At 68.2% G+C, this 57,671-nt stretch carries 46 protein-coding genes (1 of these 46 cut by a window edge); 20 read left to right on the top strand and 26 right to left on the bottom strand.

Going from position 1 to position 57,671, the window contains the following annotated elements; all coding sequences use genetic code 11:
* From G6O54_RS01650 to aspS, 15 genes are all read right to left on the bottom strand, one after another.
* Positions 1 to 1,622, bottom strand: the 5' portion of a protein-coding gene (locus G6O54_RS01650) for a hypothetical protein (protein ID WP_165219502.1). 328 nt of this gene lie to the left of the window's left edge; only the first 1,622 of its 1,950 coding nucleotides appear in the window; the start codon lies at positions 1,620 to 1,622; its stop codon lies off the left edge, out of view.
* Positions 1,619 to 2,335 (bottom strand): class I SAM-dependent methyltransferase, encoded by a 717-nt coding sequence (locus G6O54_RS01655; protein WP_165219504.1) that lies wholly within the window; start codon positions 2,333 to 2,335, stop codon positions 1,619 to 1,621. Before G6O54_RS01655 ends, G6O54_RS01650 begins: the two co-directional genes overlap by 4 nt.
* A 75-nt stretch (positions 2,336 to 2,410) precedes the next feature.
* Positions 2,411 to 3,433: an NAD-dependent epimerase/dehydratase family protein gene (locus G6O54_RS01660; protein ID WP_165219506.1), complete on the bottom strand. Its 1,023-nt coding sequence runs from the start codon at positions 3,431 to 3,433 to the stop codon at positions 2,411 to 2,413.
* Between the two features lie 72 nt (positions 3,434 to 3,505).
* Positions 3,506 to 4,711, bottom strand: coding sequence for a nucleotide sugar dehydrogenase (locus G6O54_RS01665; protein WP_165219508.1), 1,206 nt, complete (start codon positions 4,709 to 4,711; stop codon positions 3,506 to 3,508).
* A 299-nt stretch (positions 4,712 to 5,010) separates the two neighbouring features.
* Entirely contained in the window at positions 5,011 to 5,229 is a 219-nt protein-coding gene (locus tag G6O54_RS01670) for a DNA gyrase inhibitor YacG (RefSeq protein ID WP_165219510.1), read from the bottom strand.
* 1 nt (position 5,230) lies between these two features.
* The gene (locus G6O54_RS01675) at positions 5,231 to 5,572 is read right to left on the bottom strand and encodes an FmdB family zinc ribbon protein (RefSeq protein WP_165219512.1); all 342 of its coding nucleotides are present in this window, start codon (positions 5,570 to 5,572) and stop codon (positions 5,231 to 5,233) included.
* A 47-nt stretch (positions 5,573 to 5,619) separates the two neighbouring features.
* Positions 5,620 to 6,156, bottom strand: coding sequence for a nucleotide exchange factor GrpE (gene grpE, locus G6O54_RS01680; protein WP_165219514.1), 537 nt, complete (start codon positions 6,154 to 6,156; stop codon positions 5,620 to 5,622).
* A gap of 39 nt (positions 6,157 to 6,195) precedes the next feature.
* On the bottom strand, positions 6,196 to 7,344 hold the full coding sequence (gene dnaJ / locus G6O54_RS01685) for a molecular chaperone DnaJ (protein WP_250846666.1): 1,149 nt from the start codon (positions 7,342 to 7,344) through the stop codon (positions 6,196 to 6,198).
* 234 nt (positions 7,345 to 7,578) lie between these two features.
* The gene (groL, locus tag G6O54_RS01690) at positions 7,579 to 9,204 is read right to left on the bottom strand and encodes a chaperonin GroEL (RefSeq protein WP_165219518.1); all 1,626 of its coding nucleotides are present in this window, start codon (positions 9,202 to 9,204) and stop codon (positions 7,579 to 7,581) included.
* A gap of 51 nt (positions 9,205 to 9,255) precedes the next feature.
* Complete coding sequence (gene groES, locus G6O54_RS01695) at positions 9,256 to 9,555, bottom strand: co-chaperone GroES (RefSeq protein ID WP_165219520.1); 300 nt, start codon at positions 9,553 to 9,555, stop codon at positions 9,256 to 9,258.
* A 75-nt stretch (positions 9,556 to 9,630) separates the two neighbouring features.
* Complete coding sequence (gene groL, locus G6O54_RS01700) at positions 9,631 to 11,310, bottom strand: chaperonin GroEL (protein ID WP_165219522.1); 1,680 nt, start codon at positions 11,308 to 11,310, stop codon at positions 9,631 to 9,633.
* Between the two features lie 409 nt (positions 11,311 to 11,719).
* The gene (locus G6O54_RS01705; protein ID WP_165219524.1) at positions 11,720 to 12,706 is read right to left on the bottom strand and encodes a hypothetical protein; all 987 of its coding nucleotides are present in this window, start codon (positions 12,704 to 12,706) and stop codon (positions 11,720 to 11,722) included.
* Positions 12,703 to 16,119: a hypothetical protein gene (locus G6O54_RS01710; RefSeq protein WP_165219526.1), complete on the bottom strand. Its 3,417-nt coding sequence runs from the start codon at positions 16,117 to 16,119 to the stop codon at positions 12,703 to 12,705. The genes G6O54_RS01705 and G6O54_RS01710 overlap by 4 nt, the downstream gene beginning before the upstream one ends.
* 155 nt (positions 16,120 to 16,274) lie before the next feature.
* Entirely contained in the window at positions 16,275 to 17,579 is a 1,305-nt protein-coding gene (locus G6O54_RS01715; protein ID WP_165219528.1) for a Gfo/Idh/MocA family protein, read from the bottom strand.
* Positions 17,580 to 17,718: 139 nt separating this feature from the next.
* Positions 17,719 to 19,479: an aspartate--tRNA ligase gene (gene aspS, locus G6O54_RS01720; RefSeq protein ID WP_250846667.1), complete on the bottom strand. Its 1,761-nt coding sequence runs from the start codon at positions 19,477 to 19,479 to the stop codon at positions 17,719 to 17,721.
* A gap of 728 nt (positions 19,480 to 20,207) precedes the next feature.
* Here aspS and G6O54_RS01725 point away from each other — a divergent pair.
* From G6O54_RS01725 to G6O54_RS01735, 3 genes are all read left to right on the top strand, one after another.
* Positions 20,208 to 20,915 (top strand): hypothetical protein, encoded by a 708-nt coding sequence (locus tag G6O54_RS01725; protein ID WP_165219530.1) that lies wholly within the window; start codon positions 20,208 to 20,210, stop codon positions 20,913 to 20,915.
* Positions 20,916 to 21,333: 418 nt separating this feature from the next.
* Positions 21,334 to 21,936, top strand: a complete 603-nt coding sequence (locus G6O54_RS01730) for a hypothetical protein (RefSeq protein WP_165219532.1) — start codon at positions 21,334 to 21,336, stop codon at positions 21,934 to 21,936.
* Between the two features lie 223 nt (positions 21,937 to 22,159).
* Positions 22,160 to 22,873, top strand: coding sequence for an RraA family protein (locus tag G6O54_RS01735; protein ID WP_165219534.1), 714 nt, complete (start codon positions 22,160 to 22,162; stop codon positions 22,871 to 22,873).
* 35 nt (positions 22,874 to 22,908) lie between these two features.
* Here G6O54_RS01735 and G6O54_RS01740 read toward each other — a convergent pair whose 3' ends face one another.
* Entirely contained in the window at positions 22,909 to 23,379 is a 471-nt protein-coding gene (locus G6O54_RS01740) for a hypothetical protein (protein ID WP_165219536.1), read from the bottom strand.
* 136 nt (positions 23,380 to 23,515) lie between these two features.
* On the opposite strand from G6O54_RS01740, the gene G6O54_RS01745 reads away from it, so the two are divergent.
* Both G6O54_RS01745 and ppk1 read left to right on the top strand, forming a co-directional pair.
* Positions 23,516 to 24,415, top strand: a complete 900-nt coding sequence (locus G6O54_RS01745; protein ID WP_250846668.1) for a deoxyribonuclease IV — start codon at positions 23,516 to 23,518, stop codon at positions 24,413 to 24,415.
* 114 nt (positions 24,416 to 24,529) lie between these two features.
* Entirely contained in the window at positions 24,530 to 26,698 is a 2,169-nt protein-coding gene (gene ppk1, locus G6O54_RS01750) for a polyphosphate kinase 1 (RefSeq protein ID WP_165219763.1), read from the top strand.
* A gap of 21 nt (positions 26,699 to 26,719) precedes the next feature.
* Here the strand turns inward: ppk1 and G6O54_RS01755 are convergent, their stop codons facing one another.
* Entirely contained in the window at positions 26,720 to 27,256 is a 537-nt protein-coding gene (locus G6O54_RS01755) for a hypothetical protein (RefSeq protein WP_165219538.1), read from the bottom strand.
* Between the two features lie 246 nt (positions 27,257 to 27,502).
* Between G6O54_RS01755 and G6O54_RS01760 the strand changes: the two genes are divergently transcribed.
* From G6O54_RS01760 to G6O54_RS01770, 3 genes are read left to right on the top strand one after another with little or no spacing between them, the layout of a single operon-like run.
* A complete protein-coding gene (locus G6O54_RS01760) occupies positions 27,503 to 28,756 on the top strand; it encodes a Gfo/Idh/MocA family protein (protein WP_165219540.1) in 1,254 nt (417 codons plus the stop codon).
* Positions 28,757 to 28,803: 47 nt separating this feature from the next.
* Complete coding sequence (locus G6O54_RS01765) at positions 28,804 to 29,550, top strand: ThuA domain-containing protein (protein WP_165219542.1); 747 nt, start codon at positions 28,804 to 28,806, stop codon at positions 29,548 to 29,550.
* A gap of 58 nt (positions 29,551 to 29,608) precedes the next feature.
* Entirely contained in the window at positions 29,609 to 32,320 is a 2,712-nt protein-coding gene (locus tag G6O54_RS01770) for a DUF8487 domain-containing protein (RefSeq protein WP_165219544.1), read from the top strand.
* On the opposite strand, the gene sixA is transcribed toward G6O54_RS01770, so the two are convergent.
* The gene (gene sixA / locus G6O54_RS01775; RefSeq protein ID WP_165219546.1) at positions 32,317 to 32,817 is read right to left on the bottom strand and encodes a phosphohistidine phosphatase SixA; all 501 of its coding nucleotides are present in this window, start codon (positions 32,815 to 32,817) and stop codon (positions 32,317 to 32,319) included. The two genes, G6O54_RS01770 and sixA, sit on opposite strands and share 4 nt — an antisense overlap.
* Positions 32,818 to 33,056: 239 nt before the next feature.
* On the opposite strand from sixA, the gene G6O54_RS01780 reads away from it, so the two are divergent.
* The 4 genes from G6O54_RS01780 to G6O54_RS01795 all read left to right on the top strand — a co-directional run bounded on the left by G6O54_RS01780 (position 33,057) and on the right by G6O54_RS01795 (position 38,368).
* Positions 33,057 to 33,329 (top strand): WXG100 family type VII secretion target, encoded by a 273-nt coding sequence (locus tag G6O54_RS01780; protein WP_148596694.1) that lies wholly within the window; start codon positions 33,057 to 33,059, stop codon positions 33,327 to 33,329.
* 66 nt (positions 33,330 to 33,395) lie between these two features.
* Positions 33,396 to 34,049, top strand: a complete 654-nt coding sequence (locus G6O54_RS01785; protein WP_165219548.1) for a hypothetical protein — start codon at positions 33,396 to 33,398, stop codon at positions 34,047 to 34,049.
* On the top strand, positions 34,046 to 34,261 hold the full coding sequence (locus tag G6O54_RS01790) for a hypothetical protein (protein WP_165219550.1): 216 nt from the start codon (positions 34,046 to 34,048) through the stop codon (positions 34,259 to 34,261). Before G6O54_RS01785 ends, G6O54_RS01790 begins: the two co-directional genes overlap by 4 nt.
* Before the next feature lie 48 nt (positions 34,262 to 34,309).
* A complete protein-coding gene (locus tag G6O54_RS01795) occupies positions 34,310 to 38,368 on the top strand; it encodes an FtsK/SpoIIIE domain-containing protein (protein WP_165219552.1) in 4,059 nt (1,352 codons plus the stop codon).
* A gap of 12 nt (positions 38,369 to 38,380) precedes the next feature.
* On the opposite strand, the gene G6O54_RS01800 is transcribed toward G6O54_RS01795, so the two are convergent.
* Positions 38,381 to 39,361: a ketopantoate reductase family protein gene (locus tag G6O54_RS01800; RefSeq protein WP_165219554.1), complete on the bottom strand. Its 981-nt coding sequence runs from the start codon at positions 39,359 to 39,361 to the stop codon at positions 38,381 to 38,383.
* 56 nt (positions 39,362 to 39,417) lie between these two features.
* Positions 39,418 to 40,650 carry a THUMP-like domain-containing protein gene (locus G6O54_RS01805; protein ID WP_165219556.1) on the bottom strand — a complete coding sequence of 411 codons (1,233 nt, stop codon included), beginning with the start codon at positions 40,648 to 40,650 and terminating at the stop codon, positions 39,418 to 39,420.
* Positions 40,651 to 40,682: 32 nt separating this feature from the next.
* Here G6O54_RS01805 and G6O54_RS01810 point away from each other — a divergent pair, with 32 nt between their 5' ends.
* The 5 genes from G6O54_RS01810 (at position 40,683) to G6O54_RS01830 (ending at position 44,805) form a co-directional block, all read left to right on the top strand.
* Positions 40,683 to 41,783: a tRNA dihydrouridine synthase gene (locus G6O54_RS01810; protein ID WP_250846669.1), complete on the top strand. Its 1,101-nt coding sequence runs from the start codon at positions 40,683 to 40,685 to the stop codon at positions 41,781 to 41,783.
* A gap of 45 nt (positions 41,784 to 41,828) precedes the next feature.
* Positions 41,829 to 42,158 (top strand): hypothetical protein, encoded by a 330-nt coding sequence (locus G6O54_RS01815; RefSeq protein WP_165219560.1) that lies wholly within the window; start codon positions 41,829 to 41,831, stop codon positions 42,156 to 42,158.
* 18 nt (positions 42,159 to 42,176) lie between these two features.
* Positions 42,177 to 42,377, top strand: a complete 201-nt coding sequence (locus G6O54_RS01820; RefSeq protein ID WP_256368967.1) for a type II toxin-antitoxin system VapC family toxin — start codon at positions 42,177 to 42,179, stop codon at positions 42,375 to 42,377.
* A 139-nt stretch (positions 42,378 to 42,516) separates the two neighbouring features.
* Positions 42,517 to 43,992 carry an aldehyde dehydrogenase family protein gene (locus tag G6O54_RS01825; protein ID WP_165219564.1) on the top strand — a complete coding sequence of 492 codons (1,476 nt, stop codon included), beginning with the start codon at positions 42,517 to 42,519 and terminating at the stop codon, positions 43,990 to 43,992.
* A gap of 108 nt (positions 43,993 to 44,100) precedes the next feature.
* A complete protein-coding gene (locus G6O54_RS01830; RefSeq protein ID WP_165219566.1) occupies positions 44,101 to 44,805 on the top strand; it encodes an MgtC/SapB family protein in 705 nt (234 codons plus the stop codon).
* Between the two features lie 21 nt (positions 44,806 to 44,826).
* Here the strand turns inward: G6O54_RS01830 and mscL are convergent, their stop codons facing one another.
* From mscL to hisI, 4 genes are all read right to left on the bottom strand, one after another.
* Positions 44,827 to 45,270, bottom strand: coding sequence for a large conductance mechanosensitive channel protein MscL (gene mscL, locus G6O54_RS01835; protein WP_165219568.1), 444 nt, complete (start codon positions 45,268 to 45,270; stop codon positions 44,827 to 44,829).
* A gap of 34 nt (positions 45,271 to 45,304) precedes the next feature.
* The gene (gene serA, locus G6O54_RS01840; protein WP_165219570.1) at positions 45,305 to 46,936 is read right to left on the bottom strand and encodes a phosphoglycerate dehydrogenase; all 1,632 of its coding nucleotides are present in this window, start codon (positions 46,934 to 46,936) and stop codon (positions 45,305 to 45,307) included.
* Positions 46,937 to 47,016: 80 nt separating this feature from the next.
* Positions 47,017 to 48,174 carry a pyridoxal-phosphate-dependent aminotransferase family protein gene (locus tag G6O54_RS01845; protein ID WP_165219572.1) on the bottom strand — a complete coding sequence of 386 codons (1,158 nt, stop codon included), beginning with the start codon at positions 48,172 to 48,174 and terminating at the stop codon, positions 47,017 to 47,019.
* A gap of 118 nt (positions 48,175 to 48,292) precedes the next feature.
* Entirely contained in the window at positions 48,293 to 48,754 is a 462-nt protein-coding gene (gene hisI / locus G6O54_RS01850; protein WP_250846670.1) for a phosphoribosyl-AMP cyclohydrolase, read from the bottom strand.
* A gap of 216 nt (positions 48,755 to 48,970) precedes the next feature.
* Between hisI and G6O54_RS01855 the strand changes: the two genes are divergently transcribed.
* A complete protein-coding gene (locus tag G6O54_RS01855) occupies positions 48,971 to 50,161 on the top strand; it encodes a metallophosphoesterase (RefSeq protein WP_165219574.1) in 1,191 nt (396 codons plus the stop codon).
* A gap of 30 nt (positions 50,162 to 50,191) precedes the next feature.
* On the opposite strand, the gene dacB is transcribed toward G6O54_RS01855, so the two are convergent.
* Together dacB and G6O54_RS01865 are read right to left on the bottom strand one after the other, a co-directional pair.
* On the bottom strand, positions 50,192 to 51,973 hold the full coding sequence (dacB, locus tag G6O54_RS01860; RefSeq protein ID WP_250846671.1) for a D-alanyl-D-alanine carboxypeptidase/D-alanyl-D-alanine endopeptidase: 1,782 nt from the start codon (positions 51,971 to 51,973) through the stop codon (positions 50,192 to 50,194).
* Positions 51,974 to 52,258: 285 nt separating this feature from the next.
* A complete protein-coding gene (locus G6O54_RS01865) occupies positions 52,259 to 52,534 on the bottom strand; it encodes a hypothetical protein (protein ID WP_165219576.1) in 276 nt (91 codons plus the stop codon).
* Positions 52,535 to 53,317: 783 nt separating this feature from the next.
* On the opposite strand from G6O54_RS01865, the gene G6O54_RS01870 reads away from it, so the two are divergent.
* A complete protein-coding gene (locus tag G6O54_RS01870) occupies positions 53,318 to 53,881 on the top strand; it encodes a hypothetical protein (RefSeq protein WP_205678645.1) in 564 nt (187 codons plus the stop codon).
* Positions 53,882 to 54,102: 221 nt separating this feature from the next.
* Positions 54,103 to 57,645, top strand: coding sequence for a serine/threonine-protein kinase (locus G6O54_RS01875; RefSeq protein ID WP_165219578.1), 3,543 nt, complete (start codon positions 54,103 to 54,105; stop codon positions 57,643 to 57,645).
* Positions 57,646 to 57,671 lie beyond the last annotated feature (26 nt).

The following is a 57,671-nucleotide window of genomic DNA, read 5'->3' on the forward strand; positions in this document are numbered from 1 at the left end:
ACGGTGAGCTCGATGTCCGCCTTCAGGAAGCTGAGCCCGTTCGGGACCGCGGGAATCTCGAGCCGCTTCTTCATCGAATGAGTCGCCGAGGCGAGCCGGCTTCCTCCGGTCCACCGCGGTGTGGAGCGGCGCTGGAGGAGCAGATACTCTCCGGCCTCATCGACGAAGTCATACCATCGGTAGATCTCGATCCAGGTCCGCGAGTCCACCAGGCTGGGGACCTCCTGATCGATGGCGTAGTGGGAATAGAGGATGAAGCGGGGTGCTCGACCCGGGTCTCGATAGAGCTCCGCGTTCCGCTCATCCAGGAGCGGCGTGTAGGCCGCGTAGGACTGGAAGACGGGCCTGGGACGCCAGTTCAGGTGATTGGCCCAGACGACCGAGATGTCACAGGGAAAGACGTCGACCGGCTCCCGCCCGATCCGGGCACGGACCCGCTCCGGGAGGGACATCGATATCCTGAGGGCCTCATCCCGCTCCCGGACCGCCGTGGACACGGCCCGGAAATGGAAGAGGTTGTACCAGTTGTTACGAACAGCGGCCGCCAGGTCTCGCGTCGTGAAAGAGGGGAACACGAGCGTCCACGCGAGGAGCGCGGCGACGGCCACAGTCGTGCGACGCCCCAGCCGTTCGTACCGGCCGGCGATCGGGATCAGCAGCCCGAAGAGGCTGAACATGGTCGGCCAGTGCAGTTGGAGATGCCCCGCGTCCAGGCGGACGATCGAGCCCTTGTAGAGGACGAACATCGGGAAGAGGATGATCGCGAGGACCGGCGTCAGCGCCCAACGGCGCCTCGCCGAGAGGGCCAGCGCGAGAACGGTTAGCCCGACCAGGCACGCGGGCACGAACGGGCTGATGGCGGGGTCCGAGGAGACCATCTGGGCCGAATACCCCGAGGCCAGCTCGCGTGAGAGTTTCAGGTAGGCCGGCAGGGCGGACAGCGGCCCGCCGTAGGCGACGAAGAGCGAGGCCATGGTGCCGAAATACGCCAGCGACAGGAGGAGGAGCCTCTTCACGGTCCGCAGCGACGGCTCACGTCGAAGCTGAATCAGGGCCCAGACCCCGAGTGCACCCGAGCACGAGACTCCGGCGCTGAACTTGGTGAGCATGGCGGCGCCAGCCAGCATGGCCGCGGGGATGGCCCAGGCGGGACGCCTGTCGACCTCGGCCACGATCAGGAGGTTCAGCACGGCGAGGGTCAGCATTCCGACCAGGGACCATGCGGGCCCGAGAGGAATCGGCAACCCATTCAAGGAGGCCGCGAGGAGGAACACGAGCGGGGCCACACGCCCTCGCACCCGGAAGAGGAGGAGGCCCGTCGATCCGCACCAGATGGCAAAGATCGCCAGCCGGATAGGGAGAGCATGGTGGGCGGAGCCCGCGTAGCTGGTGGGCGTGAGCGCGAAGCCGAGCGGGCCGAACGTGAAGGCGATGTCCCGCCCGTGCACCAGGCCGCGGACCTCGGCCATGCTCAATCCCAGGATCCAGGACCCATCGACGCCGCGGCTCGCCGACGTGATCCACTCCGGCGCCGTGACGAGGACGAAGACGGCAAGCAGGAGTGACCTGGCGATCCAGCCGGCCCGGGGCGCCGACTCGCCCTTCTCCGTCGCCGGTGTCATCCCTGGTCCTCCGGTCGCTCCTCCCGCCGAGCGACGAGGAAGAACTGGGCGCCGAAGAACCGCCAGGCGATCGGGAATTTCAAATAGAGGCGCACCAGCCAGGGGGCGCTCGGAAGCTTGCTGCGGAACGAAAACGGGAGCGTCCTGGGCCGCTGGACCTCGACGTGGAAGCCCGACAGCTCCAGGGCCTCGGCCACGGCCCGGTCGGTCAGCGCGAGGTGATGGTCGAAATAGTCGAAGTACTCGGCGGCACAGGCGGCGATGTTCGGGCCGAGGATCAGGATCCGTCCCCCGGGCCTGAGGGACCGACGGACGGCCGAGAAGACGGCCAGGACCTGCTCCCGGGTCCGGCAGTGCTCCAGGAAGTTACTCATGAACGCCGCGTCGAAGTGCGAGGCCGGGACGACCTCGTTGAGGGACTCCGCGGCGATCCGATGGACGGCCACGCCGGGCGCGGCATGGTGGCGGGTCTCCGGGTTCAGGTCGACGGCGACCTTTTCCGCGGCCCGGACGTTGTTGATGAACTCGCAGTAGCCCGCGGCGACCTCGAGCACGCGGCCGTCCCGGGGGATGTACGCCTCGAACCAGTCCTCGCAGAGGACCTTCCAGACGGCCGACCTGCGGGCCAGGTCCTGCTTGCCGAACCGGTTGCGATAGATCGCGTCGACGAGGTTCTCCAGGGGGGCATCCGCGGTCACGTCCAGGGTCGTCATGACTCTCCTCTCCTCGCTTCGCCCGGCTGGGCGACAGGCTGGGCCATACCGCCAGAGCGACCTCGAGCCCTCGGGTCAGAGGACTCCCACCTCGAGCTGCTTCTCGACCCAGGGGATGACCTCGTCGAGGATCTCGTCGAGCGGGGTGTCGGCCGAGAACCCGAGCAGGTCGCGGGCCTTGTCCACGGTCGGGATCCGGCACTGGACGTCGTACTGGAACGGCTCATCGGAGATGACGCGGAAAGGCTTCCACCCCCCGTGGATCTTCTTCCAGATGACCTCCGCCAGCTCCATCACCGTGGTGGAGACGGGCGTGGAGAGGTTGAAGTCCTCGTTGGTCGCGGCCGGATGCTCGACGCAGAGCCGGATGCCGCGGGCGAGGTCGCCGCCGTAGGTGTAGTGCCGGACCTGCTCGCCGCTCCCCAGGATGTGGAGCGGATCCTGGCCCTTCAGCACCTTCTGCACCAGGTCCGGGACGACGTGGCTCATCGCGAGCTTGACGTTGCCCGAGAGGATCTCCACGTCGCACTTCGCCCGCCGCTCGCCGATCCCGACGCAGTTGAACGGCCGGGCGATCGTGTACGGCAGGCCGTACTGCTCGCGGGCCCCCTGCGCGAAGTACTCGACGGCCAGCTTCTGGAATCCGTAGGTCGAGGCCGGCGGCGGGCAGGCCCGATGCTCCCCCTCCCGGCTCGGGAACCGCACCGCGTTCTCGAAGACCATCGAGGAGGAGATCACCGTGATCTTCCGGAGCTTCCGCTGCGCATGGGCCCAGATCGCGGCGTCGAACGTGGACGCCGTGATCCGCTCGTTTTCCGCAAGGAGGTCGTAAGCAAACGTGTGGAAATAGCTGATCCCGCCGATCATCGCGGCGCCGGCCACGAGATGGTCGCAGTCGGCCAGAAGCTCCTTCATCAGGCCGACGTCCTTGGCGTCGCCGCGGACGAGCGTGTAATTCGGATTGTCCAGGCTGGCCTGCTCGATGTCGCCGTACTTCGAGAAGTTGTCCACGCCGACGACCTCGTGGCCGTTGGCGAGCAGCTCCTCCACCAGGTAGCCGCCGATAAACCCGGCGGAGCCGGTGACCAGGATCTTCATGGGGAATCCCTCTGGAGCCGGGACCGGAATGGGCCGGTCGCGGGCGTCATGGATTGGAGGCGATTTTACCGGTCAGGCGGCGGCCAGGCCGTCGACGTCGTCCTGGACCGGCTTGAGGAACCGGAAGACGTCCACCGTCGGCTTGCGGATCACGAGGTTTCGATACTCCTCGTGGCAGGCGCCCAGGAAGATGACGTCGGCCTCCGCGAGGGCCGTCTCGAGCGGCACGAATGACGGGTCGTCGATGTAGGGATCGGTGCAGAGGACCTCACGGCACTCGAACGTGAGGACCTTGCGGAGCTTGTAGGCGAGCGAGTCGCGAGGGTCGTCGTTGTTCCCCTTGAAGGCCATGCCGAGGATCGCGGCCGTCATCGTCGAGAGGTCGAAATCCCTCTTGAGAGGATCGACGAGGAAGCGGGGGAGCCCCTCGTTGATCATCATCGCGGCCTGGCCCAGCACGAATTCGTTGTGATTGAACGCGGCGAGCTGCATCGTGTCCTTGAGCAGGCAAGGGCCCCCGGCGAACCCCGCGCCGGGGAAGCCGGACATCCGCGGGTAGTCGGCGATCATCGCCTGCCTGACCCGCTCGAAATCGGCCCCGAACCGCTCCGCGATCACGTAGAACTGGTTCGAGATGGCGAAGTTGATGTAGCGATAGCTGTTGCAGAAGAGCTTGCAGAGCTCCGCCTCGACCGGCGGCAGCTCGATCCTCCGGACGCCGAGCAGGGAGAAGAGCGCGGAGGCCCTCCCGGCCGCGGTCGGGGTGACGCCGCCGATGATCTGCGGCAGGCCCCCCATCTCCTCGAGGGCGAATCCCTGCGCAATCCGCTCGGGGCAGTGGGCGACGTCCAGCCGGAGCCCCCGCTCGCGGGCTCGCCGCTCCAGCCGCTCCGTGACGCCCGGGAATACCGTGCTCCGGAGGATCAGGAGCTGGCCGTCGTGCATCCGGTCCAGGATCGGCTCCATCGCGCGGTCGAACGCGCGGACGGCCGGGCTGAGGAACTCGTCCACCGGCGTCCCGATCGTTACGATGACCGCGCCGGCGCGGCCGACGGCGTCGGGATCGGTCGTCGCGTCGAGCCGCCCGCTCGCCAGGACGCGGCCGAGCTCCCGGTCGGCCCCGCGCTCGAAGAAGGGCATGTTCCCGGCGGCGACGCACGCCACCCGGGAGGGAGAATTGTCCAGCAAAGTTACCCGGGCGCCGGCCCTGGCCAGGACGATCCCGAGGGGCAGGCCGATGTGGCCGCAGCCTCCCACGATGCAGACGGACTTCTCCATGCCGGGCTCCCTCCCCACGGAGATCCTCGATTCTCGGCGACGATCTGCGTCGGGGGGGATGGATCTGGCGGAGGTTGAGGACTCGGTCGGAGGACGAGCCGCGCCGATCACGAGCAGGGGACGCGACGTGCTCGACCTCCCGTCGAGATCACGCTCGCGGCCTGGACCGGGAATCTCCACCTCACCCCGTGACGCGTATCACGTTCCTGATATCGGGATCCGGGGGGAAGTTCTTGAAAGCGAGGCGCGGGATCGTCGAGGGCGGATCGGGTGAGATCCCGCGGCCGGTGCCGCTCCGCTCAATCGTCCGCCTCTTCCTCGTCCTGGGCCCAGGAGGGAGAGGACGCCGGGGGTGCCGTGGCACGGGCCGGCATCCCCGGGATGGCGAACGAGCCGTCGATCCAGCGGCCGAGGTCGATGAGCCTGCAGCGGCTCGAGCAGAAGGGGAAGCTCGGCAGGGCGTCGAGGCTCGCCACCTCGTAGCACTTGGAACAGGTCGGGCAGCGTCCCTTGATCATCTCAGGACTTCCCGTTGGAGGATCCCGTCGAGGTCGAGGCGGGCGTTGAAGCCGGCGCCGCGCTCGACGTCCCGGACGCACCCCCCTCGCCTTTGGACGAGGAGGCGGACGAGGAATCGGAGGCCGGCTTGTCCGACTTCGCGGCCTTCTTGTAGGACTCGCTGCGATAGTCGGTCTGGTAGAAGCCCGAGCCCTTGAAGAGGATCGCGGCGCCGGGGCCGATCTTGCGACGGAGCTTGTGCTCGTGGCAGGTCGGGCAGACGGACTGGGGATCCGACTTGATCGACTCGAAGGCCTCGAACTCGTGGCCGCAGGCATCGCAGACGTAATCATAGGTGGGCATGATTCGTTCTCTTTCTCTGTCGGTCTCGATGCGACCCCGGAAGATCGTCAGGGCTTCACGGAGACGGCCACCTTGCTGGGCCGGAGGACCCGGTCGTGGATCTTGTAGCCCTTGCTCAGGTCCATGACGACGGTCCCCTCGGGGACGCCGGGGGACGGCTGCTGCATGATGGCTTCGTGGAAGTTGGGGTCGAAATGCTGGCCGAGGGCCTCGATCGGCTCCACCTTGTACTTCGCCAGGGTGGCGAGGATCTGCTTCTGGACCATCTCGAGCCCGGAGGAGACGCCGCCCTGGCCGGAGGCGCGGAGGGCCTCGGCGGCTCGCTCCAGGTTATCGAGCGCGTCGAGCAGGTCGCGGGCGAGGTTGCCGACGGCGTACTCGCGGTCGGCCTCGGCCTGCTGCCTGGCCCGCTTCTGATAGTTGGCGAACTCGGCCCGGCTTCGGAGGAGCTGGTCCTTGAGCTCGTCACGTTCCTTGGCCAGGGAGGACTGGTCCTGGGGGCCTGCGCCGGCGGGGGCGTCGTCTCCGCCGGAGGCTCCGTTGGGGACATAGGGGTCGTCGCGATCGCTCTCGGGGGTCGTCATGGTGCACCTGCTAGGGTGGGCCGGGCTGCTGGTGCCGGCTCAGGAATCCCTGGACTCGGGGGCCTCGGCCTCCTCGGTGAAATAATCGCGGATCTTCTCCAGGAAGCTCTTGCGCCGGGGGCTGACCTGCTCGTGCTCGATCTCGGCGAACTCGCGGAGCAGCTCCTCCTGGCGTGGGGTCAGGTGGCGCGGGGTCTCCACCACGACCTCCACCAGCTCGTCGCCGCGATTCCGGCCGTTGATGTCCGGCATGCCGCGCCCCCGGAGGCGTAGGGTCTCGCCGCTCTGCGTGCCGCGGGGGACCTGGATCCGGTCGGGACCGTCGAGGGTGGGGACCTCCACCTCGGCCCCGAGCGCAGCCTGGGCATAACTGATGGGGACCTGACAGAGAAGGTCGTTGCGGCGCCGCTCGAAGAACGGATGCTTCCTCACGATCACCTGGATCTGCAGGTTGCCGCGGGGGGCGCCGACGTCGCCAAGCTCGCCCTGGCCCCGATACTGGAGCCGCATGCCGCTCTCCACGCCCGGCGGCACGTCGACCTGCATCTTGACCGCGGCCGGGACCCGTCCGCCTCCCCGGCAGGTCGGGCACGGGTCGGTGATCCGGACGCCGTCGCCTCCGCAGGCCGGGCAAGTGGTGGCGACCTGGAAGAAGCCGCGGGTCTGCACGACCTGGCCGCGGCCCGCGCAATAGTTGCAGGTGGAGGCCACCGTCCCGGGCTTGGCGCCGGAGCCCTTGCACTCGCCGCAGAAGTCCTGGCGAGCGACCTCGACGGTCCGCGAGACGCCCCGCGCCGCGTCCACCAGCTCGATCTCCAGCTTCATCAGAAGATCCGGCCCGGGGCGCGGGCCCCGGCGGCGCTCGCCGAAGATGTCTCCGAACAGGCCGCCGCCGAAGATGTCGCCGAAGGCCGACATGATGTCGTCCGCCGACCGGAAGTCGTGCACGGCCGCGCCTTCGAGCCCGGCGTGGCCGTAGCGGTCGTAGCGCTGCCGCTTGCCGGCGTCGGAGAGGACCTCGTAGGCCTCCGCCGACTCGCGAAATCGCTTCTCGGCCTCCTGGTCGCCCGGATTGCGGTCGGGATGGAACTTGAGTGCCATCTGCCGATACGCCTTCTTGATGTCGTCGGGCGAGGCATCTCGGGCGACACCGAGCACTTCATACAGGTCGCGCTTGGTCGTGGCCATCGGCATGGCGTCTCAGCAGTCCCGCAGGACAGTCCTTCTTCCCGGGAGGCCGTCCGCCGGCCTACCACAAGGGCTTTGATATTCCCAGGATAACATACGACGCACGGCCCGGACAGACGACCCGAGGGGCGTCGGGTCCGGAGGGGACGACCACGAGAGAGGAACTGGCGGGGGCGGGCCCCGTCGAGAAGGCCCGCCCCCGGGGGTAAACTGCCTACTGGGCGACGGATCGGATCAGCGGACGGAGCCCTCGGCCCGCGCCTCGCCGTTCTTCTCGTCGTCCTTGATGTTGGTGATCATCGCCTCGGTCGTCAGCATGAGCGCCGCGATCGAGGCCGCGTTCTGGAGCGCGGTGCGCGTGACCTTGGTCGGGTCGATGATGCCGGCCTCGAACATGTCCACGTACTCGTCGGTGACGGCGTTGAAGCCGACCGCGCCTTCACGGGACTTGATCTCGTCGGCGATCACCGCGCCGTCGTGGCCGGAGTTCTCCGCGATGTGACGGGCCGGCTCCTCGAGGGCCCGCAGGACGATCGCCGCGCCGAGCTTCTCGTCGCCGGTCAGCCCGTTGTAGAGCGTCTCGACGGCCGGGATGACCCGGATCAGCGCCGTGCCGCCGCCGGGGACGATGCCTTCCTCGGCCGCCGCGCGGGTGGCGTGGAGGGCGTCCTCGATCCGGGCCTTGGTCTGCTTCATGTCGGCCTCGGTGGGCGCGCCGACTTTGATCAGGGCCACGCCGCCGGAGAGCTTGGCGAGCCGCTCCTGGAACTTCTCCTTGTCGTACTCGCTGTCGGTCTCCTCGATCTGGCGGCGGAGCTGGTCGATCCTCCGGGTGATGTCGGCCTTCTTGCCGGCGCCCTGGATGATCGTGGTGCTGTCCTTGTCCACCTTGACCTGCTTGGCCTCGCCGAGCTGGCTGAGCTGGAGGTTCTCCAGCTTGAGGCCGAGGTCCTCGCTGATCACGGTGCCGCCGGTCAGCACGGCCATGTCGCCGAGCATCGCCTTGCGGCGGTCGCCGAAGCCCGGCGCCTTCACGGCCGCGATGTTGAGCACGCCGCGGAGCTTGTTGACGACCAGGGTGGCCAGGGCCTCCCCGTCCACGTCCTCGGCGACGATCAGCAGCGGCTTGCCCGACTGCGCGACCTTCTCCAGGAGCGGGATCATCTCGCGGAGGCTGCTGATCTTCTTCTCATGGAGGAGGATCAGGGCGTCCTCGAAGAGGACTTCCATCGTGGTCGGCGACGTCACGAAGTAGGGGCTCAGGTAGCCCTTGTCGAACTGCATGCCCTCGACGAAGTCGAGCGCCGTGCTGGCGGTCTTGCCTTCCTCGACGGTGATCACGCCGTCCTTGCCGACCTTCTCGACCGCGTCGGCCAGCATCTTGCCGATCTCGGGGTCGTTGTTGGCGGAGATGGCGCCGACCTGGGCGATCTCCTCCTTCTTGGACACCGGCCGGGAGAGCTTCTCGTGCAGCTCATCGACGGCGGCCTCCACGGCCTTCTCGATCCCGCGGCGGACGGCCGTGGGATTGGCGCCGGAGGTGACGACCTTGAGCCCTTCGCGATAGATCGCGCGGGCCAGGATCGTCGCGGTGGTGGTGCCGTCGCCGGCCACGTCGGACGTCTTGGACGCGACGACGTTGACCAGCTTGGCCCCCATGTTCTCGAACGGGTCGGGCAGCTCGATCTCCTTGGAGACGGTGACCCCGTCCTTGGTCACCAGCGGGCCGCCGAACGACTTGCTCAGGATGACGTTGCGGCCGGTGGGGCCGAGCGTCGAGCCCACGGCCTGGGCCAGGATATCGACGCCGCCGAGCATCTTGCGGCGAGCGGCGTCGGAGAAGAGCAGTTGCTTAGCCACGGACGATTGCTCCTCGAACGGTGAATGTTCCGGACCGACGGCGGCGCCGCCTCACTTGACGATCTTGGCCAGGATGTCGGACTCGCGGAGGATCTTGATCTCCTCGCCGTCGACCTTGATCTCGCTGCCCGAGTACTTGCCGAAGAGGACCTCGTCCCCTTCCACCACGCCGATCGGAGCCCGCTCGCCGTTGTCCAGCAACTTGCCTGGGCCAACCGCCAGCACACGCCCACGCTGGGGCTTCTCCTTGGCCGTGTCCGGCAGCACGATGCCGCCGGCCGTCTTCTCCTCCGCCTCGATCTGCTGAATCACGACCCGATCGTCCAGGGGCTTGATCGCAAGCTTCGCCATCTCTCGAAATCCTCGTGTATCAGTGCCTTGTGGAGAGTTTACTCGTTGGGTTCGGTCGCTTCGGGGGGGACTGGATTACATCATCCCCATGCCACCCATGCCGCCCATGCCACCCATGCCGCCCATGCCGCCCATGCCACCGCCATGATCATGTCCGGCGTGGCCGCCGGCTTCCTTCTTCTTGGGGGGCTCGGCGATGCAGGCCTCGGTCGTGAGCAGGAGGCCGGAGACGGACGCGGCGTTCTGGAGGGCGGTGCGGGTGACCTTGGTCGGGTCGACGATGCCGGCCTCGAGCATGTTGCCCCATTCGCCGGCCTCGGCGTTGTAGCCGAAGTGGTTGTCCTTGCTCTTCTTGATCCGGGCGACGACCACGGCGCCGTCGATGCCGGCGTTCTCCGCGATGTAGCGGGCGGGCTGCTCGATGGCCCGGCCGACGATCTCGGCGCCGAGCTTCTCGTCACCGGTCAGCTTCAGGCCCTCGATGACGGAGCTGGCGCGGATCAGGGCGGTGCCGCCGCCGGGGACGACGCCTTCCTCGATCGCGGCGCGGGTGGCGTGGAGGGCATCCTCGACGAGGGCCTTCCGCTCCTTCATCTCGGTCTCGGTCGCGGCGCCGACGTTGATCTGGGCGATGCCGCCGGCGAGCTTGGCGAGGCGCTCCTGGAGCTTCTCCTTGTCATACTCGCTGTCGGTCGTCGTGATCTCCTTGCGGATGAGGTCGGCGCGGCCCTTGATGGCCTCGGACGAGCCGTTGCCCTCGACGACGGTCGTCTCCTCGCCGCTGATCGTCACCTTGCGGGCCCGGCCGAGGTCGGAGAGCTGGATGTGCTCGAGGTCGATCCCCAGGTCCTTGAAGATGGCCTTGCCGCCGGTGAGGACGGCGATGTCCTCGAGCATGGCCTTGCGACGGTCGCCGTAGCCGGGGGCCTTGACGGCCGCGACCTTGAGGATGCCGCGGAGCTTGTTGACGACCAGGGTGGCCAGGGCCTCCCCCTCGACGTCCTCGGCGATGATCAGGAGCGGCTGATTGGCCTTGGCGATCTTCTCGAGCAGCGGGATCAGCTTGGTGGGGCTGCTGACCTTCTCCTCGTGGATCAGGATGTAGGGGTTCTCGAGGACGACTTCCATCCGGTCCTGATCGGTGACGAAGTGCGGGCTGAGGTAGCCGCGGTCGAACTGCATGCCCTCGACCACGTCCACGGTGGTCTCGAAGCCCTTGGCTTCCTCGACCGTGATCACGCCGTCGGTGCCGACCTTCTCGAAGGCGTCGGCGAGCTTCTCGCCGATCGACTTGTCGTTGTTGGCGGCGATCGAGGCGACCTCGGTGATCTCCTTCTTGCCGTTGACCGTCTTGGCCTGCCCCTTGACGTGCTCAACGATGGCGGCGACGGCCTTGTCGATGCCCCGCTTCACGGCCATGGCGTCGGCGCCGGCGGCCAGGGCCTTGAGGCCCTCCTTGTAGATCGCCTCGGCCAGCACGGTGGCGGTCGTCGTGCCGTCGCCCGCGGCCGTGGAGGTCTTGGAGGCCGCCTCCTTCACGAGCTGGGCGCCCATGTTCTCGTAAGGGTCGGTCAGCTCGATCTCCTCGGCGACGGTGACGCCGTCCTTCGTGACCGTCGGCGCCCCCCAACCCTTGTCAATGACCGCGTTCCGCCCCCGGGGCCCGAGGGTGCTGCGGACGGCCCGGGCCAGCTTGCTCACGCCGCTGGCCAGCTTCTGGCGGGCTTCGTCTTCGTACGCCAGGATCTTCGCCACGTTGTGTCTCCTTCGTCGTTGTCGAACGTGTCGGCCGAGGACGCTTCGCCCGGCACGATATGGGAGCGGCCTGGCTGGCCCCCTCCCCAACGATTCGTTCGCGGCGAGGAAATGCAACTGGCGTACCGCGGCGATGAAATGCCGTAAGCCACGAAATGGAAGTCATTTAAGGATTCAGCTTCGGCGGGCAACATCCGGCTTACTGCCGTTTTGGCAGCGCGAGTGGAGACTCTGTCACAGTGGAGGGAGGTGGATCAAGCCACAGATTGATGAGCGTGGAGGAAGAAATGGGCCACAGATGAGCCCAGATGGGGAGGGTCCCGGGAGGGTGCAGGTCGTCGATCATGTCGACGTTCGCGTTACCACAGAGCGTAGCCTCGTAAAGATTCTCTCTCCAATTTATCCGTGCTTATCGGTATTCATCTGTAGCTAGGCTTCGCTCTTCATCTGTGGCCGAAGTCAGGCCCGCCTCGAACTCGGCTGCGGTCCGCTCGTCGGCCTCGCCACGGCGTATGAGATCGAGGATCGCCCTTGGGAGCTCAATATCCTGGCCCGGCGGTAGGCCGCGGATGGCGAACGACCAGGCGACCGGGATGTTGCCCGGCAGCTTCGTGGCGTGGACGTCCATCGGGCAGGAGAAGGCGGGCGTCGTCATCAGTCGTGCGGGAATGGCGCCGGGCGTGTCTCTCGCGGCGGCGGGACGATCTTGCCAGACGATCGCGCGGACGTCGCCCGTCCGCCGATCGGCGAGGATGGCGTGGTAGCAGTCGAGCGTCCGGTGCTTGCCCTCCACCAGGGAGTTCACGGGCGTCCTGATCAGGGCGAAGGTGGGCGTCGCGGCCACGAGGGTCGCCTTCGAGGTCTCGTAGGCCATCGCGGTCAGGATGATACGCTCCTTGGTCGTCCACTCGCCGCGCGTCCCCTCGACCTTCGAGGACGTGACGACGACGTCTTCCCCCTCGGCCACGGCCGGGGCGCAAAGGCCCATGCCGACACGGACCAGGTGATAGGCCGACGAGTTCCCGTCGATCTCCCCGGCGACCTCGGCCGCGATCACGGGACGGATCCGAGCGGCGACGACGTAAGCCTGGTCGGAGACCGTGTCCAGGTCGCCCGTCTCCAGCTTCGGGATCGACTTGCTGACGAGCTGCGACCAGCCCGGCGGCGGCGCATCGGCCGGGATTCGCTGGCCCGCCGCCAGGGCCTCCAGCCGGGCGGGGACCGTTGACGATGATCCCAGCTCATTCGAAATGGAGGGGCCGGAAAACCGGCACGATTCTCGGCGAGTGTCTCGCATGCCGTAAGCGACGGTCACGATCAGCATGGCCGCGAACGCGACCAGGCCCTTGCGGGCGATCAGGACGCGCACGATGCGCCGGGGCGATGAGAGGCTCAAGAACCGACTCCGGAGAGGTTGGCCGCAGATGGGGCGGTCTTGCGGCTCGTTTCCATGCTACCGACTTGTCGCCCCTTCTTCCATTCGAGCTTCGAGCGGCCCGGTGGGACGCTCGCGATAAGCCCGGCCGATCGGCGTTCTGCGACTGCCGCGAGGATCGCCCTTCGTCGCGTCAGCATCGCATGCCGTCGGCTCGACTGGCTCGACGCGTTGAAATGGAGCCGCTTCCGCGTCCGGGCGGTGGCCGTCTTCCTCCGCTTCCGAGCCGGTTGATGCTGGGACGCGGAATTGGCGGAGGCGCCGGTCGATGAAATCGACGTGCCGCCAACCGCCGCCGACGTGCCGTGGGAGATCGTCGTTGACCCGTCGCCGCTCGTCGGAGATCCCGTGGTCGTCGTCGAGATGTTGCCGCCGACGGATCCTGGCGATCCGCCCCCATCATCGCCGCCATTGCCGCTATCCGGACCGGTCGAACCGCCCGGAGTCGCTCCCCCGCTGGTCGGCGTGGCGGCGATGTCCAGGTTGGCGGCGTTGAATGGGGCGTAGAAGTACTCGCCGTTGCACCAGGTGGAATTGCCGAATTGAAAGTACGAGGGCTTATTGTAAGGGTAGGCGTTCGAGGGAGCCGCCACGCCGTTGACGATCGCCGCGAAGACCTGGCCCGAGGCGGCCGCGAGGGGGTCGACCTCGGCGTTCGACTTGACGATGGTCGCGGAGTTGCCGCGAACAACGACCTGCAACTCATGCGGGTCGATGAACCCGAGCGGCCCGTTGGGCTCGCCCGAGGGGCCGTCCACGGTCCCCGGGATCCGGTAGTTCGCGGAGAAGCCGCTGCCGATCGTGATGGAAGGCGGAATCCACGAGTCGTCGGGGGAGTTCGAGAGGTTGTTGTTGTCGTTGGTGATGGACTGGAAGACTCCCTTCCACCGGTCGAGCCAGGCCTGCGACCAGCGGATTGTGTTGTCCTCGACGGTCGCGGTGAGGTAGACCCGCCCGCTCGAGGTGTTCGTCAAGTTCCCGTGCTGGATCGCGACGATCAGGGTGGCGGGAAGGTTGACGATCGTGTTCGATTCCACCGTGATGTCGAGCATCGGCAGGGGCGTCCAGCCGTAAGGGAGCGGGAAGGGATTCGAGGGATCACCCTGGCCCTGTCCCTCGGAGTTGTACGCCGCGATCTCGATCCCACGCCCGAGTCCTCGAGAGGGATCTTCGCCGTCGCCGAGGAACGTGTTGTGGACGACCTGCGTGCCGAACTGGTTGCCCACCAGGTCGATCCCGTGGGACGGATACCCCGAGAGGTCGATCGTGTTCCCGGAGTAGACGTCTCCCACCGAACCCGCCGTGACGGCGATCTCATACGACCCGGCGGGAAGCGGAGTCTCCATGAGGTAGGTTGGCGGCGACGTCGAGATGACCTGGGCGATCCGATACCACGTCCCGGCGTACGGATTCGCGGCTTCGCCCGCGTCGGTCGTGCTCAGGATCGAGACCACGGCCCCCGGCCCCGGCGCGTCTCCGCGAAAGGGGACCGACGTCGATGGGGTCCGCAGCGTCAGCACGTACCCTTCAGACGCGATGCCGGCCGGAGTGCCTTCGTAATAGACGCCGTAGTTCTCCACGAGGATGACTTCCGGGGCGTTGATGTCCGTGAAGACGTTCCGCGTCGTCGAGAACGTGTAAGGCGTCGCGGGGAGGCCGCCGATGAAGGTATTTCCTGTAATCAGGTCGTTGTAGGAGCTGCCGTGGACGTTGATGAACCGTGCCAGGTAGCCACCCGCCGCATCCTGCGAGACGCGGTTGTTCGCGAGCGTCACGTCATGCGGCGACTGGAACGAGAACGCAGCCAGGCTGAACGTCCCGGCCGGTGCGCCCAGGACTGTGTTGCCCGTGATCTGCCAGGGGCCGCCGCCCAGGGCGATGGTCCCGCCTCGGAATGTGGAGTCCACGATCGAGCCGCTTTCCTGAGTCCACCCGTAAGCCTGCTGGGCGAAGATCAGGTGCGGAGTGGGCTCTCCGACATAGGTCGCGCCGACCGGCAGCGTGCCGGCGGTCGGGGGGGCCGGATCGCGGGCGGCCGGCCCCTCGATCGACATGCCGTCCAGGCTCAGCCTCACCGTGGTCTGGCCGCTGTTCATGAGGTTGATGACCGCGTGCGATCCCTGGTCATCAGCCTCCGGGTCGTACCAGGTGCCGGCGGCGGAATCATCGAACGCGATGCGGAAGTCCTCGAGATCGATGCGGAAGACGTCGGCCCATCGAGCGTTCGGGTCGAGGGAGATCGCGCCGGGGACATCGGCCGACCAGGACGGCCTGAACAGGAGCGTGGCCCCCTGGCCGACAATCCGGACCGAGTGGCCGATCACCAGCGGCCTGGTCACGATGATCGTGCTGTTCGGTGCCAGCGTGATGGTGTCGTCTCCCGTCTCGTGGAGGAGCCGCGACGCGAGCGTCGCCTCGTCCGAGACGGGGACGGCCGTGGCCTCGGCCCCGCCGCCCGACAGCCCCGCCGCCACGAGGTCCGTTCGCCACGGCCCCCCGGCGAAGCGGGTGACGTACTGCGTCGTCGGATCGTCCGCGAACGTGATTCGGAGCGTCATGTCCGTCGCGGCGGAGACGCTCGCCGGGCCGACGGTCTCATCCCGGGTCGGGACGAAGTAGAGGTCCGCCGTCCGATCGTCGGCGGCCTGGGCGACGGACAGGTACATGTGGTCCTGGTTCGTGCTCATCCAGGCGGAGCCGGCGATGTCGCTGAGGGTCGCGGTGGCGATCTTCCGCCCTTGCAGATTCCCCGCCAGGAGATGGACCGCGCCCGGCTGCCACGACGAACCGTCCTGACCGTTGTTGGCGAAGTTCGACCACGAGACCGTCACCGCGGTCGGGTCCGGGGTCGTCACGATCGTCGCGACCGGCGACGAGGAACCCACGACGGCCAGGGGACTTGCCAGGCCCGACACGGCGCAGGCCTGCGCCGACCCGATCGTCCCGTCCGCATACTCCACGGTCAGCGCGAGAAGATCGCCATTTGCGATCGTCCGCGGCGGCCCGGTCGCTCCGCCCCCCTGATACGCATTGACGACCGGGCTGATGTACAGGTCGCCTCGCGTGGGGTCATCCGTCGCGGCGAAGAACTCGGCATGCGCCCCCCCCTGGGGCGTGCCGGATGAGTCATACTCCCAGCGCAGGCCGGCGCCGTCCTGGACCCGGATGGAGGCGATGGGGGATGATCCGGAAAGCCCCGAAAGGCGGAGGTCGATGTCCTGGATCCCGTCGAAACCGACGGAGACCGAGGGGCCAACAAGGTCGGCGCCGACCGTCCCCAGGCAGGAGACGGATAGCGACAGGAGGCATCGCGGCTCGAGCTCGATCGAGGGCACGAACGGGGTACGACGCCGATGTCCGCGAGGTTTGCGCATGGATCGTTCCGGGTTGCGGGGCGATCCATGCGAGGTGGCAGGGCTCTAGTTCCTTGTGGCCCGTCGGCGAGTCTCGGTGCGCCGTCCGGGCATGCCCGTCGCGAGCACACCGTCCCAAGGATAGCAGACGAAATCGCGCCGGGCGGGACGGGGCGTCAGATTGTGGGCAGTTGCCACGGATCGCGGCGTTCCCGGTCGAGCCAGCGGTTGGCCTCGGGGTCGCCGACGAACTCCCATTTCTTGGGATCCCAGCGGAGGGTCCGGCCGTTCCAGTAGGCGAGGTTGCCCAGGATGGTGATCGCCACCGACCGGGCGCCGATCTCGACGTCGGCGAGGGGACGCTTCCGCGAGCGGATGCAGTCCAGCCAGTTGCGATGATGGCCGGGCGACTTCTCGAGGTGGACCTCGTCGGCCTTGAGCGGCGCCTTGACGATCTTCTCGGGGTCGCTGCTGAGATGCCCGCGGTCGATCCGGAGCGTGCCGTTGGTGCCGGTGAACGTGCACCCGCTGGGGCCGCCGTGGATGATGGTCACGCCGTTGGCGTAGCGGTAGGTCACGCCGTGACCCGCGTGAGGATCGAGCGGCGGGATGATCTCCACCGGGTCGGACTGGTCCATGCCCAGGCACCACTGGGCGATGTCGTAGTGGTGGGCGCCCATGTCGGCGTGGGCTCCGCCCGCGTACTCGCAATACTGCCGCCAGTCGGGGAAATGCTTGTGGACGCCCCGCGGGCTGAGGATCGCATTGTAGGGACGCTTGGGAGCGGGGCCGAGCCAGAGGTCCCAGTCCAGCCCCGGCTCCATCGGCTCCTCCGGCAGGTTGCAGGGGCGGCTCGGCCCCCCCACGCCCACCGTGACGGCCACGATCTGGCCGAGCCGGCCGCTCCGGATGATCTCCGCGGCCTGGCGGAAGTCGCCGAAGACGTTGGAGCGCTGCTGGCTCCCGGTCTGGAAGACGCGATCGTACTTCCGCGCCGCGTCGATGCACCGCTTCCCCTCGGCGAGCGTCAGGGTCAACGGCTTCTCGCAGTAGACGTCCTTGCCGGCCTTCATCGCCTCGATGGCCGGGATCGCGTGCCAGTGCTCGGGCGTGGCGATGCAGACGGCGTCGATGTCCTTGCGGCCGATGATCTCGCGGAAGTCGCCGTACGAAGCACAGCCCTTGAACTCGGTCTTCCCGCCGTAGGCCGCCTCGACCCGATTCTTCGCGTGCTCGCGACGCTTCGAATCGACCTCGCAAACGGCCACGGCCTGGACGTCCGGCATCTTCAGCAGCTCGGGCAGATGGTAGTCGTTGGCCATCTTCCCGCAGCCGATGAAGGCCACGGTGATCCGATCGCCGGGCGCCGACTTGCCCTCCCTCCCCAGGACGCTGGCGGGGATGATGGTCGGCACCGCGATCGCCGAGGCGGCGAGCCCTCCGACGAAATGCCTGCGACTGGTCGATGCGCCCGGCTGCATGTCCGTATCTCCCTTCCGCGATCCGATGGGTTCTCTCCCGGTGCGTCGTCGGGCGGATACCGACGCCGACGACGCCCGGGGCTCACCTCATTAAAGATCCGCGGCAGGGGAGAAACAACCGGCTGGCGAGGGGAGGGGCTCAGGACGTCCGGATGTGCAGCTCCTTGAGCTGCTTCGGCTCGACGGTCCCCGGGGCGCCGGTCATGAGGTCGGTCCCGCGGGCGGTCTTGGGGAAGGCGATGCAGTCGCGGATGTTGGAGATCCCCGCGTAGAGCATCACCAGCCGATCCACGCCCAGGGCGATGCCGCCGTGCGGCGGCGCGCCGTTGCGGAGCGCGCTGAGCAGGAAGCCGAATTTCTCCTCGGCCTGCTCCGGCGTCAGCCCGAGGAGCGCGAAGATCTTCGACTGGATGACCGGGTCGTGGCAGCGGATCGTGCCGCCGCCGGCCTCCTCGCCGTTGATCACGAGGTCGTAAGCCTGGGCGCGAACCTTCGCCGGGTCGGAGTCGAGCAGGGCGAGGTCCTCGAACATCGGCATCGTGAACGGGTGGTGCTCCGCGGCGTAGCGGTTCTCCTCCGCGTCCCAGGCCAGCAGCGGGAAGTGGATGATCCAGGAGTAGTGGAATGACGACGGGTCGTAGAGCTTGAGCTCGGAGGCCAGCCGAGCCCGCAGGTTGGAGAGGGCCTGGCTGGTGACCGCCTGGCTGTCGGCGACGATCAGGATCAGGTCGCCGGGCTTCGCCTCGAACCGCTCGCGGAGGCTCGCCTGGACGGCGGCCGGGAAGAACTTCGCGGTCGGGCCGGCGAGCTGTTCCGCCTCGACCTTGAGCCAGACCAGGCCCTTGGCCCCGAAGGTCCCGGCGTACTCGGTGAGGCCGTCCAGGTCCTTGCGACTGTACTTCTCCGCGCCCCCCGGCGCGCAGAAGCCGCGGACCCGAAGGCCGAGCTCGACAGCCTGCTTGAGGACCTTGAACTCGGTCCCGGCGGCGAGATCCGCCAGGTCCTTCAGCTCCAGGCCGTAGCGGAGGTCGGGCCGGTCGCTCCCGAACCGCTCCATCACGTCGTGGTACTCGAGGCGGGGCAGGGGGAGGGTCAGTTTCTGGTCGCTGAACCGCTCCGCGATGGCGGCGATGAGCACCTCCATCGTGGACATCACGTCGTGGTCCTCGACGAACGACATCTCGACGTCGAGCTGGGTGAACTCCGGCTGGCGGTTGGCCCGCAGGTCCTCGTCGCGGAAGCAGCGCGCGATCTGGAAGTAACGGTCGAAGCCGGAGACCATCAGCAACTGCTTGTAGAGCTGGGGCGATTGCGGCAGGGCGTAGAAGTGCGAGGCGTGCACGCGGCTGGGGACCAGGAAATCCCGCGCCCCTTCGGGCGTGCTGCGGCCCAGGATGGGGGTCTCGACGTCCAGGAAGCCCTGATCGGCCATGGTGTTCCGCATGAGCTGGGTGAGCTCGTGGCGGAGCAGGAAGACGCGCTGGATGCTCGGCCGACGGAGGTCCAGGAAGCGGTACTTGAGCCGGAGCTCCTCGTTGGGCTCCGGGCCGCCGATCTCGAACGGGGGCGTCGGGGTGGCGTTGTAGAGCACGAAGTCGGTGGCGCGGACCTCGATGGCGCCGGTCTTCAGCTTCGGGTTCTCCTTGCCCGGCAGCCGCGGGGCGACGGTCCCCTGGATGCCGATGACATACTCGTTGCGGAGGTCGCGGGCCCTGGACTGGAGCTCCGCGCCGGCGTCGGGCTCGAAGACGACCTGCGTGACGCCGTAGCGGTCGCGCAGGTCGATGAAGACGAGCCCGCCGAAGTCACGCCAGGCGTCCACCCAGCCGTTGAGGACGACGGCCCCCCCGACGTGCTCCCTCGTCAACTCCCCACACGTGTGCGTCCGTTTCAGCAGCATGGTCTTCCAGTCGCCCGGCTTTCGGCCACAAGGTCCACAGGGATCGTTATTTGGAACGGCCCACAGAGTGGCTCACGATACCCCGGCCGGCGGAGGACCGTCAAGGAGTCCCGCGTACCGGACACGGGCCGACGGGTCGCGGTTCCGGGGGGTGGGCGTGATCGAGCCGCCGAAGCTTGCCCATACCGGTCGGCAAGGTCGCGGTGACCCATGAGAGAGTTTTCCCGCGTCGATGCCGGATGGGACCTCCTGGCGCGATGATCCGGATCGACGCGCGATGCGAGCCGAGCGACTCGCGTTGACGGCCGCGAACGGTGGGGGCGGCGGCCCGGGGAGTTTTCACATCATGCGTCCGGGGGCCAAATTTCGCGGCGTACTATGACCGTCGTGAGCCGCGAGGGTTGGCTCGGCAGCCAGATCAGGACGCCGGGCGAATCGAGCGGCGAACACACCGATCTCCGGACGGACCGGGGTCAGGTCGATCGCGACCTCCCTCCGTCGACCGTCGTCGCGAAGGACCCGGGTCCCGGGGCTTCGCACGCGAAGCAGTCCTGAAAAGCCAGGCCGCGCACCCAACCGGACCGCGTTGACGGAGGCGGTGCGCCCCGGCCACGCATGTCCCGCCCCCTCCGGGCGGGATCACCACCGCGAGACCCTGCTCACCCGAAACGCAATCACGATTCGATCGCTCGGCTCCCCGACACCCTGATTAAAAAAAGGCGAAAACGATGCTGAAAGCTCTTGTTGGTCGGTATTATCTGGCCGCCGCTCTCCTCGTCCTGTCCGCCGGGATGGCCCGGGCGGACCAGATCACGACGCTCTATTCGACGGGCGTGGACGGCTCCGGCAATGTGCTCGCGGATGGGGCTCAGGACACGCACTACACCCTGACCTCTTACCCGGGGACCTTCGGCCCGAACACCTTCGTGGCGGACACGACCAAGTACCCGCTCTCCGGCGGCCCTTGGGTCGGCAACCTCAGCAACGCCAAGTGGATCGGCCCCGTCGCCGATCAGACGACCATCCCCGGCAGCGGGGCCAATAACGGCAGCGGCTACTACACGTACGAGACGACCTTCGACCTGACGGGCTTCGACTTCACCACGGCCCACATCACGGGCCAGTACTCGTCCGACAACTCGGTCGAGATCTATCTCAACGGCGTGGACACCGGGATCGGGCAGAACTACGAGACCGTCTTCAAGAGCCTCCACAGCCTGGACATCACCAGCGGCTTCATCGCCGGCATCAACACGCTCCAGTTCGTCGTCTACAACATCCCGATCAACAGCAACAACCCGACCGGCATCATCGCCCAGCTCTCCGGCACGGCCGCGGTCCCCGAGCCGGCCTCCGCGTCCCTCGGCCTGATCGCCATCGTCGGCGGCCTGGCCGGCAGGAAGTGGCTCCGCCGCCTTATCCGACGTCAGTCCTGATCGCCGCCATCCGACGCCGGATCGGCCTCCATGGGCCGCGGAGCGAGGTCCCCGACGATGTGGGCCTTCGCTCCGCGGCCCTTTCTGTGTTTGTTGCTTTTTGACCACTAGTGGCAGGAATTGAAATCCGGGCTACGCCACAAGGTTAAGAGCGGGCTGTTCGAGCCAGAACACGGATCAGTCGGCTCGGAAGCGATCGCTTGCCCGGTCGTTCCGAGGGCGCCCAACGCCCCCGCCACGCCGACCCGCATGATGCCGAACCGCGCCCGGGACGGCCAGGAGGCCGGGCCCTGGGCCCGCCGCCTAAAGGGTCCCACGCCGACTCCGCGAACCGCGCTCTCTCCCGTCCCGGGTCTGAACTCATCTGCCGCCGGCGCCCGCGTCGGGCGCCGGCACGTCATCGCCCTGATCAAGCGGCATGAATGGCTCCGGGGGCCTGCAGATCAATGGAGCCCAGGACTCGCACTACGCTTTGACCACGGCCCCCTCGGGATCCGGCTATGGCCCGAACACCTTCGTGGCGGACCACACCAAGTACCCGCTCGTCAGCGGGCCCTGGGTCCCCAACACGACGTCCGCCCAGTGGATCGGACCCGTCAGCGATCGGACGACGATTCCCGGAAGCACCGGCAGCGGCGATTCCGCCTACGAGACCACGTTCGACCTCACGGGCCTCGACGCCTCCACGGCCAGGATCACCGGCAAGTGGTCGACCGACAATCCGGGCGAGATCTGGCTGAATGGAGTCTCCACCGGCATCGCGACCATCGGCGAATTTGCCTACCAGTCGATGCAGTCCTTCAGCATCACGACCGGATTCCAGGCCGGGACCAACACCCTGGAGTTCAAGGTCAACAACAAGCCCATCGACAGCAACAACCCGACGGGCCTGATCGTGGAGATGACCGGCACGGCCGCGGTCCCCGAGCCGGCCTCGGTCTCCCTCGGCCTCATCTCCATCGTGGGCTGCCTGGCGGGCCGAAGGTGGATGCGCCGCTCGCGGAAGGCGAAGGCGGCCTGACCCCAGCCCCCCGCGAGGTTCGGTAATCAGCGCCCGCTGAGCGAAGCCCGCAACGGCAGGGCCTCGACTCCGCGGTTTTTCGTCGCGCCGAGTTGTCAACCGGGAACGCAGGCTGGTGGCCCGGGGCGCGGGATTCGTGTAGTCTGAACCCGGGGAGAGCCCACCGGCCGCGGGGCCTCCTCTCGCTCGGGCCGCGGCCGGCGAATCGACGGGTCTGCGTCCGATGTCCAGGAACCGCCTCGACGCCATCCAGCTCCGAAGGCTCCGGAGCTACAACACGCCGACGATCTCCAACGCCATCGAGCTCTTCAATGTCCGCCCTCGCGACGCGGGCTTCCTCCCGCACACGATCCGCAGTCTGCTGCCGGAGATCGGGCCCATTGTCGGCTACGCGGTGACGAGCAAGACGACGGCCGCCCCCCCCTCGGCCGGTGACGAATCCGGCGCGGACCTGCTGGCGGATTACCTGCGGTACGTTGCGTCCGCGCCCGGCCCGAAGATCGCCATCGCGGAGGACATCGACGACCCCCCGGGCCTGGGCGCCCAGTTCGGCGAGGTGACGGCGACCATCCACCAGCGACTCGGCTGCGTCGGCCACATCACCAGCGGCTGCCCCCGCGACCTGGATGAGGTCCGGGCGCTGGGCTTCGCGCTCTTCGGCCTGAATCCATGCGTCAGCCACGCCTACGTCCGGCTCGTGGAGTTCGGCAAGCCCGTGGTCCTGGGGGGCGTCACCGTCGCCCCCGACGACCTGATCCACGCCGACAAGCACGGGGTCTGCATCATCCCCCATGCCGTGGCCGCCGCGCTCGCGGACGCCTGCGCGGAGGTGGAGAGGCAGGAACGACCGCTGCTGGAGCTCTGCCGTTCCGATCACTTCTCGCTGGAGAAGTACATCGAACTGCGGCTGGGCCTCCAGTCCAAGACCCACGAATGAGCCGCCGGCGAGGGCGATCGAGGCGTCGCGACGGGTCAGGAGACCCGCCGCACATTCGGCGAGATGATGGCCACCGGTTCGTAGCGGCGGTTGCGGCCGACGGCCTCGTCCGGGCGGATCTCGTCGAGTCGCTTGCCGTCCGCGATCCAGCGACCGCGGGCGTATTCGAAGACGGCCGTCGCATGCCGCTCGGCCGCGAGCAGTTCGTAGGGGGCGGGTTCGAAGTGGACACAGACCAGGGCGAGGAATCGGCGAGTCTGCCGGTCGCGGGCCCAGACGATCTCGTCGTGCCAGGTCGCGTCTCCCCAGCGGACACCCTCGGCCGGGTCGTTGCGGCCCAGCGCGGTCACGAAGCGGGCCTCGAGCCGTTCACGCTGGCGACGGAAGGCGTCCCGCGCCTGGTCGACGTGGAGATCCTCCACGAACAGCCGGATCGGCCGCTGGAGGAGGAAGTACGCCGCGGCCAGGCAGAGGGGCAGGAGCCCAGCCCAGATCAGCCAAATCATCGTCTCCCTCCCGGCGCCGACCCAGGATCTTCGAGCGGACAGTCCAATTCTAGGATCGGCCGCTCCCGCCGTGCAAGTGGCGGGCTGCGCGGATCCTTCACAGGCCACGTCGCGACGATCAGGAGTCCTTTCGATCATGCCCCGACCTCGCAAGACGCAGCCCGTCTCCCCCGCCGTCCCGCCCAGGTTCGGGGCCCACATGTCGATCGCGGGGGGCTATGAGCGGGCGGTCCACTCGGCCCACGCCATCGGCTTCAATGCCGTCCAGCTCTTCACCAAGAACAACAACCAGTGGCGAGCCCCGGCCCTCACCGACGACCACGTCGCCCGGTTCCGATCGGCCGTCGACGAGACCGGGATCGTTGACCTGGTCTCGCATGCGTCCTACCTGATCAACCTCGCCAGCCCCGACGACGCACTCTGGGAGAAGTCGATCGACGCGATGGTGGTCGAGGTGGAGCGATGCGCCACGCTCGGGATCCAGGACCTGGTCGTCCATCCGGGTGCCCACATGGACTCCGGCGAGGAGGCGGGGATGGATCGGGTCGCGGCGGCCCTGGACCGGATCCTCGGGCGGACGGAAGGCCGGCGCGTGACGATCGACCTGGAGACGACGGCCGGGCAGGGGACCTGCCTGGGCCATCGCTTCGAGCACCTGCGCGGAATCCTCGACCGCGTGACGCACTCCGCGGCCCTGGGGATCTGCGGCGATACCTGCCACATTTTTGCGGCGGGCTATTCCCTGGATGGGGGGGGAGGGTACGATGAGACGATCCAGCAACTGGACGGTGCCGTGGGCCTGCACCGGTTGCGCGTCTGGCATGTGAACGACAGTTGTCGAGATTGCGGCAGCCGGGTGGACAGGCATGCCGGGATCGGAGCCGGACGGATCGGCCTGGAGCCGTTCCGACGGCTGGTGAACGACCCTCGGTTCCGTCATCTGCCGATGATTCTGGAGACGCCCAAGGGGATTGAGGAGGGCGAGGAGCTCGACGCGCGAAACCTGAGGACGCTCCGCCAGCTCATCGCGACCTGAGCCCACCCGAGACGACGCCCCCCTCAACTCCTGCCCCTTTTTACCAGATGAGCCAGGCCCCCGGCGCTCTCCGGGGGCCGAGGCCGACCGTCCGGGATTTCAGCCGTGGCAGTCATGCACTCGCTTCCGAATGGGCCGACGAAGTCCGCGTCGCCTCCCCTCACCCTGGATCCCAGCCTCTTCCTCAACCGCGAGCTGAGCTGGCTGGACTTCAACGAGCGGGTCCTCGAAGAGGCGCGAGATCCTTCCAATCCGCTCCTGGATCGCGTCAAGTTCGTGGCGATCTGCTCCTCCAACCTGGACGAGTTCTTCGAGGTCCGCGTCGCCGGCCTCCAGGCGCAGCTCTTCGAGAACCTGGAGCCCCAGGACCTGCTCCCCGACGGCATGGGGCCGCTCGCCCAGTTGCTGGAGATCGCCCGCCGGGCGCACGACTTCGTCGGCCGGCTCTACGACACCTGGCTCCAGGATATCCATCCCAAGCTCCGCGACCTCGGCATCCGCATCTGCTCGCCGGACGAGCTGACGGCCGGCCAGACGAGCTTCCTCGACGCGTACTTCGACAGCCAGGTCTACCCGGTCCTGACCCCGCTGGCGATCGACCCGGCCCACCCGTTCCCGCACGTCCACAACAAGAGCCTCAACCTGCTGATGCGGATCGAGTCCATCAGCCATCACAACCGCGTACTCTACGCCGTGCTCCAGGTCCCCTCGGTGATCGGCCGGCTCGTGCCGCTCCCCGACGAGGGGGACGGCCAGCGCCGGTTCGTGCTCCTGGAAGACGTCATCGGCCCGCGGCTCGACGCCCTCTTCGGCGGCTATCGGGTCATCGAGCAGGTGGCCTTCCGGGCCACGCGGAACAGCGACCTTTCGATCCAGGAGAACGAGGTCAAGAGCAGCCTCCTGTCGACGATCGAGGAGACCCTCCGCCAGCGGAAATGGGGCGCCCCCGTCCGGCTCGAGATCTCGGAACGGGCCGACGACGGCTTCCTCGCCCAGCTCCTCTCGGCCTCGGCCCTGGAGCTAGAAGAGCGGGATGTCTACAAGGTCCCCGGCCCCGTCGACCTCACCGCGCTGGCCGGGCTCTACAGGATCGAGGGGTTCCGTGAGCTGAAGGAGCCCCCCTTCGAACCGCTGATGCCCGCCTGCATGGCCACCCGCAAGAGCGTGTTCTCCACCATCCGGGAATCCGACATCCTGGTGCATCACCCCTACGAGTCGTTCGGCACGGTCGTCCAGTTCATCGAGCAGGCCTCGGAAGACCCGCAGGTCCTGGCCATCAAGATGACGCTTTATCGGACGGCCGACTCCAACCCGATCATCAACGCCCTGGCGCGGGCCGCGGAGAACGGCAAGCAGGTCACGGCGCTCGTCGAGCTCCAGGCCCGGCTCGACGAGGAGAACAACATCGATAAGGCCCGGATGCTCCAGAAGGCCGGCGTCCACGTCGTCTACGGCATCGTCGGGCTCAAGACCCACTGCAAGGCCGCCCTGGTGGTCCGCCGCGAACACGACGGCATCCGCCGCTACGTCCACCTCGGCACCGGCAATTACAACCCGACGACCGGCCGGCTCTACACCGATCTCAGCTACTTCACCTGCCGCCCGGAGTTCGGCGAGGACGCCAGCGCCCTGTTCAACCTCCTCACCGGCTACTCGCAGGGCGGCCCGTGGAAGAAGCTGATCGTCGCCCCCTTCCACCTGGCCCCTCGCCTGACCTCACTGATCGAGCGTGAGACGGCCCACGCCCGCGCCGGGCACCCCGCGCGGATCGTCGCCAAGATGAACTCGCTGGTGGACCCGAAGATCATCGAGGCCCTGTACGAGGCCTCGCGGGCCGGCGTGAAGATTGACCTGATCATCCGCGGCATCTGCTGCCTGCGTCCCGGGGTGCCGAAGGTCTCGGAGAACATCCGCGTCATCAGCATCCTGGACAAGTTCCTGGAGCACTCCCGGATCGCCTACTTCCTCAACGACGGCCTGCCCGAGGTCTTCCTGTCGTCGGCGGACTGGATGCCGCGAAACTTCCGCCGCCGCGTGGAGCTGATGTTCCCGATCGAGGATCCGGCCCTCCGCACCCGGATCATCGACGGCATCCTCGCCGTCGTGCTCGCCGACAACGTCAAGGCCCGCGAGCTCCGCGAGGACGGCACCTACCGCCGCGTCAAGCCGAAGCCCGGCGAGCCGGTCGTCCGCTGCCAGGCCGTCTTCCAGGACGCCGCCCGCGCCCACGCCGAGGTCAGCCCGATCCATCAGAACCTCGCGGCGATCGCCGGGACGAGCTGAGCGGGCGGAATGTCCTCGACGTCAGAACGCGAACCGCGTCTCCACCGGCCGCGGTTCCAGCCGCGGGATCGCCAGCGGCTCCACCGGTCCCGCGCCGCGAACAACGCACGATTCCCAGGGCGGGATGGCGCCCTCGCGATAGAACCGCTCGACGTATCTCCAGTCGGTCTCCGCGAAGTCGGCGAACCAGGCGTCGAGGTGGGTGATCCCCGCCTCGTGGAGCAACGTGAGCCCGAACCGGGCGGCGTTCCGCTCGTAGGCTTCCAGGGCGGCGAGGTAATCGTCGAGCGGCTCGTCCGGCACGCCGACGATCTCCGGCCGATAGCTCGGGGCGACCCACTGCACCGAATGGCCGAAGAGGTGGAGCAGCAGGAAGCACTGCATCTCCAGGTCCACGTCGGGATCGAGGGTCAGCTTCAGCCCGTCGAAGATGCCGACGCGGGGACGCTCGAGACGAGCATATTCGACGCCGAAGCCGTAATCGACGACGCGGGGGATCAGCCTCGACCAGAGGTTGAGGACCTCGTTCGCGGCTAGACCTCTCGGACCGGCGTTCATCGGTCGGACCCTTTCTCGCCCCGCTCGGGCGCGAATCGCACAGGAAGGACATGCCCACGAACCACGACGGAATCCAGCTTCCTCGCCCACTCGGGCCGAGTCGCACCCCCTCATGATACGACGAATGCGCCCGGATCGCAGCGGGTCGGCGGACGGTTGAGTCTTCGCCCGGGGCGCGCGATGCTAGCGCGTAACCCTCCGAAAATCGTCGTGCGACGAAGCAACACCCCGATCGGGAGCGAATCAATGACAGGCGGCATCACGCGCCGTGGGTTCCTGAGTGGCTCGGCCTCGGCGGTAGCCTTCCCCCTCGTGATCACCGGCAACGCCCTGGGCGGAGGAGGGAAGGCCCCGGCGAGCGAGCGCGTCGGCCTCGGCCATGTCGGCGTGGGAGGCCAGGGAGGCTGGCTTTTCCACCATTTCCAGCATGTCAAGGACGCCCAGAGCCTGGCGGTCGCCGATCCCTTCCGAGACCGTCGCGAGAGCCGGGCCCAGGCCTGCAAGGGGAAAGCCTACGCCGACTTTCGCGAGATCCTCGCCCGCGACGACATTGACGCCGTGATCGTGGCCACGCCCGATCACTGGCACGTCCCGATCGCCGTCATGGCGGCCAGGGCCGGCAAGGACTGCTACGTCGAGAAGCCGCTGGGCCTCTCCGTCGAGCAGGACCTCGCCTGCCGGAAGGTCTTCCAGGAGCACAACCGCGTCTTCCAGTACGGCACGATGCAGCGCAGCCTGGAGCACTGCCGCCTGGCCTGCGAGATCGTCCGTAGCGGCCTCATAGGCCCGATCAAATCCCTGGAAGTCCTGGCGCCCAACGGCGGGACCGGGGGCTCGACCCAGCCGACCGCTATCCCCGACGGCTTCGATTACGAGTCCTGGCTCGGCCCGGCGCCGGAGAAGCCCTACACGGTCGATCGCTGCAAGCCGCAGGGGACCTACTGGATCTACGATCAATCGATCGGCTACCTGGGCGGTTGGGGGGCCCATCCGCTCGATCTCCTCGTCTGGGGCTGCGACGCGGATCTGGCCGGGCCCTGGACCGTGGAGGGGACCGGCAAGGTCCCGGAGACCGGCCTTTATGACACGGTCTACGACTGGGACATGACCTTCCGCTTCGCGGGAGGCGTGACGCTGACGTTCCGCCCCGGCATGGATTCGACCCGGTTCGTGGGCGAGAAAGGCTGGGTGCGCGTCTCTCGTCAGGACTGGGACGCCGAGCCGAAGTCGCTGATGGCGACGAAGCCGGGATCGACCTCGTGCAAGCTCATGGTCAGCACCAATCACTACGAGAACTTCATCGAGGCCGTGAAGAAGCGATCCAACCCGGTCAGCCCGCTCGTCGATGCGGTCCGGAGCGACATCCTCAGCCACCTGTGCGACATCGCGGTGCGGCTGGACCGGGCCGTGACCTGGGATCCGAAGAAGGAGGAGATCGTCGGGGATCCGGAGGCCGCCTCGCGGCTGCATCGCCCGATGCGCTCGCCCTGGACGATCTGAGCTGAACCGCCTGCCCGTTCCGACTACCTTTCGCGTGGAGACCCTCGATGAAGACCTTCGCCTCGCTGGCCGTCTCGCTCGCCCTCGCCCTGGCGGCGTTCGCTCACGCTCAGGACCACTCGGCCGGGAAGAAGCCCTTGCGGGTCCTGCTGACGTTCGGCGGCCATGAATTCCAGGAGAAGGAGTTCTTCGCCATGTGGGATTCACTCCCCGGGGTGACCTACACGAAGGCCCCGCTACCTCAGTCGGCGGGCCTCCTCAAGCCGGGGCTCGAGAAGGACTACGACGCCATCGTCTGCTACGACATGAACCACGCGATCACGCCCGAGCAGCAGCAGGCTTTCCTCGCCCTGCTGGACCGGGGGATCGGCGTCGTCATGCTGCACCATAACCTCGCCAGCAACCCCGACTGGGCCGCCTATCGGGATATCCAGGGGGGCCGTTGGTTGGGCGCGAAGACGGAGATCGACGGCAAGTCGTACGGCCCGTCCACCTACTCGCACGACGAGGAGCTGCCAATCCGGATCGCGGACAAGGACCACCCGATCACGAAAGGGCTGAGCGATTTCGTCATCCACGACGAGTCCTACGGCGAGTTCTACGTGTCGCCGAAGGTCCACGTCCTGCTGACGTCCCATCACCCCAAGGACACGGGCCCGTTCGCCTGGACCAACGAGCATGGCAAGAGCCGGATCGTCTACTTCCAGGCCGGGCATGATGCGAAGGCCTGGGCCTGCCCCAGCTATCAGGAGATCCTCGTCCGGAGCATTCGCTGGACGGCCCGCGGCGAGTGAATCCGCCGGTCGGCGGCCCGTCTGATCGCTCCGTGCCCGTAAACTCGGAACCACGCCGATGAGAGCCTTCCTCCTCGTTTTTTTGTCGCTCGGCATCCTGGGCCTTGCCCGATCGCAGGGCTACTCCGACGAGACCCGATCGATCGCCGGGGAGTGGCGAGTCCAGCTCGACCCCAGACGCGTGGGAGAGACGGAGCGCTGGTTCGATCGCGAGCTGGGGGGGCGGATGACGCTCCCGGGGTCGACGGATCAGGCCCGTCTGGGCGAGCCCAACGCCGCCAGGCCCACGCTCGGCGGGCTCTACCGGCTTTATCCGTACGAGGGCCCGGCGTGGTTCCAGTACACGGTGATCATCCCCGGCTCGTGGAAGGGGAAGCGGGTCTCGCTGGTGCTCGAGCGGGCCCATGGTGAGACCAAGGTGTGGGTCGACGGACAGGCGGTCCCCGGCACCCAGGACAGCCTGGTCGCTCCTCACGTCCACGACCTTGGTCCGCTCGGCTCGCCCGGCACGAAGCGGCTGACGATCCGATCCGACAACACGCCGAAATTCGACCTCGGCTCGTTCGTCTCGGTCCGCTACGAGGGGACGCAGACGAACTGGAACGGCCTCGTCGGCGGGCTCATGCTGCGGGCCGTCGATGCCGTTTCCATCGAGGATCTTCAGGTCTTTCCGGACCTTCCGGCCCGGACGGCGAGGGTCCGGGCGCGCATCGCCAACAGCACGGGCAAGCTGCTGACGGCGAAGCTCGCGCTTTCCATCCGGAACGCCCCCGGCGAGGAACCGATGGCGACCGCCGAGGCCGAGGTCCCGGTGGACGGCTCGGCCGTGGTCGAGAGGACGCTGACCCTGGGCGCGGGGGCCCGGGCCTGGGATGAGTTCTCGCCGTCCCTCCTGCTGGCGGGGGCCTCGGTCTCCGCCGGTCTCGACGACAAGACCTTCCTGGATGAGAAGGCCGTCCGGTTCGGCCTGCGGTCCTTCGAGACGTCCGGCACCAGGTTCACGCTCAATGGCCGGGCTGTCTTCCTGCGCGGCACGCTCGAATGCGGGATCTTCCCCAAGACCGGCTATCCGCCGACGTCGCCGGGCGAGTGGCGGCGGATCTTCCGGATCATCAAATCGTATGGCCTGAACTTCATGCGATTCCACTCCTGGTGTCCGCCCGAGGCGGCGTTTGCCGCGGCTGACCTGGAGGGGATTTTCATTCAGGCCGAGGCCCCGCAAGCGAACGTCGACGCCGGCAAGGACCCCGCGCGAGACGCCTTCGTTCGGGCCGAAATGCTCCGGATGGTGCGAACCTACGGCCAGCACCCCTCGTTCTGCCTGATGACGCTCGGCAACGAGTACGGGGGGGACGACCGGATCCTGTCGAAATGGATCGATGACCTGAAGCGCGAGGATCCGCGCCACCTCTACTCCTCGGCGTCGTGCGGCCAGAAGACGGCCAACCGGCAGTTCACGGAGGATCTCCCCAGGGGGATCCACGGGCCCGGGACCGATCGCGACTTTGGTGCGGAAGTCGCCCGCCAGGACCGCCCGCTGCTGGGGCACGAGATCGGCCAGTGGACCTTCTACCCGAGCTTCGACGAGATCCCGAGGTACGACGGCGTCCTCGCGGCGAGGAACTTCGAGCGGGTCCGGGATGACCTGAGGGCGAGGAGGATGCTCGACCTGGCCCCGGCCTTCGTCCGGGCCACGGGCCTGCACGCGGTCCTGCTCTACAAGGAGGAGATCGAGGTCCTGCTCCGGACGCCCGGCTACGCCGGCTTCTCGCTGCTGGACCTGCACGACTACCCCGGCCAGGGGACGGCCCTCGTCGGCCCGCTCGACCCGTTCTGGAATTCCAAGGGGTTCGTCGAGCCGGAGACGCACCGACATTACTGCGGCCCGACGGTCCCGCTGGTTCGGATACCCAAACGCGTCTTCAACGCCGACGAGACGCTGGTGGCGGCGGCCGAGCTGGCTCACTTCGGACCGGCCGACCTTCGGAACGTGCGCCCGGTCTGGACGCTGACCGACTCGAAGGGCCGTAAGATCGGGACCGGCGCGCTGCCGGCCCGGGACGTCGTGGCGACGGGCACCCTGACGAAGCTCGGCGACTTCCGCGTGCCGTTCGAGGAGGCTCCCGCACCCTGCAAGCTGACGCTCGGGCTGGCCCTCGAGGGGACGGAGTTCGCGAACCGATGGGACGTCTGGGTCTACCCGGCGGCGGCCGAACCGACTCCACCCGCGGGCCTGGTCGTCAGCCGGGCCTGGGACGACGCGACGAGGTCGAACCTGGCCGCGGGGCGGACCGTCCTCCTGTTCCCACGCGATCTGGACGCGAAACACGCCCTCCCCGGCCGCTTCCTGCCGGTCTTCTGGAGCCCCATCTGGTTCCCCGATCAGGTGCCCAACACGATGGGGATCCTCTGCGACCCGGCCCATCCGGCGCTCGCGCTCTTCCCGACCGAGATGCACACCAACTGGCAGTGGTACGACCTGCTGGGGCACAGCCGGAGCCTGATCCTGGACGGTCTGCCGAGCGAGGTCCGGCCGATCGTCGGGGTGATCGACAACTTCGCGCGCAACCACCGGCTGGGCAATCTGGTCGAGGCCCGAGTCGGCCCGGGCCGGCTGCTCCTCTGCACGATCGACCTGCACGCGCTGACGGGGTCGGATCCGGCCGCGAGGCAGATGCTTCGGAGCCTTTACACATATGCGTCCGGCGATGCGATTCGCCCGGCCGTGAAGCTGGAACCCGCCGCGATCGACGCACTCCTCGGGCGCTAGTGTCCGAGGCGGCGGAGGATCCGCGGCGGCGCGGTCCAGAGCAGCTCGTAGCGTGAAGACGGGTCCGGGCCGCGGAAGAGGGCCGCCATGGCCGCTTTCTTGAGCTCGAAGGAGAATCGGTGCGGCTCGCCGACGATCAGGAGGCCGACGAGCTCGCTGAGCGCCGGGTTGTGGCCCACCAGCATCAGATGCTCCTCGGATCGCCCGCGGAGCCAGTCGCGGATCTCCTGCGGCGACCGGCCCGCGGCGAGCGCGTCCGCGGTCTCCACGCATCCCGCGAGCCCGAGCTCCTCCGCGACCACCTCCGCGGTCCGGATCGCCCGCGGCAAGGGGCTGGAGACGATGCGGTCGATCGTTGGGCCGTAGGCCGCGAAGCCGGCACCGACCTGCCGGGATCGGTGCTCACCCTTGGTGGTCAGCGGCCGGTCATCGTCGTCGATCCCGGGCGTGCCGTGCGGCACGGCGATCCCGTGTCGGAGGAGGTAGAGCGTCTGCATGTTCGGTTTCCGGGCTCGAGGGGAGGTTCGAGCCGACGAGGCCGCGAGGAACGCACGCCACGAACCCCGTGGCTGCTCGGCTCGCCTGCTTTACACCCGGATTCTCCACGTATACCATAAGAGTTGTCAAATCAATGCAGCCGGGCCGTCGGAAGAGGCGTCGCATCCGGGGCAGGGACGCGATCTGGACGGCCCGGATCCTTGCGGGTCTTCCTCGTCTCGTGAAGAAGGGGTGTGGCATGGCACAGGCCATCGTGAACCCGGACGAAATCCGCCGGTTCGCCGCGCGTCTGAAGCAGTTCAACAACGACCTGATGAACCAGCTCGGCGTCCTCCACGGCCAGGTCTCGGGCCTCGGCCAGAGCTGGCGCGACCGCGAGCACGACAAGTTCGTGGAGGAGTTCGAGCAGACGATGCAGGTGATGAAGCGATTCGTCGACACGACCAATCAGCACATCCCGTTCCTGCTCCGCAAGGCGGATCGGGCCGACGAGTATCTCCAGCAGCGCTAGTGGTTCCGTGACCGGGAGGGCTCGGCCGGAGCCTCGCCCTCCCGGGAATCGCCCGAGGAGTCTGTCATGGCCGACGCCGCCAAGGTCCTGTCCGTCCAGGCGCTCAAGGACTTCCGCATCTCGCTGATCAACTTCGTCGAGGAGGCGCGGAACGCCCTCGGCGGGGTGGACATGGAGCTGAAGCGGATGCGCGACTGGCTCGAGCGGGATCAGCTCGGCTACTGGCAGATGCAGGTCAAGCGGCGGCACGAGGCGATGATGGAGGCCCGGACCGAGCTGCATCGCCGCAAGCTCTCCCAGCAGGGGAGCGACGCCATCTCCGACACGGAGCAGAAGGAGAACCTGCGCGAGGCCCAGCGGCGGCTCCGGGTGGCCGAGGAGAAGGTGGAGATCGTCAAGAAGCTGATCCCGTTCTTCCATCACGCGGCCGCCGAGTACGTCTCGCACGCCACCCCCCTGGCCGACCACCTCACCGGCGGCTGCGACCGCTCTCTGGCCACGCTCGAGCGGATGGTCCTCTCGCTCGAGGCGTACCTGGCCACGCAGGCACCGTCGGCGCCCCGCCTGGACGACCTCGGCGGTGCCGCGACCGCGTCCCCCAGCTCCGCGCGGTCGTCGGGGACGACGGAATCCGGCCCGGCCGACGTACGCCCGGACGCCGATGCGACGTTAACTCCTGAGGACGCAGCCGCATCGTCCGACCCCGGAGACCGATCATGAGCGCCCACTCGGCCCGCCTCCAGCACGCCCTCAAGGATCTCCGCGAGAAGTGGGATATCACGAAGGAGTCGTGGGCCGACCAGGTCGCCCGCGACTTCGAGAAGAACCACCTCGACCCGGTCGAGCATCTCGTCCGCAGCACGATCGTCGGCATGGACAAGCTCTCCGAGGCGCTCGGCAAGATTCGCCGTCAGTGCCAGGAGAACGACTGAACCGCCGGCACCTTCCCAGCCCGAACCCGAGACCGGGGCCACGCGACCATGCCCGAGTCACCCCTCGTCCGCAAAGAGATCGACGCCCTCAAGGGACTGGAGGCCCTGGTGGCCGCCAGGGCGAAGTCGGAGGCGGAGACCGAGCTGGTCTTCCGCCGCCGGCGAGAGCGTGAGGAGCAGGAGCACCTCGCCGCGTCGCAGGCTCGGACCTCCCGCTACAAGGCCGAGCGAGCCGAGCTCGAGTCGCAGTATCACAAGGTCCGCCAGGGAATCCTCAAGGCCGCGGAGCGCGAGTCGCAGGCGATCCAGGCGGAGTACGACCAGGCCCTCTCGACGATCGACGGCCGTCTCAAGTCCGAACGGGCCCGCGCCAAGAAGGCCATGGAGGAGACCGGCTGGCAGGCCCTGGCCATGTACGAGGCGGCCCGCGACGGGGCCAAGAAGACCCGCAAGGCCGACGAGGAATCCCTCGCCCAGTCGCGGGCCGACTTCGAGTCCATCCAGGGGCCGGCGCTCACGATCCTGGACCGCTACCGCAAGCTCGCCGGGCCGGGGCCGCAGGCGTCGGCGGACGCCGCCCCGGCGACCGAAACGCCCCCCACGCCCCCCGCCGACATCAACGCCACCGACCCCGGCGAGAAGACCAAGCTGATGACCCTCCAGGACGCCATCAGGAGCGCCGACGAGGAGCTCACCGCGGTCGAGAAGATGGCGCTGGCCAGCTTCCTGCGACCCCAGAATTTCTTCTGGCCCTTCCTGCTGCTGGGCATCGTCGCGGCCCTGGGCGTGGCGCTCGGCCTGGACGCGGGATGGACGGCGGGCGCGATCGCCGGCGTCGCCGCCGCCCTCCTGACCGGGGTCGGCTCTTACCTCGGGCTATTCAAGGTGGGTCGTCGCCGCCTGGCGCGGCACTACTTCCCGCTCAAGCAGGCCATCGAGGACTCGGAACGGCTCCTCGACCAGACGAAGGAATGGGTGAAGGGCGACTACGAGCGAAGGCTCCGCGAGGCGGAAGAGACCCGCGAACGGGACGTCAAGAAGGCCAGGGCCGATGCCGGCCAGCGGATCCAGGAGGCCGAGGCGAAGCACCAGCAGGACAGGGCGAACGCCGATACCGCGTTCCCGGCCCGGATTGATGCCTCCGCCGCGAAGCGCGACGCCGACCTGAAGGCGGCCGACGAGCACTATCCGCCGCGCCTCAGGGCCCTCGACGAGGCGTACGAGTCGGACGCGGCCCACCTGAAGGATACCCACGACCAGGCCAGGGCGGAGACCACCCGAGACTACGACCAGGCCTGGGCCAGGCTCGTCCGCGACTGGACCGAGGGGCTCGCGCATGCCGGCGACCTCGCGGCCGAGGTGAACGACGAATCCGCCCGGCGGTTCATGGACTGGAAGAACATCCCCGTGGAGTCATGGGTCCCCCCCAAGGAGGTGCCCCCCGCGCTCCCGTTCGGCCGGTTCGCGATCGACCTGTCCGACTTCCCGAAGGGGGTCCCCACCGATCCTCGCCTCAAGGACGCCGGGCCCACGCGGCTGGATCTCCCGGCCCTGATCCCGTTCCCCATCAGGTCCTCGGTCCTGATCAAGTCCGGCGACGCCGGCAAGGAAGAGTCCATCAAGCTGCTCCAGGCCCTGATGCTCCGGTTCCTCACGTCGGTCCCGCCGGGCAAGGTCCGATTCACGATCTTCGACCCCGTTGGGCTGGGCGAGAACTTCGCGGCGTTCATGCACCTGGCGGACTATCACGAGCTGCTGGTCACCAGCCGCATCTGGACCGAGACGCCGCACATCGAGCAGCGGCTCACGGACCTCCAGCAGCACATGGAGAACGTGATCCAGAAGTACCTGCGCAATGAATTCGAGACCATCGAGGAGTACAACGCCTTCGCCGGCGAGGTCGCGGAACCGTTCCGGGTCCTGGTCGCGGCCAATTTCCCCGCCAGCTTCAACGAGTCCGCCGCCCGCCGGCTCGGCAGCATCGTCAGCACCGGCGCCCGCTGCGGCGTCTATGCCCTCATCCTCATGGATCCGAGGGCGCAGGTCCCGACCGGCTGCAACCTCAAGGAGCTCGAGGCCAACTGCGTCAACGTGAACTGGAAGGACGGCCGGCTGAGCTGGCGTGATCCCGACTTCGGCCGCTTCCCCCTCCAGCTCGACGCCCCGCCGGACCCCGGCACGTTCTCCCAGATCCTCCACGTCGTCGGCGAGAAGGCACGCGACGCCAACCGGGTCGAGGTCCCGTTCGATTTCATCGCCCCGCCTCCGGACGCCTACTGGACCTCGGACAGCCGCGGCGGCGTGGACGTGCCGCTTGGCCGCGCGGGGGCCACCAAGCTGCAGTCGATGGCCCTGGGTAAGGGGACCAGCCAGCACGCCCTGATCGCCGGCAAGACGGGCTCCGGCAAGTCCACCCTGCTCCACGCCCTGATCACCAACGGCGCCCTGCGGTACAGCCCGGATGACCTGGAGCTCTACCTGATCGACTTCAAGAAGGGCGTCGAGTTCAAGGTCTACGCGGCACTCGAGCTCCCCCACGCGAAGGTCATCGCCGTGGAGTCCGAGCGCGAGTTCGGCCTGAGCGTCCTCCAGCGGCTGGACCTCGAGCTGAAGCGGCGCGGCGATCTCTACCGCGACGCGGGCGTGCAGGATCTCCGCGGCTATCGGGATGCGCGGCCGGGCTCGCCGATGCCGCGGATCCTGTTCATCGTCGACGAGTTCCAGGAGTTCTTCGTCGAGGACGACAAGATCTCGCAGGAGGTCTCGCTGCTGCTCGACCGCCTGGTCCGCCAGGGCCGGGCCTTCGGCATGCACGTGATCCTCGGCTCGCAGACGCTCGGGGGCGCCTACTCGCTGGCCCGCGCCACGCTCGGCCAGATGGCCGTCCGGGTGGCCCTCCAGTGCAGCGAGGCCGATGCTCACCTGATCCTCTCCGAGGACAACACCGCGGCCCGCCTGCTCACCCGCCCCGGCGAGGCCATCTACAACGACGCCAACGGCCTGATCGAGGGCAACAACCTGTTCCAGGTCGTCTGGCTCTCCGACGACCAGCGCGAGGGCTACCTGGAGCAGATCCAGGAGCTCGCCAGGGCGCGCCATCGCCCTCCCGCCACGCCCATCGTCTTCGAGGGCAACCTGCCGGCGATCGCCAGCCGGAACCCGCTCCTCAACCCGCTCATCGAGGCCGACGCCTGGCCGGAACCCCCGCGCTTCGAATCGGCCTGGCTGGGAGACGCCATCGCCATCAAGGACCCGACCTCCGTCGTCTTCCGGCCCCAGAGCGGGAGCAACCTCCTGATCGTCGGCCAGGCGGACGAGGCGGCCCTCGCCATGTTCCTGATGGCCGCGATCAGCATCGCCGCCCAGCACCCGCCCCGACGCAGGGACGGCCTCCGCATGTACCTGCTCGACGGCAGCCCCGTCGATTCCTCCCTCTCCGGCCGCCTCGGCAAGCTCGAGCAGCTCCTGCCACACGCGGTCAAGAACGTCACGGCCCGCGAGCTCCCCGCGGTGATGGCCGACGTCGCCGCGGAGGTCGAGCGCCGTCGCGACGCGGACGCAGAGGGCCTGGCCCCGATCTATTTCTTCATCTACGACATCCAGCGGTTCCGCGACCTCCGCAAGGGGGACGACGATTACGGATTCTCTTCGAGCTTCGGCGAGGACAAGCCGGCCTCGCCGTCGAAGTCCTTCGGCACGATCCTCAAGGACGGCCCGGCGGTCGGCGTGCATACGATCGTCTGGTGCGACAGCGTGAACAACCTGAACCGGACCTTCGATCGCACCGGCCTCCGCGAGTTCGAGCTCCGCGTCCTCTTCCAGATGAGCGCTAACGACAGCAGCTCGCTCATCGATTCGCCGGCCGCCGGCAAGATCGGCCCCAACCGCGCCCTCTTCTTCAGCGAGGAGGAGAACAAGCTCGAGAAGTTCCGTCCTTACGGCCTCCCCGACCCGAAATGGCTGGCGCACGTCACCGACCGCTTCCGGTCCCGCCCGGCGCCGAACGAGCCCGCGGGCGACGGCCGGGGCAACGGCCATGACGGCGACGGCAACGCCCTGGCGTCGGCCCCGACGCCCGAAGAGGTCGGACCTTCCTCCGCACCCTGATGACTCGTGCCATCAGGCGGCCGTGAGCAGTCTCCAGACCTCGGTCGAACGCTCCCACCGACGCGCCGATACCGCCTCGACCAGCCTGATCGCCGCCTCGTTGAGGGGGCACGGCATCCCCGCCCGGCGGGCCAGGCGAACGAGGTGGCCGTTGTAGTTGTCGATCTCGGTCGGCCCGCGGCCGATGTCGCCGGCCATCGAGCAATAGGTCCCCCGGAGCGAACGCTCGAAGAACGGGGCCAGCGCGGTCGCCAGCCAGCGATGGCGGAGGATCCGCGCCACCGTCGCCGGCTCCAGGGGGCCGACACGGCCCAGTCGGATGCGCGCGGCGGTGAGGATTCGCCAGTTCTCGTCGAGCAGGTTGAAGAAGGGTCGCCGCGCCGCAGGGTTGGAGAGGATCTGCCCGTTGTCGACGCCCGCCGCCGCCGCGACCGGCGCGATCGCGGCATTGTACATGAGCTTGGCGTACTTGAATGGCTCGATCTCGTCGACCTCGATCGACCGGAAGAGGGTGCTGCGCTTCAGAAGATCGAGGATCGCCGGCCGCGGCGATAAGGGGCCGTCCACACACCGCCGGCCGATGTGCAGGTCGCCGCGCCGGGTGATCCGGACCGACGGACGCCCCGGCTCGCACTCGGACACGAACGAGGCGATCCCCTCGAATCCGTGGCCGAGCCCCGCCAAGGTGGGATCGAAGCCGTTCTGGATCGGGATCAGGACGGCGTGCTTCGGGAGCCGCGCGAGGACCTCGGCGTTGTCGTAGCACTTGGTGCAGAGCAGGATCGTCGAGCCGGCCCGGGGATGCCAGTCGCGGAAGTCGACGAATCGTGCGGGCCGGGGTGGATGCCCCCGCACGCGAAGATGATCCCTGCGCCCCGCGGCGACCTTGGCGGGGTCGGATTCGACGATCGTCGGATTTTCGCCAGCTCCAAGGAGCGCATGGGCCACCGCGCAGCCGATGCCGCCGGCCCCGACAACGGAAACCTCGTCCATGATGTCTCGTCCTTTCGCGGACAGATTCGCGATCGTAGCGCAGGCGAGTCGATCCGTCAACATCGAGAGATTCCGATCGATCCTCGCGCGAGCCGGCGGGCGAGGATCGCCAGCGCCTTGCCGGCTCCGCCGGACAGGATGACGGTCGCGGGCGTCGGGCCCGGGGGGCGAAGGCGAGACCGCAGATCCTCGGGCGTGACCTTGAGGCCGCGCACCTTGATCTCGAGCGGGCCCAGGCCCTCGGTCGCGATCGCCCGCCTCAATTGCTTGATATCGAATGGGAGGACGCTTCGGACCTCGAATGCGGCGAGGAACGGACTCTCCACGAGCCGGTCGCTCGTCAGGTAGTCGACGTCCGCGGCGATCCGCCTCAACCCGCGGGCCGCGGCGAATCCATCAAGGAGCCCTGAACGCAGGATCGCAGGGTCCGGATCAAAGACGTGCGATCCGATCGGCCCGACCGGGACCGTTGCCCGTGCGTCCGCGTCTCGATCCGTCCAGGTGGCACCCTCGGGGAGCCGGGTCGCGCGTCGGCGGCAGGTCGCGGCGGCACCGTACCAGACGGTCGCCTCCTTGCACTCGCCGTCCAGGCTGATCAGCTCGATCTCGACGCCGCGCTCGGGGAAGGCCGCGGCGAAGTCGCTGGCCGGGCCCAGCTTGATCGCTCCGGCGGGCGTCGACGCCACCAGGCGGCGGAGGAAGTCGACGGAAGGGACGTAATCCGCCACGGCTCGCGCGCGACCCGTCCCCGCGCGGCGGTCGGGATCGACGTGGACCCAGGACGCAGCGGGGATGGGGAAGGACTCGGCCCTCGATCGGCAGACGAGGATCCGGTCCGATCGCTCGAGGGCGATCGCATTCCAGGCGAGCCGACGGCAGCGGTCCTGGGACAGGTCGACGGCCAGGACGCGGCCGCGCTCGGCGAGGGCGATCGTGTCCCCGCCGAGGCCCGCGCACAGGTCCACGGCAAGCTGGCCCTCGAAGCGCCGGGCCTTGTGACGGGCGACGGCCTGCGACGTGGCCTGTTCCAGGCCAACCGCGTCGAGCCAGAGCCGGTCCGCGGCCGGGAACTTGCCGATGGCCTTCGCTCGGGCCGCGGCGATCCTCAGGGCCGCGGCGACCATGTCCGCCGGGGCAAGCTTGCGGAGCCGCGCGATCTCGGCCGGGGTGGGCTGAGGGCCGGGGACCATTTCCAGGAGTTCGCGGCCGGCCTGGGTTGTCAGCACCCGGTACTCGGCCTCGACGGGAATCGAGGTCGAGTCGATTGGCCCGGTTTCGTAGAATGTCATGCCCGCTTCGCAACCGGTTGAAGGAGAGCCTCTTGCCGCAAACAGACCGCGAGGAGTCATTGTATCCCGCTGTTCCCGCCGGGGTGAGCGGGGCGTTCGAGATCGGCGGCACGCGGATCCCGTCCCGCTTCTGCCTGGCCCCGATGGCCGGCTACACGAGCCTGGCCTTCCGGCTGGCCGTGCGTGGGCTCGGCGGACTGGGGCTGGCGACGACCGACCTGGTGAACGCCCGGTCGCTCCTCGAGAAGACTCGCCGGGCGCTCGAGCTGGCCGAGACCTGCGACGAGGATCGGCCGCTCGCCATCCAGCTCTACGGCCATGTCACCTCCGAGATGGAGCGGGCCGCCCGCTGGGTGGAAGGGCAGGGGGCCACGGCCGTGGACATCAACATGGGCTGCCCCGTGCGGAAGGTCGTCCGCAGCGGCGGCGGTTCCGCCCTGATGTGCGAGGCCGATCGGGCGACCGACCTCGTCGCCGCGATGGTCCGCGCCGTGTCGATCCCGGTGACCGTCAAGATGCGGCTCGGCTGGGACGACCAGTCGATCACCGCGCCATCGCTGGCCCGCCAGTTCGAGCAGGTCGGAGCCGCGGCGGTGATCGTCCACGGCCGGACCCGGCAGCAGGGCTTCGGCGGCAAGGTCAATCGCGACGGCCTTCGCGCCGTGGTCGAGGCGGTGGAGTCGATGCCGATCATCGCCAACGGCGACGTCCGGACGATCGCCGACGCGGCGGCCATGTTCGAGGAGACCGGCTGCGCGGCGATCTCGATCGGCCGCGGGGCCCTCGCCAATCCCTTCTTCTTCCGCCAGCTCGAGAGCTGGTCGCGGACCGGCTCCCCCGGCCCCGTGCCGTCGTTCGAGGAGCGGGTGGATTTCATGGCCGAGCACTTCCACGCCCTGCTCGCCCGCCGCGGCGAGTTCTACGCCTGCCTCCAGTTCCGCAAGATCCTCAAGTGGTATTATCATTTCACCCGAATGCCCAAGGCATTTTATCTGCGCCTGATCAATCTTTCGAGCAGTGCTCACTTCGACGAGACCGTGGCGATGATCCGCGAGGCCGGTCCGACCGGGAGCTTGCCGGGGCATTTCGAGGCCCACATCCCGGTGCCGTCGGGGCCGATTGATAAGTGGTGAATCGCTCGGGAAGGAAGGACGAGTCCTGCCCGGGTGTCGGGTAGAATGAACTGGTGCGAGAACCCGGGCGATCATGAACGTGACGCAGTCCTGACCCGGGAGGAGGAAGAGGGGATGGTGCGTGCCAGAGTGCAAGACGGGGTTTTTGTACCCATGGATCCGATCCCGGTGGATTGGACCGATGGCCATGAGGTCGTGGTCGAGGATGCTGACCGCGACAGGGCTCAGAGCGTAGAGTCCTGGATTCGGGAATTCGATGCGATGGGACCTGCCGAGTATGAGCCGGGAGAGTGGGAGCAGGTCCAGGAAATCTTGAGAGAGGCCGATGAGCAGTCGAAATCCTACGTCCGCCGAGAGAGGGGCTTGGAGTGGTGAAACGCTCTCTCTGAGATCATTCGTGTCTGGCCATTGACCGACGACCTGCCTGGAATCTATGCCGCCCTCTTCCATGAACTTCGCGCCAAGGGACGCATCTTGTCGCAGGTTGACCTGATCCTAGCCAGCCTCGCCCTGTCGTTGAACGCGACCCTCCTCACCTCCGATCGTGATTTCGAGGCCGTTTCCGGACTTCGGATCGAGAACTGGATCGCTTGAGGTCTCGCCGTCCCACGGCTTGAACAGGCCGGAGCGGGCTCGTAAGATGCCAGGTATCACCCCTGTCGTGGCCCGTCCGTCGGGCGGGAACCGTGCGACCTCTCCGCGACCTGCCTCCGCGAGCGAAAGGACCGTGCCCATGGCCACCGTGACGAAGCCGAGGAAGAAGGCGGCGCATTCGTTCCAGACGAAGCTCTTGATCGACGGCAAGTTCCGCGACAGCAAGAGCGGCAAGACGTTCGCCACGGTCAACCCGGCCACCGAGGAGCTCATCGCCGAGGTCTCCGAGGGCGATGCGGCCGACATCGACCTCGCGGTCAAGGCGGCGCGGAAGGCCTTCGACGAGGGCCCCTGGCGGAAGATGGACGCCCGCGATCGCGGCCGGCTGATCGGCAAGCTCGCGGACCTGATCGAGACGCACATCGACGAGCTGTCCGAGCTCGAGACCCTGGACAACGGCAAGCCGATCGCCGAGAGCCGCCACGGCGACCTGCCGCTGGTCGTCGACTGCCTCCGCTACTACGCCGGCTGGGCGGACAAGATCCACGGCCAGACGATCCCGATCCGCGGCAATTACTTCTGCTACTCGCGGAAGGAGCCCGTGGGGGTGGTCGGCCAGATCATCCCCTGGAACTTCCCCATGCTGATGGTCGCCTGGAAGTGGGGCCCGGCGCTGGCCGCCGGCTGCACGATCGTCCTCAAGCCGGCGGAACAGACGCCGCTGACGGCGCTCCGGATGGGCGAGCTCGCCATGGAGGCCGGATTCCCCGCGGGGGTGATTAACATCGTGCCGGGCTTCGGCGAGACCGCCGGCGCGCCGCTCGTCGCGCACAAGGGCGTCGACAAGATCGCCTTCACGGGCGAGAGCAGCACCGGCAAGCTGATCATGAAGAACGCGGCCGACTCGATGAAGCGGGTGACGCTCGAGCTGGGCGGCAAGAGCCCCAACATCGTCTTCGCGGACGCCGACCTGGACGCCGCCGTCGACGGCGCGATGCTCGGCCTTTTCCTCAACCAGGGGCAGTGCTGCTGCGCAGGCAGCCGGCTCCTGGTCCAGGACAAGATCTATGACGAGATGGTCGAGCGGCTCGCCGACAAGGCCAGCCGGAGGACGCTCGGCGATCCGTTCGACACCAAGACGGAGCAGGGGCCGCAGATCGACGAGGCCCAGTTCAAGAAGATCCTCCATTACATCGACAAGGGGAAGGAGCAGGGGGCCCGCTGCGTGGCCGGCGGCGAGCGGTTCGGCACCAAGGGATACTTCATCAGGCCCACGGTCTTCGCCGACGTGAAGGACGACATGGCCATCGCCACCGATGAGATCTTCGGGCCCGTGATGCAGGTGCTGAAGTTCAAGGACGTCGACGAGGTCCTGCATCGGGCCAACTCGACCGACTACGGCCTGGCCGCGGCCGTCTGGACCCGCGACATCGCCCGGGCGCATGCCATCGCGGAGCGCATCCGCGCGGGGACCGTCTGGGTCAACTGCTACGACGTCTTCGACGCGGCGGCCCCCTTCGGCGGCTTCAAGACCAGCGGCATCGGCCGCGAGCTCGGCGAGAAGGCCCTGGACAACTACCTCGAGCACAAGACCGTCACCGTCTCGTTGGACTGATCGACGTCCCTCGAGTTCCGTGGATGGGCCGGGTCGTTCGTGCCCCGAGCGATCCGGCCCGTCGCCTCGCCCGACGACGGGCGACCCATCTCGTCGAGCCTTTCAAGCATGCCCATCAGCCACGTCGAGCTGGCCGCTCGCCTTGCGATGTCGATCCTGCTGGGGGGCCTGATCGGGCTCGAGCGGGAGTTCCGCGAGCAGGCGGCCGGGCTGCGGACTCACCTGCTCGTCTCGCTGGCGTCGTCGGCGATCATGATCGTCTCCACCCAGTTCGTCTTCTTCCAGCACTATCAGGCCAGCAGCCTGATCCACGCCGACGTCGGCCGGATCGCGGCGAACATCGTGGTCGGCATCGGCTTCCTCGGCGGCGGGGCCATCCTCCACGACGGGATCCGGACCAAGGGGCTGACCACGGCGGCCAGCCTCTGGCTCGTCGCGGCGGTCGGCATGTCCTGCGGGGCGGGGATGTACGCACTGGCCCTGCTCACCTCGGGAGGCTCGCTCTTCGCGCTGGTGATCTTGCGGAGGATCGAGGAGCGGCTCAAGAAGGACATCTACCTGCGGATCGTCGTCGAGGCCGATGGCGGCGGCAGCCCGGGGCGGTCGCGGATCGAGCGGGCGCTGATCTCGCTCGGGGCCCGCGTCGTGGACACGGAATATGTCCTCGACCGCGGAGGCGAGCGGTCCAGCTTCACGCTCATGATCCGACTTCCTCGGCGGGACCTCGAGGACGTGGCCATCCGCGCCCTGGAGCAGATGGCCGAGGTCCGTCGCGTCTCGGTCACGCGGGTCACGGACCTGGGCGTTCACTGAGCGGAGTCGGGGCGTTGCAAGTCAGGACGCCGCCGACTCATCGACTTGCTGCTTGAGCAGGTCGCGGATCTCCATCAGGAGCGCCTGATCCTTCGTCGGCGGGGGGGGCGCGGCCTCTTCGACCTTCTTCTCCTTCAGGATCCAGCCCAGGAACTTGACGGTGAAGAAGAAGAGGACCCCCGAGACGACGAGGAAGTTGACGAGGTCGCCCAGGAACCGCCCGTAGCGGATCTGCTGGCCCCTGACGACCAGTTCCCAGTGCTCGTAGTGCCGCTCTCCGGGATGGAGCACGCCGAGGATCGGCATGAGCACATAATCGACAAGGGATTTGATGATGTTCGAGAACGCGCCGCCGATGATCACGCCGATGGCGAGATCGATCACGTTTCCCTTGAAGGCGAATTCCTTGAACTCGTCGTAGAGGGTCAGGGCATGCCTGGTGGGGTCAAGTTTCCTCAGGTCCATGGGCGGCGTGTCCTCGGAGGCGTTGTTGTCGCGATCAGATCTGGAGCCACGAGGGGAGCACCCCTCGTTCCGGCAACTTGATGACGCTGGAGCTGAGGACGTTGGCGTTTTCGCCGAGCGCGGTGAGGGCCTCGGGCGGCGGCACGCTGTCCAGGTTGACGACGCCGATGGCCTCGCCGCCGGGGGCCTCGCGGCCGACATTCATCTGGGCGATGTTCACGCCGTGGTCGCCCATGGTCCGGCCGATGAAGCCGATCAGGCCCGGCTTGTCCAGGTGCGTGAAGACCAGGAGCGTGCCGTCCATGTGGGCGTCCAGCAGGTAAGAGCCCAGCCGGACCAGCCGGATGAACTGCTTGCCGAAGAGGGTGCCGGCGGCGACGTAGGTCTTCCGCTCGGTGGTGACCTCGGACTGGACCATCGTGCCGAAGTCGCCGGGGGCCTCGGCCGACCGCTCCTCGATCTCGATCCCGCGCGCCCGGGCCAGCGACATCGCGTTGACCAGGTTGACCGGCTCGTCGAGCGCGGCTTCCATCAGGCCGGCGGCGAAGCTGGCGGTGATCAGCCTGGTATTTCGGGCCGCGACTTCACCACGATAGATGAGCCGGGCGTTCTTGATGGCGCCGCGGTCCATCTGGGCGTGGAGCATGCCCAGCCGCCAGGCGAGATCCAGGTAGAGCTTCACCTCCTGGAGCTCCGCGCGGTCCAGGGCCGGCATGTTGACGGCGAATCGGACCTGCCCGCGCTTGAGGAAGTTGCAGAGGAGCTGCGCGGCTTCCACCGCCACCGAGACCTGGGCCTCCTCCGTGGAGGCGCCCAGGTGAGGCGTGACCACGATCTTCGGGTGCTTGATGACCGGCAGGTCCGAGGGCGGCGGCTCCGGGTCGAAGACGTCGATCGCGGCGCCGGCGACCTTGCCGGCGTCGAGGGCCGCGACGAGGGCCGACTCGTCGATCAGGCCGCCGCGGGCGCAGTTGATGATCCGCGCGGTGGGCTTCATCGCGGCCAGGGCCTTGGCGTCGATGATGTTCCGCGTCTCCGGCGTGAGCGGGGTGTGGACGCTGATGAAGTCGCAGCGGGGCCAGATCTCGTCGAGTTGCAGGCTCTCGATCCCGTGCTCCAGCGCCTTCTCGGCGGAGAGGAGCGGGTCGTAGCCGACGACGGTCATGCCGAAGCCCTGGGCCCGATGGGCGACGGCCAGGCCCACGCGGCCGAGGCCGACGACGCCGAGCGTCTTGCCCTCGAGCTGCGTGCCGGTGAAGGTGTTGCGGTCCCATTTGCCCGACTTCAGGCTGTCGTTGGCGCGGGGCACGTTGCGCGCCAGCGAGAGCATCAGGGCCATGGTGTGCTCGGCGGTGGAGATCGTGTTCCCGCCGGGCGTGTTCATGACCACGATGCCCTGCCTGGTGGCGGCGGGGACGTCGATGTTGTCCACGCCCACGCCCGCCCGGACGATGGCCTTGAGACGAGGCTGGCCGTCGAGGACGTCGGCCGTGAGCGTGGTGCCGGACCGGATCGCGATCCCGTCGGCCTCGTGGAGCGCCCGCTTCAGGGCCGCGGGGTCCTTGGCGAGCTTGGTATCGACGACGACCTCCACCCCGGGCTCGGCCTTGAGGATGGCGAGCCCTTCCTCCGCCAGCTTGTCCGTCACCAGCACGCGATGCGTCACGTTCGAGGCTCCCTCTATCTGTCCCTGTTCCGGTTCGATCCCGCAGGGTTGTTCATCCGCCGATCACGACGATGCGGGGCTCAGCTCACGCCGGCGGCGGCTCGCTGCCCGATCAGGACCTGCTGGGCGGCGGTGACGGCGCGGCCGGGCTCGACGTCGCGGCCGAGCTCGGCGAGGACCAGCTCGAGGGCGGCCAGCGTGGTGATCACGTCCATCTCGTCGGTGTAGCCCATGTGGCCGATCCGGACGATCTTGCCCTTGAGCTTGTCCTGGCCGCCGACGGTCATGATCCCGAACCGCTCCGCCAGCTTGTTGCGGATGTCCGAGTCCTTGAGCCCGGCCGGGACGCGGAAGGCCGTCAGGCCCTCGGCCGGCCGGCTGCTGAACAGGTCCAGCCCGAGCGCGACGACCCCGGCCTGGCAGGCCTCGCTCATCCTTCGGTGCCGCTCCCAGATCGCGTCCATGCCCTCGGCCCGGATCCGCCGGAGGGCCGTGCGGAGGGCCAGGATCAGGGTGTGGGCCGGCGTGTACGGCGTGTCGAACTCCTTCGCCTTCTTCTTCGCGGCCTTGAGGTTGAAGTAGAAGCTGTGCGAGCTGAAGGAGTCGATCTTCTCCCAGGCCTTCGGGCTGACCGACACGAATGCCAGGCCCGGCGGGAGCATGAGCGCCTTCTGAGACCCGGCGCAGAGCACGTCGATCCCCCACTCGTCGGTCCGGCACTCCATCGCGCCGACGCCCGAGATGCCGTCCACGATGAAGACGGCGGGGCTATCCGCCACCACGCGACCGATGGCCTCGATCGGGTGGCCGGTGCCGGTGGAGGTCTCGCTGAGCGTCCCCATCACGGCCACGGTATCCGGGTTCTCGCGGAGGGCGTTCGCGACCGCGTCCGGATCGACCGCCTGGCCCCATTCGACGTCCAGGGTCACGGCGTTGATGCCGAACGCCTTGCAGATATTCGCCCACCGGGCGGCGAAGTAGCCCGCGTTGATGACCAGGGCCTTGGCCCCCGGCGGCACCGTGTTCACGGCGGCCGCCTCCATGGCGCCGGTGCCGGAGGACGTCAGGATCATGACGTCGTTCTTCGTCTGGAAGACCTCCTTGAGGCCCTCAGACACCTCGACGATCACGTCCTTGGCCTCGGCCGAGCGGTGATGGATCACCGGCCGGGCCAGCTCCAGGAGCACATCCTCGGGGACCATCGCCGGTCCGGGGGTCATGAGTCGCGGCTTACGCATCGGGGTTTCCTCGTTGGATGAATGTCGTCATGGGAATCGTCCGGCGGCCCGTCTGGGGCCGGCCGTGACCGTCATCGGAGTGGTTCGTTCGAGGGCCTGATGGGATCCCTCGGGGGTGTCAGGCCGGGGAAGAGACGTCCCGAGGCGTCGTCCGCCGGTCCGGCGGGGAGTCTGTCCCCTCGCCATAGACGTTCCGGGAGTCGAAGACCGGCTCCTCGGTGTTCTCCAACTCCCCGTGCTCGTTGACGCGCCGGAAGAAGCAGGTCCGATAGCCCTCGTGGCAGGCCCCGCCGACCTGCCGGACGGAGACCAAAAGCACGTCCGCGTCGCAGTCCACTCGGATCGACTCTACGGCCTGGACGTGGCCGGATGTTTCCCCTTTCCGCCAGAGGGACTTCCGCGATCGAGAGTAGAAATGCGTGACGCCGAGCTCGAACGTCTTCCGCACCGACTCCTCGTTCATCCAGGCCATCATCAGGACCTCTCCCGACCGGGCATCCCGGACGATGGCTGGAATCAGGCCGTCGGCGTTCCAGCGGAGCGAGGACAGGAAAGGCAGGGTCTCAACGTCGGCCGGCACGTTCGTCTCTTTCCGAGTGAACAAATGGGCAAGTCGCCCGGGGTATCGAGGAACACGAATGTATCAACTTGCGTTTCTCGCCTGCAACCGGAGGTTGGCGCCGGCGCCGACGGTGTGCCCTCTGGACCACACCCCCGTTGTATACGGTTGACGTCGTGTCGGCGTCTGGTTCAAACTTGGGGCCCCGGGGACAGGCTATGGGCGGGGGGAGGCTTGATGCTCGGCTGGCTGGCGATCTGCATCGGGACGGTGATCGGCGGGCTCACCTTGCTGGTGCTGGCAATCAACATCGTGTTCGGGATGGGCTGGAAGACCGGGCGGATGGAGCACGTCGCGCTCCTTTCGGGGGGGCTCGTCGGGCTCGTCGGGCTCGATCTCCTCCGGCGATGGTGGCTCGTACCGGTCGGTGCATGGCCCTGGTGGTTGCAGGCCGTGGCGGGGGTGTGCTGCCTGGTCGCGTTCGTGGGGCTTCCCCTGGCGACCTGGGCCCGCTGGAATCGACGGCAACCGGAAGGCATCGAGCGGGCCGACATGGTCGTCGACCTGGCCGCCGACGGCGGGCGAGGTCGCTTCATCGGCGATGGCCCGCATCACTGGTTGCTCTCGGTCCCGGGGAATGAGGCCCTCGACCTGGTGGTCCACCGCTGGACGGCCCGCGTGCCGGCTCTCCCCCCGGAGCTCGACGGCCTGTCGATCCTGCACCTGACCGATCTGCATTTCTCGCCGGCCTATGACCGGCGCTTCTTCGAAGCGGTCTTCACCGCCGCCGCCGCGGAGCCCGCCGACCTGGTCCTGGTCACGGGCGACCTGATCGACGATCCGGCCTGCGTCGAATGGATTGCGCCCTTGCTCTCGAAGCTGACGGCCCCGTTCGGCCGGTACGCCATCCTCGGCAATCACGACCACAATCACCACACCGAGACGATCGCCGCGGCGGTCCGCGCGTCGGGCTATCTCGTCCTGGATGGCGACGTCGCCGTGGCGCAGCTCCTGGGCAAGACCGTGGCGATCGGCGGCACGTGCGCCCCGTGGGGACCGTACGTTTCGGAGTCCGAGCTCTCTCGACAACCCGCCGACTTCCGCCTCCTCCTGAGCCACACTCCGGACATGGTCTATCGGGCCGCGAGGCAGGGCTGGGACCTGGTCCTCAGCGGCCACAATCACGGCGGCCAGGTGGTCATCCCCGGCTTCGGCCCCGTCCTCATGCCGAGCCTCTACAGTCGCCGTTTCGAGCAGGGGTTCTATAGGATCGGCCGCACCTTGCTGTACGTGAGCCGCGGGATTGGTGCCAAGCACCCGATCCGCATCGGCTGCCCGCCGGAACTGGCCCACTTCACCCTCAGGGCGGGGGGCTCGCCTCGCGTCGAGCCGGCGCCGACGAGCGTCGCCAGCGTCGTGACCCCCTGAACCGCAACGCTGCGTGCGTCCCACGAACGCTCATCGCGCCCCGCCGGCGGGTTTCTCCGGGGAGGCGGCCGGGGGTTTCGAGGGAGGATCCTCGGCCGGGGTGTCGCTCGTATAGAGGACCTCGCAGAGCTTGCCCAGCAGTCGGCCGGCCTCGGCGGTGGCGTCGGACACGGCGCGGCCGGGGCGGGGGGCGTCCAGCTTGACGTTATTGAGGAAGAGGGCCAGGATCAGGGGCCGCCCGGAGGCGGTTTCCATGTAGCCGGCAAGGGCCTTGCTGGTCAGCACGGCCTTGCCGGTGAGTTCGTCCTCCACCCAGTAGGTGCCGGTCTTGGCATGGGCATGCCCCCGCGCGGGGCTGTCGGGAGGGACGGCCCGGGCGAGGGTCCCGTCTCGGCCGAGGATCGGCAGCGCGGCGTCGAAGTCGGCGAAGTCGCTGCGGGCCGTCATGGACTTGAGGAGCGCCGCGGTGGATCGGGGGGTGACCAGATCCGCACGAGAACCCCCCGCCCCGCCGCCGAAGGAGATCGTGTCCAGGTCGAGCCCCAGCTCCTTGAGCCGCTCCCCCTGTCTCCGGAGTCCCGCGCTCAGCGACTTCTCGCCGTGGCGAGCGGCGAGGAGCATCGGCAAGGTGCTGGCGTGGAGGTTGTGGCTGACCTTGAGGATGACCTTGAGCGACTCTCGGAACGGAGGTGAGGTGTATTCGGCCACCTTGGGCCGCTTGAGCAGCGCCTCCGAATCGGGCAGCGACGCGACGGAGTTGGTCCCCTGGGGTGAGGCCTCGGTGTTGACGCCGTGCCGGCGGAGGGCCTCGAGGAACAGGGCGCGGGCGAAGGAGGCGGGGTCATCCACCTCGTGGGAGAGGACCAGACGGGGATGGTCCACGGCGATTCGACCCCGAATGATCAGCCGACGCGGCCCCGCCGGGCGAATCTCCACCTTCGTCCCCTGGTCGGCGGCGGTCGTCTCCACCTGGGCATCCGCCGCGATGTAGCTGGTGACCGGGATCAGCGCCACGGAAGCCGGATCCCCGGGGGCCTTGCCGGGGTGGACGATCACGTCCACGAGGTTGTCGTTGATCATGATCGGGCTCAATCGGCGCGGACCGCTGCCGGTGTTCTCCGACGCTTCAAAGAGGCGGTCGTCGATCACGACGTCTCCCGTGACCCGCTTCACGCCCGCGGTGCGGACCTCGCCGGCCAGGTGATCGAGGCCCGCGACCGGATCGGCGGCCACCACATCGGCACGCGGGTTCCCCCCCGCATAGATGTGGTCGTCGTCCTTGAACTGCAGGGCCCCGTCCGCCCCCATCCGCCCCCCCATATTCGGGTCACCCCGGGCGATCAGGACGAGGTCACCGGAGAGGACGCCAGCGGCATCGACGTCTCCGGTCCGCACGACGGGCGTCTGGAAGCGGTAGTCCGGACCGAGCTCCGCCAGGGCCGCGGCGGCGCTGAACAGTTTCGTCACCGAGGCCGGGGTGAACATCTCGTCGGCATTTCGCTCGTAGACGCTCTTGCCGGTCCGACCGTCCAGGACCAGGATTCCCCATCTCCCGTTACGATAGCCGGGCGTCCTCAGGACCTCCTCGATCCGCCGCTCCAGGAGGGGGGCGTTCGGGATCGGGCTCGTCGAGGAGCCGGCACGACCGTCGTCCGCACGGGCGACCGTCGGCATGACGAGGAGCGGCCTCGCCAATGCAGCCACGACGAGGGAGGCTGCGACAGCCCGGAGCCGGACCTGAAGCCTCACCCGGACGCACGTTTCGGCCCGCAGGCGAGATGCCGCCGCGAACCGCACGGCATGGTGTACCATGACTGTGAGCTCCTCTCCGAATCGGGCGCCTGAACGGCTGACGGTGCCAGGAGACGGCCCTACCCGCGACGCCGCCCCACGCCGGGTATGACTCCGGCCGGCCCGGGGCAAGAGGAGTATATCGCGAAGTCGCCTTCGCGGAGAATCAGGTTGAGACCACCGCCCGAATGGGAGGGAGAAAAGAAGCTTGGACGGGAACCGGTCGATGTGGCCGGCAGGACGGGGCTCGCGGCACTCGGGTTCGAGCCGGGTGCTGCGGGACCGAAGCGGGGCCCTGGCGAAGGCTCAGCGGACGAGTTGCAAGCAGGTCGCCGCGAGAAAGCCATTGAGCATGCGGCGCCCGATCGCCATGACCGGACTACCATGGCAAGCATTCTCACCCAGGTCTTCCAGCCAGCCTCGGTCGGGGACGAGATCGGCCTGGGCCTCGACGATCACCATATCCCTGGGCCGCCCGCGGGGGGCAACCTGCAGGACCAGACGCGGTGCTTCATCCGTCATCCCTGATGGCTCGACCCAGGAGTCGATAATCGCACCGTTGACAATCATTTCTGATTCCATCCCACCCTCTCCTCAATCTCGACTCACGATTCGAGACCGTGAACGCGTGTGTGATTGAATCCGCTCCAGTCCTACCTTTGATTGTGTACATCCATCATAGTAGGTCGAGGCGGCGTGTCAAGTCGGGATCACGTCTTTTTTCGAGCCTACTTCAGACCTAGCACAGGGACGGCCTCGAGACTCCGAAGTGCGGGGGGGCCACGAGAAAATTCGAGGACGGATCTCGTTTCGTGACCGGAAAAGGGGAAATTTCGCCTCCCGGGTTCATCCTCCTCCCCATGCGGACGATTTCAATCCGCACCCCAGATCGGTTGAGGAATTGTCGAAGGAGGACGCGGCGAGAGCCGATCGATGACCGGGATCTCGCGAGCCGATGCGATGCGGGTTGACCGCAAAGGTGGAGTCTACTGTTAATTTTATCAGAAATCCGCTTGTCTCGCGAATGATACTAGCGAGATCAGGCAGACGACGCAAGTATGCAGGAATAGAAAAACCGAATTCCAGGACCGAGCCGGATCCGGCTGATATCCGTCATGCAGTTTGTGTGCCGAAGCGTGAGTGAATTGTCCGGCCAGTGGCCGCATTCGGGATGAATCGCGGTAGCAGGAGCGTCCGGACGGGACCGAAATCGATGACGATTTGATCGTGTCTGGATGAGTAATGGGGGAGTGGAAGGAGTCACGAGTCGGTATTTCACGGCTGGCCCCGCGCGGGGCCGGCGGATATGATGGGAGGCCCTCCCCGCGTCCGCTCTGACTCCCCCCATTCCGGAGGAATACTGCCATGGAACCGACCGCGTCCGTCCCCGGGGCCGGCGGCCTGGGTGAGCTGCGGATCGACAGTTTGCGCCGCTCGGTCGAGATCTACCTGGGGATCGCCTATCCGTCGGGGAACCTGCCGGAATTGATCCGGCGACGGCTGGCCTGGCCGGAGGGCTCGTTCACGGAGTCGACCCTGTCGAGGCCGCCGTTCGAGCGGGCGGGCCGGGCGGCCGACGGGAGCACGAACGTTTACGCCTTGCGGCTGGGGAATGCACGCTATCCACACATGAAGCTGCAGATCCAGCCCTGGCCCAACGAGGCCGGCTTCCTGCTCTCGGTGAATACCCACGACCAGGTCGCCGGGCTCGATGTTGGCGCGGCCGACGTGCAAGCCTTCCGCGACCTCCAGGCGGAGAATCAGAGGCTGAAGGAAGCGATCGAGGCGGCCTGGGAAGCGGCCGGCCTGCCGACCTTCCTCCAGTATCTTCGCGCGTACATCCAGAGTCATGCCGAGAGCCCGGAGGTCGACGATTCGACCCCGAGCACCGGGCGTGATGCCACGGACACAGCCGGCCATCCGGCCTGATCGGTGTTCGTGGGGATTTCTGGGGACGGCGTTCCGACCCTCAGATCCGTTGAGAGGGGATTGTCGGCCTGCGGATCCCCCTGGTTTCCGGTCGGGTCCTTCCCGGAAGATACCTATTTTCTCACAAGCCTCGTGTAATTTCTGCCCGGGAGATCGGGTATATAGGGTGTTCACCTCGATGGATTGGTCTCGGCATATCTCCATTATCGAGTTGTACATCCATGCAGAAGGCGAGCTGCCCAAGGGGCGACGAGCTCCGGGAGATGATCGAGGGCCGGCTCGGGAGGGCCCGCCAGGAAGCGATCGAGGCGCACGTGGAGGCCTGCGAGGCGTGCCAGGAGAGCCTTGAAAGGCTGACCAGCGGGCGACGATGGAGTCTCGCCGGTCGGACGACCGAGAGAGTCGCCGACGACTCGATCGCGACCGGTTCCTTCGACGGCGGTAGGCCGACCAGCGAGGCGGATCTCGAAGCGACCGAGCCGCAGGCGGGGGAGACCCAGGAGGATGCGACGAGCCCGGGCCCGGGCCCGGGCCCGGGCCCGGTCCTCGGACCGGCCGGCTGCGGCGAACCGCGGTGGCCGAGGCTACCGGGCTACGAGCTGCGGAATAAGCTGGGCGAAGGGGGGATGGGCGTGGTCTACTTGGCACGCCAGGTGGGCCTCAACCGCGACGTCGCCATCAAGATGATCCGGGGGGGCGGCCAGGCCCGTCCCGAGCACTTCGCCCGCTTTCGGATCGAGGCGGAGGCCGTGGCCCAGCTTCGCCATCGGCATATCGTCCAGATCCACGACATCGGGGAAGCGGACGGCCTGCCGTTCGTCTCGCTGGAGCTACTCTCCGGAGGAAGCCTGGACGACCGCCTGGGGGGCACGCCCCGGCCCGGCCTCGGGACCGCCGAGTTGATGATGACCCTGGCCGATGCCGTGCGGGTCGCCCACGAGGCGGGGATCGTCCACCGCGACCTGAAGCCCAGCAATATCCTCTTCGATCTTGACGGTGTCCCCAGGGTCACGGATTTCGGACTGGCCAAGCGCCTGGAATCGGACAGCAATCAGACCGAGAGCGGCGCGATCATGGGCTCCCCCTCGTACATGGCGCCGGAACAGGCCCGAGGACACACGAAGGATGTGGGGCCCGCGGTCGACGTCTATGCCCTCGGGGCCATCCTCTACGAGATGCTCACGGGCCGGCCTCCGTTCAAGGGCGAGACGGCCATCGAGACGGTCCGTCAGGTCGTCGAGGATGAGGTCATCCCGCCGTCCCGGCTCGTCCCGAAGGTCCCCCGCGACCTGGAGACGATCTGCCTGAAATGCCTGGAGAAGGACGCATCACGGCGATACGACTCGGCGAAGCTGCTCGGGGAGGACCTTGGCCGGTACGTCCGAGGCGAGCCGATCCGCGCTCGACGGACGTCCGTGCCCCTGCGCCTTGCCAAGTGGGCCCGCCGCCGCCCGGCCGTCGCCGCTCTGTTCCTCGTGGGCCTCACCTCGGCGGTGGGCCTCGGGAGCTGGGGCGTCATTCGCCGCGAGCAGCGGGTCGCCGAGCACCTGCGGGAGATGGATCGCAAGGTGTCGCTGACGGACCGGGGAAGCCACCTCAGGGATGCGGCCCGGGAAGCGACCTCTCCGGATGATCTCGGGCGCCTCCAGTCCGAACTCTCGGCGTTCATCGGCGAGCTCGGCGGAGACGCCGGCCGACTCGTCCCGGGCCTGAAGGACGACGTCGCGCGCTCCCTTGGCGATGTCGAGAGGAAGCAGGACCAGGAGCGGCAGAGACAGGTCCGGCGCGAGGCCGATGCGGGCGATCGTCGCCGGTACGACGAGTTTCGCCAGCTCCGCGCGCGGGCCCAGCTCAACGCCGGCGAATACACGCTCAACTCCGCGGGGGCGCGGTCGAATCTGCTCGAGCCGGTCCGCCGGGCCCTGGTCCTCTACGCCCGCGATCCCAAGGCCGGCGACGCGGCCTGGGACCTGGCGGCGCCCTTGCCGGATGCGCTCTCGGATGCGGAGAGGGCGTCCGTTCGGGGGGGCTGCTACGACCTGTTGCTGGCCCTGAGCCAGGGCCTGCCGCCGGCCGAGGGGCTGAAGGTTCTGGATCGCGCGGCGGCCCTGCATCCGGAGCCGACGGCCGCCTACCACCTCCGCCGCGCCGATTGCCTGGCGGGGCTCGGCGACCGGGAAGGGAGCCGCCGCGAGCAGGAACTGGCCGCGCAACGCCCCCCCGTCACCGCCCTGGATCACTTCCTGATCGGACGCGAGCGGCTGGTCGCGCGGCGCTGGGATGAGGCCGTGGACGCCCTGGAGAAGGCGGTCAGCCTCGACGCCGACCTGACGGCCTCGCACCTGCTCCTGGCTGTCTGCCACTTCGCCGCGCAGCCTCGTCGGCTGGGGGAGGCGCTGGGGAGCATCGACCGCGGGCTCAAGAGCCACCCGGACCTGGTGGGCCTCTATCTCCTCCGGGCCCTGATCCACGGCGAGCAGGGGAACCAGTTGCTCGGCCAGGCCGCCGATCGCTCGTCCGAGGCCCGCGGATCGCGCAGGCGGGCGACGGCCCTATTCGACGAGGCCGAGAAGGACTACCGCCAGGCCGACTCGCGGATCTCAAGCGACGACAGCCGCTATGTCCTGCTGGTCAATCGGGGCGGGATGCGGCTCCAGGCGGGGAAGCTCGACGCCTCGGCGGCCGACCTCAAGGCCGCCATCCGCCTGAGGCCGGGGCCGTACCAGGCCTACACGACGCTCGCCCAGTTGCACCGGGCGCAGGGGAAGCTCGACGAGTCGTCCCGCGACTTCTCGATGGCGATCGAGCGGGCGCCGGATTCCACCACTCGGCTGGCGCTCCACCGCACCCGCGCCCGACTGCACTCCGGGCGACGTGATGCCTCGCCCGGCCAGCGGGCCGAGGCGCTGAAGGACCTGGAAGATTCCATACGCCTCGGCCGCGGCGATCGTGCCGGCCTGGCCGAAGACCAGGTCGAGCGGGCTCGCCTCCTCTTCGCCTCGGGGCGGCCCTCGGAGTCGCTCGCGGCCGCGGAGGCCGCCGTCGAGCTGGCCCCGTCCCATCCGGAGGCCCACAACCTCCGGATCTCGTCGCTCTTGGCCCTGAGGCGTTACGACGCGGTCCTCGCCTCGTGCGACGCGTACCTCGCCCGCGAGCAGCCCACGCTCGACATCCTGGAAATTCGCGGCCTGGCTCGGTTCGCCCGGCGCGACTTCCCCGGCGCGATCTCCGACTGCACGCGGGCCGTCGAGCTCAGGTCGGATCTGGCGCCGGCGCCGCGGTCGCGGCTCCTCAATCAGCGCGGATGGGCGTACCACATGGCGGACGCGCCGCGGCTGGCGCTCGAGGACTTCGAGACGTCCCTGAAGCTCGTCGCGGGTCAGGCCGACGCCCACGCCGGTCGGGGCCTGGCGCGGGTCCGTCTGGGCGACTGGAAGGCCGCGGTGGCCGACGCCGAGGACGCCGTCCGCCTGGCGGGAGCTCCGACTCTTGGGGAAGGAGAGGACTCCATCGAAGTCCGCCGCCAGGCGCGATTCAACGCCGCGCGGATCTATGCCCAGGCGACCGAGCTGGCCGCCGCGGCCGTCGGCCGCGAGGGAGAGCGGGCCGTCCGGCTTTATCGCCAGTATCGCGTTCGGGCCCTCGATCACCTGGACAGGTCCCTGCAAGGCGTGCCCGCCGCCGAGCGGGCCGCACTCCTTTCCGATCCGGCACTTCAGCCGCTCCACCGCGGCCGGACCATGGCCGGTTCCGTCAATCGTTGAGACGTTGAAGATTCGCTCCGCTCTGA

Source organism: Aquisphaera insulae (assembly GCF_011064615.1).
Classification (GTDB): domain Bacteria; phylum Planctomycetota; class Planctomycetia; order Isosphaerales; family Isosphaeraceae; genus Aquisphaera; species Aquisphaera insulae.

Excerpts from the sequence above, each read along its gene's own strand:
- G6O54_RS01655 (WP_165219504.1), bottom strand. The coding sequence starts at position 2,335 with ATGACGACCCTGGACGTGACCGCGGATGCCCCCCTGGAGAACCTCGTC.
- G6O54_RS01660 (WP_165219506.1), bottom strand. The coding sequence starts at position 3,433 with ATGAAGATCCTGGTCACCGGCTCCGCCGGGTTTATCGGCGGCTACCTG.
- G6O54_RS01665 (WP_165219508.1), bottom strand. The coding sequence starts at position 4,711 with ATGGAGAAGTCCGTCTGCATCGTGGGAGGCTGCGGCCACATCGGCCTG.
- G6O54_RS01670 (WP_165219510.1), bottom strand. The coding sequence starts at position 5,229 with ATGATCAAGGGACGCTGCCCGACCTGTTCCAAGTGCTACGAGGTGGCG.
- G6O54_RS01675 (WP_165219512.1), bottom strand. The coding sequence starts at position 5,572 with ATGCCCACCTATGATTACGTCTGCGATGCCTGCGGCCACGAGTTCGAG.
- grpE (WP_165219514.1), bottom strand. The coding sequence starts at position 6,156 with ATGACGACCCCCGAGAGCGATCGCGACGACCCCTATGTCCCCAACGGA.
- dnaJ (WP_250846666.1), bottom strand. The coding sequence starts at position 7,344 with ATGGCCACGACCAAGCGCGACCTGTATGAAGTGCTCGGTGTCGCCCGA.
- groES (WP_165219520.1), bottom strand. The coding sequence starts at position 9,555 with ATGGCGAAGCTTGCGATCAAGCCCCTGGACGATCGGGTCGTGATTCAG.
- G6O54_RS01710 (WP_165219526.1), bottom strand. The coding sequence starts at position 16,119 with ATGCGCAAACCTCGCGGACATCGGCGTCGTACCCCGTTCGTGCCCTCG.
- G6O54_RS01715 (WP_165219528.1), bottom strand. The coding sequence starts at position 17,579 with ATGCAGCCGGGCGCATCGACCAGTCGCAGGCATTTCGTCGGAGGGCTC.
- aspS (WP_250846667.1), bottom strand. The coding sequence starts at position 19,479 with ATGCTGCTGAAACGGACGCACACGTGTGGGGAGTTGACGAGGGAGCAC.
- G6O54_RS01725 (WP_165219530.1), top strand. The coding sequence starts at position 20,208 with ATGCTGAAAGCTCTTGTTGGTCGGTATTATCTGGCCGCCGCTCTCCTC.
- G6O54_RS01730 (WP_165219532.1), top strand. The coding sequence starts at position 21,334 with ATGAATGGCTCCGGGGGCCTGCAGATCAATGGAGCCCAGGACTCGCAC.
- G6O54_RS01735 (WP_165219534.1), top strand. The coding sequence starts at position 22,160 with ATGTCCAGGAACCGCCTCGACGCCATCCAGCTCCGAAGGCTCCGGAGC.
- G6O54_RS01740 (WP_165219536.1), bottom strand. The coding sequence starts at position 23,379 with ATGATTTGGCTGATCTGGGCTGGGCTCCTGCCCCTCTGCCTGGCCGCG.
- G6O54_RS01745 (WP_250846668.1), top strand. The coding sequence starts at position 23,516 with ATGCCCCGACCTCGCAAGACGCAGCCCGTCTCCCCCGCCGTCCCGCCC.
- ppk1 (WP_165219763.1), top strand. The coding sequence starts at position 24,530 with ATGCACTCGCTTCCGAATGGGCCGACGAAGTCCGCGTCGCCTCCCCTC.
- G6O54_RS01755 (WP_165219538.1), bottom strand. The coding sequence starts at position 27,256 with ATGAACGCCGGTCCGAGAGGTCTAGCCGCGAACGAGGTCCTCAACCTC.
- G6O54_RS01760 (WP_165219540.1), top strand. The coding sequence starts at position 27,503 with ATGACAGGCGGCATCACGCGCCGTGGGTTCCTGAGTGGCTCGGCCTCG.
- G6O54_RS01765 (WP_165219542.1), top strand. The coding sequence starts at position 28,804 with ATGAAGACCTTCGCCTCGCTGGCCGTCTCGCTCGCCCTCGCCCTGGCG.
- G6O54_RS01770 (WP_165219544.1), top strand. The coding sequence starts at position 29,609 with ATGAGAGCCTTCCTCCTCGTTTTTTTGTCGCTCGGCATCCTGGGCCTT.
- sixA (WP_165219546.1), bottom strand. The coding sequence starts at position 32,817 with ATGCAGACGCTCTACCTCCTCCGACACGGGATCGCCGTGCCGCACGGC.
- G6O54_RS01780 (WP_148596694.1), top strand. The coding sequence starts at position 33,057 with ATGGCACAGGCCATCGTGAACCCGGACGAAATCCGCCGGTTCGCCGCG.
- G6O54_RS01785 (WP_165219548.1), top strand. The coding sequence starts at position 33,396 with ATGGCCGACGCCGCCAAGGTCCTGTCCGTCCAGGCGCTCAAGGACTTC.
- G6O54_RS01790 (WP_165219550.1), top strand. The coding sequence starts at position 34,046 with ATGAGCGCCCACTCGGCCCGCCTCCAGCACGCCCTCAAGGATCTCCGC.
- G6O54_RS01795 (WP_165219552.1), top strand. The coding sequence starts at position 34,310 with ATGCCCGAGTCACCCCTCGTCCGCAAAGAGATCGACGCCCTCAAGGGA.
- G6O54_RS01800 (WP_165219554.1), bottom strand. The coding sequence starts at position 39,361 with ATGGACGAGGTTTCCGTTGTCGGGGCCGGCGGCATCGGCTGCGCGGTG.
- G6O54_RS01805 (WP_165219556.1), bottom strand. The coding sequence starts at position 40,650 with ATGACATTCTACGAAACCGGGCCAATCGACTCGACCTCGATTCCCGTC.
- G6O54_RS01815 (WP_165219560.1), top strand. The coding sequence starts at position 41,829 with ATGAACTGGTGCGAGAACCCGGGCGATCATGAACGTGACGCAGTCCTG.
- G6O54_RS01825 (WP_165219564.1), top strand. The coding sequence starts at position 42,517 with ATGGCCACCGTGACGAAGCCGAGGAAGAAGGCGGCGCATTCGTTCCAG.
- G6O54_RS01830 (WP_165219566.1), top strand. The coding sequence starts at position 44,101 with ATGCCCATCAGCCACGTCGAGCTGGCCGCTCGCCTTGCGATGTCGATC.
- mscL (WP_165219568.1), bottom strand. The coding sequence starts at position 45,270 with ATGGACCTGAGGAAACTTGACCCCACCAGGCATGCCCTGACCCTCTAC.
- G6O54_RS01845 (WP_165219572.1), bottom strand. The coding sequence starts at position 48,174 with ATGCGTAAGCCGCGACTCATGACCCCCGGACCGGCGATGGTCCCCGAG.
- G6O54_RS01855 (WP_165219574.1), top strand. The coding sequence starts at position 48,971 with ATGCTCGGCTGGCTGGCGATCTGCATCGGGACGGTGATCGGCGGGCTC.
- dacB (WP_250846671.1), bottom strand. The coding sequence starts at position 51,973 with ATGGTACACCATGCCGTGCGGTTCGCGGCGGCATCTCGCCTGCGGGCC.
- G6O54_RS01865 (WP_165219576.1), bottom strand. The coding sequence starts at position 52,534 with ATGGAATCAGAAATGATTGTCAACGGTGCGATTATCGACTCCTGGGTC.
- G6O54_RS01870 (WP_205678645.1), top strand. The coding sequence starts at position 53,318 with ATGGAACCGACCGCGTCCGTCCCCGGGGCCGGCGGCCTGGGTGAGCTG.
- G6O54_RS01875 (WP_165219578.1), top strand. The coding sequence starts at position 54,103 with ATGCAGAAGGCGAGCTGCCCAAGGGGCGACGAGCTCCGGGAGATGATC.